We start from the raw sequence: 55552 nt of genomic DNA, 5'->3' as shown, positions 1-55552 counted from the left end.
CAGCCGCTCTATGTGAAGTGATCTGTTGGCAGGTAATCCGAAATGACCATAGCGACGCCGATCGAACAACCGGGCCGGGCCAAGCGCTTCAAGGCCGCCTCGGCCGCCGCGCATGAGCGCGTCGACAATGGCGTGATGGCCGCGGCTCCCTTCGCCAGCAAGGCGAACTACGAGCGCTTCCTGCGCTTCCAGTACCGCCTGCTGCGCCGGGTCGAACCGCTTTACGCTGACGCGGGCCTGCAGCCGCTGCTGCCGGAGCTCGCGGGGCGCTCCCGGCTCGACGCGCTGGAACAGGACTTCGCCGATCTCGGCCTCGCGCCGCCGGCCGTGGCGTTCGGCCCAAGGCTGCCGATCGCGGAGGCGCTTGGCTGGCTCTATGTCGTCGAAGGTTCGAACATGGGTGCCGCGTTCCTGGCCAAGGAAGCCACCAAGCTCGGCTTTTCGGATGCGTTCGGTGCGCGTCATCTCGCGGGGCACCCGGAAGGACGCGGCCTGCATTGGCGCCGCTTCACCGCGGCGCTCGACGCGGTCGAGCTGACACCCGACGAGGATGTCCGCGCCGCCCAGGCAGCGGCGGACGCCTTCGCCCATGTCGAGGCGCTGATCCGCGAGGAGCTCGCTTGACCGCTACTAAACGACGGATTGCGGCAGCAGGAACGGTGTGGAGGGAGCCCATCCGATGCGCGCCGTGACACCGTAGAGTTCGGAAATCCGTTCGTCGGTCATCACCTCTTCGGGCGCGCCGCACGCCGCCACGCGCCCGTCCTTCAGCGCGACGATGTCGTCGGCAGCCATGGCGGCGAGGTTGAGGTCGTGCAGCACGGCCAGCACCCCGACGCCCTCGGCGGCGAGCCGGCGCATGATCCTCACCACGAGGAGCTGCTGGGCGATGTCGAGGCTCGCCGTCGGCTCGTCGAGCAGCAGATAGCCCGGACCTTCGCCGTTTTCGATCTGCACCAGCGTGCGGGCGAGCTGCACGCGCTGCTTCTCGCCACCCGACAGGCGGTCATAGGCGGCGTCGGCGAAATCGGCGAGATCGACCCGGTCGAGCGCGCGCTTGATCTGGGCCGGCCTGCGCCGGCCATCCGGCGTGCCGATGGCGACGACCTCGGCGACGCTGAACGGAAAGGCGACATGGGCGCTCTGCGGCAGTACGGCGCGCAGCCGGGCGAGACGCGCCGGCGGCAGGCGCGCAATGTCGCCGCCGGCCAGCGTGACGCGGCCGCGATGGGGCCGGAGCTCTCCCGCCAGGATCTTGAGGAGTGTGGACTTGCCGGCGCCGTTCGGGCCGATCAGCACGGTGACGCGGCCGGGAACGACCTCTGCCGAGACACCGTCGAGCAGGGCGCGGCCGCCCACGTCGAAGACTATGTCGTCGGCGCGGTACATGAGCCTATCCGAACAGCGCCGCGCGGCGGCGCATCAACAGCCAGATGAAGAAGGGTGCGCCGATCGCCGCGGTGACGACACCGAGTGGCAGTTCCGCCGGGCTCGCCGCCGTCCGGGCCACCACGTCGGCGCCGAGCAGCAGCGCACCCCCGAGCAGCGCGGCGCAGGGCAGCAGCAGCCGGTGGCCCGGGCCGAACACGAGGCGGACGAGGTGCGGGACGACCAACCCGATGAAGCCGATGACGCCGGCCGCCGCCACCGCTGAGCCGGTGCCGGCAGCGATGGCGACGATGGCGAGCCACTTCGCTCGCTGCACGTCGACGCCGACATGGAACGCCTCCGCCTCGCCCAGCGCCAGCGCGTCGAGCGCCCGGCCGAGCCGGCTGCAGATGGCGGCGAGCAGCACCATGAAGGGCAGCACGGCCAGCACCTTGTGCCAGGTGGCGCCGCCGAGCGAGCCGAACGACCAGAAGGTGAAATCGCGCAGTTGCTGGTCCGAGGCGATGAAGACCATCACGCCCGTGCCCGCGGCGGCGAGAGCGCCGATGGCGATGCCGGCAAACAGCATGGTGGCGATCTCGGTGCGCCCGTCGCGCGTCGCGATGAGGTAGAGCGCGACGGTGGCGACCAGGGCGCCGCCGAACGCCATCAGCGGCAGGCCGAATTCCGCCAGCGCGGCCGGCAGCATCCCGGCGACATGTGCTCCCAGCACGATCCAGGTGACGGCCGCGAGGGCGGCGCCGTTCGATATCCCGACGAGAGCGGGGTCGGCCAGCGGATTGCGGAAGATGCCCTGCGTCAGCGCGCCGACCAGTGCGATGCCGCCGCCGACCAGCAGGCCGAGCGTGGTGCGCGGCAGCCGAATGTCGAGCACGATGACGCTCTCGCGCAGGGCGAGGCCGCTTGCCGCCTCGCCGCGCAGCGCCGCCCCCACGATTTGAGCGATGCGCTCGGGCGGGATGGTCACCGGACCGATGGCCAGCGAGGCGATGACGGCGAACACGAGCATCGCGCCACCGAGGCCGAGCGCAACGGCGTTCCTGTGCGGCCGCCGGACCGAACCGCCGCTCATGGCCGGGAGGCTCCAGCTCATTTGTCCGCGGCGGTCCAGGGATGGGCGGGGAGGGGCGGCAGGTTGAGCTCGGGATAGATCATTGCTGCGAGGTCGCGCGCGGCCTGCGGCGTGCGGGGGCCGAAGCCGAGCAGATAGACGCCGTCGATGCGGAAGAATCGTCCCTGCGCCGCCGCCTGCGTGCCCGCAAAGGCCGGCATCGCCGTGATGGCGTCGTCCGTCAGGGCATGGTTGCTCTGCTGCATCAGTATGATCGCATAGGGATCGGCGCCGAGACTGGCCTCGTCGACGGCCGGCTTGTAGCCGTTGATAGCGCGCATCGCGTTGCCGACACCGGCGAGGTGGAACATGGCATCGGCGCTGGAGCCGGTGCCGCCCACCACCGGCGCGGTGCCCGACGCGGACAGCACGAAGGTGACGCTGCGCGGCTCGGAAATCCGGGCGCGCAACTGGGCAAGCGTCGCGAAGTCGCGCTCGACACCGTCCGCGAGTTCCGCTCCGCGCTCCGGCACGCCGGCGATCTCGGCAATGCGCCGGATGTTGGCGATAACCGTCCCGGCATCGCGCGCGTCGGGAACGGTCTCGAACGGAACGGCCGCGCTGCGCAGCACCTTCACCGCGTCGGGCGGTCCGGCGCCTTCGAGCGCGATGATGAGATCCGGGCCGACCGACAGCACACCTTCCGGCGACAGCGCGCGGATGTAGCCGACATTGGGCCTGGTGGCGAGCGCGCGGCGCGGATAGGTGCTCGACGTATCGACCGCGACGACCCGGTCCTCCAGCCCCAGGGCGAACAGGATCTCCGTCACCGCGCCGCCGATCGCGACAATCCGGGTCGCGGGTCCGGGCCGGCTCTCAGTGGCGCCGACCGGCGATGACGCGGCAAGCAGGCAAAGAGCAAGCAGAGCGGACCAGCATCGGACATATGCAGATCGCACGGTGACCTCCTCCGCTCGCGCGTCGGCGCAATGGACTCCAGACTTTATCCGGGTGTCAGATAATGAGTTCTGGGTGTTCGGTAAAATGAATATTTGGAGATGTTATTCTTATTGTAGTTATTATAATTACATATCTATCTCTGGCGAACGGAGATCTGGCGCCGAGTGATAGCGGATGCTGCTGTCTACTGACCTCTGGCAACTCACGTCGCCGCAGGTCGATGCCGTAATGATGAGCTGCTGTTCGTGGTTCGCCGGCGGAGCCCGTTCAGCGGAAGGGCGGCTCGTCGAAGGAGCGGAGCTTGCGCGAATGGACGCTCGCGCCGGTCTCACGAAGATTGTCCAGAGCGGCAAGACCGATCTTGAGATGCTCGCCGACCGCGCGGTCATAGAAGGCATTCGCCGCGCCGGGCAGCTTGATCTCGCCATGGAGCGGCTTGTCGGACACGCAGAGCAGCGTGCCGTAGGGCACGCGCAGGCGATAGCCCTGAGCGGCGATGGTGCCGGATTCCATATCAACCGCGATGGCGCGCGACAGGTTGATACGCCTGCGCTCCTGGGTCCAGCGCAGCTCCCAGTTCCGATCGTCCTGCGTGACGACGGTGCCGGTGCGCAGGCGCCGCTTGAGCTGGTCGCCCCGCTCACCCGTGATCTCCGCCGCCGCCTGCTGGAGCGCGACCTGTACCTCCGCCAGCGCGGGGATCGGAATATCCGGCGGCACCAGCTCGTCGAGGATGCCGTCCTGCCGCAGATAGGCATGGGCGAGCACATAGTCACCGATGATCTGCGTCTGTCTCAGTCCGCCGCAATGGCCGACCATCAGCCAGCAATGGGGCCGCAGCACCGCGAGATGGTCGGTGATCGTCTTGGCGTTGGAGGGGCCGACGCCGATGTTGATCAGCGTCACGCCGGTGCCGTTCGGCCGCGCGAGATGATAGGCGGGCATCTGGAAACGGTGCCAGGGCGAGGCCATCACACGCTCGGCAGCAGCGAGATCGACGCCGTCGCGCTCGATGCGGAGGCCGCCCGGCGTCGACAGCGCCTCGGCCGTGCCCGCCTCGATCTCGGCGAGGCCGAGGCGGACGAACTGGTCGACATAGCGATGATAGTTCGTCAGCACGATCCATGGCTGGAACGCGCGCCAGTCCGTGCCGGTGTAATGGATGAGCCGGCGGAGCGAATAGTCGACCCGAACGGCATCGAACAGCGCGAGCGGCCGCGGCTCGCCCTCCACCAGCTCGAAGGTGCCGTCGGCGATCTCGTCGCCCACCAGCGACAGCAGCGGGGTGGGAAAATGCCGCGCCAGCTCGGAGGCGGTGACGTTGCCGCGCCCCAGCTCGTCGCCGCCCTCGAGCGCGTAGGGGTAGGGGATCTCCTGCGTGCTGACCCCCGTCTCGATCGTCGCGCCATATTCCTCGACGAGCGGCCGCAGTTGGTCGAGCAGATAGGCACGGAATTCGGCGGGCTGCGTCACGGTCGTCTGGTAGACGCCGGGTGCGGCGAACTTCGCGTAGCCGCGCTGGCTGCGGACCTCCGATGCCTTCGCCGCCGCGTAGGTCACGCGCAGCAGAGGGTAGCGATAGCGCGAACGCTCCTCGGTCTGCGGAGCCTGCCCGGTCTCGAAGAAGCGCTGCAGATCATGCCGCAGCGCCTCGCGCGCGGCTCTGTAAAGCGCTTCCAGCCGGTCTATGGCCTGCTCGGGGGTCGCCGCTGTCTCGAACATCACCGGATCCGGAAACTCTGTCGGCCTTGCCGCTGGAACATGATCCAACTTATTGAATCAGAGCACTTTCCTGTCGATCAGGTGATGCCACCTGATCGGAAAGGGCTCTAGCGTGGTTTGCGGCGGCCGTGAAGGGCAGCCTCCGACACCGGGACGTGCTCAGCGCCAGCCGAGGCCCGGCGCCACATGTTTCAGGATCGCCTCGATGACATGGGCGTTGTAGTCGACGCCAAGCTGGTTCGGAACGGTCAGCAGCAGCGTGTCCGCCTCGGCGATCGCCTCATCCTGCTTGAGCTGCCCGATCAGGACATCCGGCTCGGCGGCGTAGCTCCGCCCGAAGATCGCCCGCGTCTTCTCGTCGATGAAGCCGACCTGATCGGCCTCCTGACCGGAGCGGCCGAAATAGGTGCGATCGCGGTCGCCGACCAGCGCGAAGATGCTGCGGCTGACCGAGACCCGCGGCTCGCGCGCGTGGCCAGCCTCCTTCCACGCTTCGCGGAACGTGCGGATTTGGTTCGCCTGCTGGACGTGGAAGGGCTCTCCCGTCTCGTCGTCCTTGAGCGTGGAGCTCTGCAGATTCATGCCGAGCTTCGCGGCCCAGGCGGCCGTGGCGTTGGAGCCGGCACCCCACCAGATGCGCTCGCGCAGCCCTTCCGAATGTGGCTCGAGGCGCAGCAGGCCGGGCGGGTTCGGGAACATCGGGCGCGGGTTGGGCTGCGCGAAGCCTTGGCCGCGCAGCACCTCGAGCAGGACTTCGGCGTGCCGCCGGCCCATATCGGCGTCGCTCTGTCCTTCGGGCGGGGCGTAGCCGAAATAGCGCCACCCATCGATCACCTGCTCGGGCGATCCGCGGCTGATGCCGAGCTGCAGGCGTCCGCCGGCGATCAGGTCGGCCGCGCCGGCGTCCTCGGCCATGTACATCGGATTCTCGTACCGCATGTCGATGACGGCGGTTCCGATCTCGATGCGGCTGGTCTTCACGCCGACCGCCGCCAGCAAGGGGAAGGGCGAGGCGAGCTGGCGGGCGAAATGATGGACGCGGAAATAGGCGCCGTCCGCCCCGAGCTCCTCAGCCGCGACGGCCAACTCGATCGATTGCAGCAGCGCGTCGGCGGCCGAGCGCGTCTGCGCATGAGAGGAGGGCGTCCAATGGCCGAACGACAGGAAACCGATCTTCTTCATGACACCTCGGCGGCGCGGAAAGGGTTGATCGCGCTGGCTGGAATCCGAAGACCGGGCGGAGGCATGGTGGAGCCGAGGGGATTTGAACCCCTGACCTCTGCAGTGCGATTGCAGCGCTCTCCCAACTGAGCTACGGCCCCACGCGTCAGGCCGCGCCTTGTACGTTTCCGGCCGGACAGATGTCAAGCAGCGAGGTGCTTCAGGGCTGCGAGAAACGGGGTTGCCGCAACGCGGCGAGGCCTTTAAGCATCGTCGGGCCAGGGCATGCGATCCGGCTGCTCTGCCGCATCGAGGCTCGCGATGTATTCCGTTCTCTGGTTGATCGACACGATCATCACCCTCTATGTCTGGATACTGATCGCATCGGCCGTGCTGTCGTGGCTGGTGGCTTTCAACGTCGTCAACCCGCATAATCAGTTCGTACGCAGCGTGGGCGAGTTCCTGTGGCGCGTCACCGAGCCGGTGCTGGCGCCCATCCGCCGCATATTGCCCAATCTCGGCGGGATCGACATATCGCCGGTGATCCTGATCATCGTCCTCTATTTCGTTCGCAACCTGCTGTTCGAGATCTTCATCTGAGGCATGGCCTGCCATGGTGAGCGCCGCCGGAGCCGAGGCAGCCGTGCCGTGGACACAGACGGCGGACGGCCTCGTCGTCTCCGTGCGGGCCACGCCACGCGGCGGGCGCGACGCGATCGACGGGATGATGACGCTTTCGGACGGGCGTATCGTCATTAAGGCCCGCGTCAGCGTCGCGGCGGAGGATGGCAAGGCCAATGCCGCGCTCGCCCGGCTGCTGGCCGGCGCCGCCGGCATCGCGCCGAGCGCCGTGACCCTCAGCCAGGGCGCCACCGCACGCCTCAAGGCATTCCGGCTGAGCGGCGACCCGCAGGCCATGGCGGACCGATTGCGGGCGATCCTCGGCCAGGCCTGAAGCTCTGACTCAATCACGCTGCGGGCTGAAGCCGAGCGCGCCGGCGAGGTCCGCCGGCCGCGCCGGGGGCTCGGACAGATCCATGTCCGCCTCGACATGGGCGATGTGCAGGCGCATCAGCCGTGCCGCGCCTGCCGCGTCGCCGCGTTCGATCGCGGCCACGATCTGGGCGTGCTCCTGTGGCGGGCAGCTCGCATGCTCGCCGCGGGCATAGAGCAGTATGGCGAGCGAGGTGAGCGCCTGCAGCTCGGTCAGCAGCCGCTGGAAGACCGGATTGCCGGCCGCTTCCGCAAGTAGCACATGGAACTCGCCGGTGAGCCGCACCAGGCCGGTTCGATCGCCGGAAGCGCGGGCTTCGTCCTCATGGGCGATGTGCGCGCGCAGCCTCGCCACCATCCCGCATGCGCAGGAGGCCTCGTCCTCCGTCGCGCTCCCGCAGGCCTTGGCCGCGAGCGCGGCGACCTCCGGCTCGACCACGGCCCGGGCGGCGAGCACATGGCGTGCCTCGGCCCGGCTGGGGGCTGCGACGAAGGCGCCGCGGTGCGGGTGATGCTCGATGATGCCGTCCTGCGCGAGGCGGCCGAGGGCCTGCCGGACGACGGTGCGGCTGACGTGGAAGAGCGCCGCCAGCCGCTCCTCCGTCAGTTTCTCGCCGGGGGGCAGCCGGCGCTCGACGATCGCCTGCAGGATACGCGCGCGGATCGGCGCCTCGGAGCGCCCGCGTTCGGCGACGTGCTCATGTTCCGGCGTCTGCTGCATTAGACCGACTGCACCTCGATGGGCGGCTGTCCCGACCTTCTGCGGAATCCTAGGGAGGCGCCCGGCGGATGCCGCCTCGAAGCCGGTGAGATGCAGGAAAGGTGCCGCGCCGTGGCGCGGGGAAAGAGCTAGCCGACCGGCCAGCTCGCTAACGCCCAGGCGGAATCCCAGAACATCCATTCGAGCTGGCTGGCGCGCTTATAGGCATCGTGCATCGCCGCGATGGTTTCCGGCGAAGCCTTGGCGGCGGCGCGGTCGGTGGCCTCGATGGCGGCGCGGACCACCTCGTGGAACTCCTCACCTGCATAGGTGTCGATCCACGCGTCGTAGGGATTTGGCCGCGTCGCGCGGGCGAGGATATCACGCCCGGCCTCGGCGTAGATCCAGAAGCAGGGCAGCACCGCCGCCAGCACCACCGGATAAGGCTCGGCATGCGCCTTGGCGACGAGGAAGTTCACATAATGATCGCAAACCGGGGAGAGCGGCGTGTCGCGGAAATCCTGCGCCGAGATGCCGAAGCGAACGAAATAGTCGTCGTGCAGCGCGCGCTCCACCACCACCGCGTCATGTGCCGCCTGCGCGAACTGCACGATCCCCTCCGGGGCGTCCGCCTTGGCGGCGGCGAGGGCGAGGGCGCGCGCGAAGGCGATGAGATAGTGCGAATCCTGGATAATGTAGTGGCGGAAGCGGTCGAGCGGCAATGTTCCGTCGGCGAGCGCCGTCACGAAGGGCATGGTGCGGATCGCGTCGAAGATCGGCAGGTTGCGCTGCCAGGCATCCGCACTGAAGGACGTCGCACCGGGATAGCTGGGGCTCGTCATCGGGAAGCTCCGATATGCAAAGGGCCGCCTTGCGGGCGGCCCGGTCGCAGGAAGATGTCGGTGCCGAGCGGGCTCAATGCGCGGTGCGGCTGTCGGCCTCGATGGCGGCGGCCGCCGACTTCAGCGATTCGACATAGAGCTGGCGCTTCTGCCGGGTGGCCTCGTCGCGCGCATCCTCGACGTCTTCCTCGGCGTCCTTGATCATCTGCGCGAGCACCTCCGGCCGGAACTCGGCGAGCGGCGTCGCCGTCTCTGCAAGCACGGTGAGGCCCTGCGGATTCGCCTCGGCGAAGCCGCCGCGCACGAAGAGCTTCTGCGGCGCGCCGTCGCCCTTGATGGTCAGCACGCCCGGCTTCAGGGTCGAGACGAAGGGAGCGTGACCCGCAAGAACGCCGAATTCGCCCTCGGTGCCCGGCACGATGACTTCCGTCACCTTGCCCGAGAAGACGAGGCGCTCGGGGGAGACGAGCTCGAAGGGGAAGGTGGTGGCCATGATTCCTCCAGCGGGTGCTTCGGCGGGCGGGCTCCGCGGCGCTCAGGCGAGCGCCGCAGGTCGCGTCACGCGGCCTCGGCAGCCAGCTTCTTGCCCTTCTCGATCGCCTCGTCGATGGTGCCGACCATGTAGAAGGCCTGCTCCGGCAGGTGGTCGTACTTGCCTTCGACGAGCCCCTTGAAGCCCTTGATGGTGTCCTGAAGGTCGACGAGCTTGCCCGGCGAACCGGTGAAGACTTCGGCGACGTGGAAGGGCTGCGACAGGAAGCGCTCGATCTTGCGGGCGCGGGCGACGGTGAGCTTGTCCTCTTCCGAGAGCTCGTCCATGCCCAGGATCGCGATGATGTCCTGCAGCGACTTGTAGCGCTGCAGCGTCTGCTGCACCTGGCGCGCCACCTGATAGTGCTCCTCGCCGATGATCAGCGGCGAGAGGATGCGCGAGGTCGAATCGAGCGGGTCCACCGCCGGGTAGATACCCTTCTCGGCGATCGAGCGCGACAGCACGGTGGTGGCGTCGAGATGTGCGAAGGAGGCGGCCGGCGCCGGGTCGGTCAGGTCGTCGGCCGGCACGTAAATGGCCTGCACCGAGGTGATCGAGCCCTTGGTGGTGGTGGTGATGCGCTCCTGCAGCGCGCCCATGTCGGTGGCGAGGGTCGGCTGGTAGCCCACCGCCGAGGGGATGCGGCCGAGCAGCGCCGACACTTCCGAACCCGCCTGGGTGAAGCGGAAGATGTTGTCGACGAAGAACAGCACGTCCTGGCCCTGGTCGCGGAAATGCTCGGCAACGGTGAGACCGGTCAGCGCGACGCGGGCACGGGCGCCCGGCGGCTCGTTCATCTGGCCGTAGACGAGCGCGCACTTCGAACCGGCGGCTGAGCCGTTGTTCTCGTGCGGGTCGACGTTCACCTTCGACTCGATCATCTCGTGATAGAGGTCGTTGCCCTCGCGGGTGCGCTCACCGACGCCGGCGAACACGGAGTAGCCGCCGTGCGCCTTCGCGATGTTGTTGATGAGCTCCATGATGAGCACGGTCTTGCCGACGCCGGCGCCGCCGAACAGGCCGATCTTGCCGCCCTTGGAATAGGGGGCCAGCAGGTCCACCACCTTGATGCCGGTGACGAGGATCTCGGCCTCGGTCGACTGGTCGGCATAGGAGGGGGCGTCCTGGTGGATGGCGCGCTTCATTTCGCCGACCACCGGACCCAGCTCGTCCACCGGCTCGCCGATGACGTTCATGATGCGCCCGAGCGTAGCGTCGCCCACCGGCACCATGATCGGCGCGCCGGTGTCAGAGACCGGCTGACCGCGGACCAGACCCTCGGTGGAGTCCATGGCGATGGCGCGCACGGTGTTCTCGCCGAGATGCTGGGCCACTTCCAGTACAAGGCGATTGCCCTGGTTGGTGGCCTCCAGGGCGTTCAGAATCGCCGGCAGGTGGTCGTCGAACTGAACGTCGACGACGGCTCCGATGACCTGGGTGATGCGTCCGTCCGTGTTCGCCATTTTCATGCGTCCTTTGTCCTTGACCGCGCTGCCGTCAGAGCGCTTCGGCGCCGGAAATGATTTCGATCAGTTCTTTGGTGATCTGGGCCTGACGTGTGCGGTTGTAGACCAGCGTCTGCTTTTTGATCATGTCACCGGCGTTGCGGGTCGCGTTGTCCATCGCGCTCATGCGCGCGCCCTGTTCGGACGCGCCGTTCTCGAGCAGCGCCTTGAAGATCTGCACCGCGAGGTTGCGCGGCAGCAGGTCGGTGAGAATCTCGGCCTCGCCCGGCTCGTAGTCATAGACCGCCGCCGCGCCGTCGTTCGCCGCCACCTGTTCCTCGGGGAAGGTGGCCGGGATGATCTGCTGGGCCGTCGGAACCTGCGAGATCACCGAGTGGAAGCGGCTGTAGAACTGGGTCGCGACGTCGAACTCGCCGGCGCTGAACATCGCCATGATCTTGTCGGCGATGGCCTGCGCGTCGGCGAAGGTGACGCCCTTGTTCGAGCGCAGCTCGACCAACTCGACGATCTGCTTCTCGAACAGCCGGCGCAGAGGCTCGTAGCCCTTGCGCCCGACGCAGAAGATCTTGACCGTCTTGCCCTGCGCCATCAGCGCATAGGCGCGCTCGCGGGTGAGGCGGACGATCGAGGAATTGAAGGCGCCGCACAGGCCGCGCTCGGCGGTCAGCACAAGCAGCAGGTGCACGTTGTCCTTGCCGGTGCCGGTCAGCAGGACAGGCGCGTCCGGCCCGCCGGACACCGCCTTGGCGATATTGGAGAGCACCGTCTCCATGCGCTGCGCATAGGGGCGCGCTGCCTCGGCGGCCATCTGCGCGCGACGCAGCTTCGCCGCGGCGACCATCTGCATCGCCTTGGTGATCTTCTGCGTCGCCTTCACCGAAGCGATGCGGTTGCGCAGATCCTTGAGGCTGGCCATCTACCCTCGACTCCCGCTTGGCTGTCCGGTCGCCCGGCTCAGCCGAAGGTCTTCGCGAAGGCGTCGAGCGCCGTCACGAGCTTCTGCGTGGTCTCCTTGGAGAGCTCCTTGGAGGTGCGGATGGTGTCGAGGATGTCGGCGTGATTGGTGCGCAGGAACAGCAGCAGGCCGTTCTCGAACTCGCGCACCTTGCTCACCGGCATGGCGTCCAGATAGCCGTTGGTGCCGGCGAAGATCACCACCACCTGCTCCTCGACCTTCAGCGGCGAGAACTGCGACTGCTTCAGGAGTTCGGTGAGGCGGGCGCCGCGGTTAAGCAGCTTCTGCGTCGAGGCGTCGAGGTCCGAGCCAAACTGGGCGAAGGCGGCCAGCTCGCGATACTGGGCGAGCTCGCCCTTGATCTTACCGGCGACCTGCTTCATCGCCTTGATCTGTGCCGAGGAGCCGACGCGCGACACCGAGAGGCCGACGTTCACCGCCGGGCGGATGCCCTGGAAGAACAGATCGGACTCGAGGAAGATCTGGCCGTCGGTGATCGAGATCACGTTGGTCGGGATGTAGGCCGACACGTCGTTGGCCTGGGTCTCGATGACCGGCAGGGCGGTCAGCGAGCCGGCGCCGTTCTCGTCGTTCAGCTTCGCGGCCCGCTCGAGCAGACGCGAGTGGAGATAGAACACGTCGCCCGGATAGGCCTCGCGGCCCGGCGGGCGGCGGAGCAGCAGCGACATCTGGCGATAGGCCACGGCCTGCTTGGACAGGTCGTCGTGGATGATCAGCGCATGCATGCCGTTGTCGCGGAAGAACTCGCCCATGGCGGTGCCGGCGAACGGCGCCAGGAACTGCATCGGCGCGGCGTCCGAGGCAGTGGCGGCGACCACGATGGAGTAGTCGAGCGCGCCCTGCTCCTCCAGCACCTTCACGAACTGTGCGACGGTCGAGCGCTTCTGGCCCACCGCGACATAGACGCAGTAGAGCTTGGCCTTCTCGTCGGTGCCCTGGTTGATCGGCTTCTGGTTCAGGATGGTGTCGAGCGCGATCGCGGTCTTGCCGGTCTGACGGTCGCCGATGATCAGCTCGCGCTGGCCGCGGCCGACCGGGATCAGCGCGTCGATGGCCTTGAGGCCGGTCTGCATCGGCTCGTGCACCGACTTGCGCGGGATGATGCCCGGCGCCTTGACGTCGACGCGGCGGCGCTCGGTGGCCTCGATCGGGCCACGGCCGTCGATCGGGTTGCCGAGGGCGTCGACGACGCGGCCGAGCAGGCCCTTGCCAACCGGCACGTCCACGATCGCGCCGGTGCGCTTGACGCTCTGGCCTTCCTTGATCTCGCGGTCGGAGCCGAAGATGACGACGCCGACATTGTCGATTTCGAGGTTCAGCGCCATGCCGCGCGTGCCGTTCTCGAACTCGACCATCTCGCCCGCCTGGACGTTGTCGAGCCCGTAGACACGGGCAATGCCGTCACCGACGGACAGAACCTGACCGACCTCGGAGACCTCGGCCTCCTGGCCGAAATTCTTGATCTGTTCCTTGAGGATCGCGGAAATTTCTGCGGCGCGGATATCCATCAGCGAACCTCTTTCATCGCGTAGCGGATCGAATTGAGCTTGGTCTTGAGCGAGGCGTCGACGACGCGCGAGCCGATCTTCACCTTCAGCCCGCCGAGCAGGGAGGGATCGACGGTCACGGCAAGCTGGACGTCCTTGCCGGTCATCGCGTCGAGCGACTGCTTCAGCGTCGCGGCGTGGGCATCGGAGAGCGGATGCGCCACGGCGACATCGGCCACCACCTCGCCCTTGTGGGCGGCGACGAGCGCGACAAAGGCGCGGATCGCCGACTCGATGATGAAGAGACGGCGATTGGCGGCGACCGTCTTGACGAAGTTGCCGGCAATGCCGCCGATGCCCGCCTTGTCGAGAATGGCGGCGACCGCCTTCTCCTGCTCCTCGGCGGAGAACACCGGGCTGCGCACCAGCCGCTTGAGATCGTCGCTCTCGGCGAGCAGGGCGTCGAACCTGTCGAGCTCGGCCTTCACCGTGTCGATGGAGTTGCTCTCGCGGGCGAGCTCGAAAAGCGCCGTCGCGTAGCGTCCTGCCACCCCGGATACGAACGTCTCGGCCACCGTGCCTCTCTCGGGCTTGTTCAGGGCGAGAGCGTCGCGAGAGCGACGCGGGTTCCAGCCCCGAAATTTACGAAGGAACCCGACCGGGCCGGGGAAATGCTCGAAAAGCCCCCGCCCCCGACGGTCGGCGGTTCCCTAACACGGCTTCCCCCATGCTGCAACACGATGAAGTGAGCCAGATGGGGGGCCAAATGACGTAGCGGCTTCATGCGCCCGCGCAGCGCCGGAGATGGCGGCGCATCAAGGCTTTGCGGCCCCTGCGGCGCATTGCTGCACCGGGCGCGCTCCAGCTCAGGAGCGCGTCGCGCGCAGGGCCGCCGCCGCCGCCACCGGCCCCATGACCAGTGCGGCGAGACTGAGGCCGACCAGCACGAGGAACGGCGTGCCGAACGGTACCGGCCCCGTCACCGCCGCGCCGGTGGCCGCCACGGCGAAGATCAGCACGGGAATGGTCAGCGGCATCACCAGCACGGCGACCAGCAGGCCGCCGCGCCGGAAGGCGCTGGCGAAAGCCGCGCCGATCAGGCCCAGGAAGGTGATGGCCGGCGTTCCGACGAGCAGCGTCAGCGTGAGCGCGCCGATCGCCTCCGCCTGCAGGTTGAGCAGCAGCGAGAGCAGCGGTGCGGCGACGACCAGCGGCAGGCCGGTGGCGATCCAGTGCGCCAGCCCCTTGGCGGCAGCGATCAGCTCGAGCGGCAGCTCGACCATGTACATGAGGTCGAGCGAACCGTCCTCGGCGTCGGCGGCGAACAGGCGGTCGAGACCGATGAGGGAGGCGAGCAGCGCGCCGATCCACAGGATCGCGGGGCCGATCCGCGCCAGCAAGGCGAGGTCGGGCCCGATCGCGAAGGGTGTGACCACCACCACGGCGAGGAAGAACACCACGCCGAGACCCGCTCCGCCCCCGGCGCGGAGGGCAAGCCGCAGGTCGCGTCCCAGAAGGGCGAGAAAGGCGGCGGTCATGCCGACACCGCCGGCTGGGCGGCGGGCGGCACGGCGGCCGGTCCGATCCGCAGCGCGTCGGCGGGGCCGAAATCGAGCGGCGCGTGGGTCGCGGCGACGATCAGGCCGCCCTTGTCCAGATGCGCGCGGGCGAGCGTGCCGACCAGCTCCTGGCCGGCGACGTCGAGCGCGGCGGTCGGCTCGTCCAGCAGCCAGAGAGGGCGATCGGCGACGAGCAGGCGAGCGAGCGAGAGGCGCCGCTTCTGGCCGGCCGAGAGCACCGCGACCGGCAGGCGGGCGAGCGGGCCGAGGCCGACCCGCTCCAGCGCGTCGTCCGGCCGAGCCGCCGGGTGACCGAGCATGCGGCGCCAGAAGGCGAGATTCTCGGCCACCGTCAGTGCGGCCTTCTGGGCGTCGAGATGACCGAGATAATGGGTCAGCTCGGCGCGCGAGGCCTCGGCATCCCGCGCCGTGGCGAGATCGTCTGGTTCGAACTCGAGCCGGATCGTGCCCGCATCCGCGGAGACGAGGCCGGCGAGAATACGCAGCAGCGAGGATTTTCCGGACCCGTTGGGCCCCGTGACGATCAGCGCGCGCCCGGCTTCGAGCGTGAAGCCGAGCCCGTCGAACAGGCGACGCGCCCCGCGCGTGCAGCCAAGGCCTTCAGCGACAAGGCGCATGAGGCCGGTTCCCGCACCCGCTACCGCCGGATGCGGCGCACAATTCACGAGCGCGCCGCATCAAGCCTCTATGATCGTCATTTGAAATAGCTCTATATAGAAATCGAAACGACGCTCGCCCAAGGGCAGGGCCCGCGCCGGAGCTATAGCGCGCTCCGCCGTTCCGTGTCCAAGCCCCCGGGTGAGTGCCGAGAGCCCTACCAACAATCGGGGACCCGCCCGCCGTGACGTCGCTCGACAGCTTCAAAAGCCGCAAAACCCTCACCGTCGGATCGAAGACCTACACCTATTACAGCCTTCCCGATGCCGAGAAGAACGGTCTTTCCGGCATCTCCGCCTTGCCCTTCTCGATGAAGGTGCTGCTCGAGAACCTGCTCCGTTTCGAGGACGGTCGCTCGGTCAGCAAGGAAGACGTCGTCTCCATCAAGGACTGGCTGGTCAATCGCGGCAAGGCGGAGAAGGAAATCGCCTACCGTCCCGCCCGCGTGCTGATGCAGGACTTCACCGGCGTGCCGGCGGTGGTCGACCTCGCCGCCATGCGCGACGCCATGGTGCATCTCGGCGGCGATCCCAAGCGGATCAACCCGCTGGTGCCCGTCGACCTCGTCATCGATCATTCGGTGATCGTGAACTTCTTCGGCGACAACGCGGCCTTCGGGAAGAACGTCGACGAGGAATACAAGCAGAATCAGGAACGCTACCGCTTCCTGAAGTGGGGCCAGTCGGCTTTCGACAATTTCCGCGTGGTGCCGCCCGGCACCGGCATCTGCCACCAGGTGAACCTCGAATATCTCGCCCAGACCGTCTGGACGAAGGATGAGGACGGCACCACGGTCGCCTATCCCGACACCTGTGTCGGCACCGACAGCCACACCACCATGGTGAACGGCCTCGGCGTGCTCGGCTGGGGCGTCGGCGGCATCGAGGCTGAGGCGGCCATGCTCGGCCAGCCGGTATCGATGCTGATTCCCGAAGTGATCGGCTTCAAGCTGACCGGCAAGCTGAAGGAAGGCATCACCGCCACCGACCTCGTGCTGACCGTCACCCAGATGCTCCGCAAGAAGGGCGTGGTCGGCAAGTTCGTCGAGTTCTTCGGCCCCGGCCTCGAGCACCTGTCGCTCGCCGATCGTGCCACCATCGGCAACATGGCGCCGGAATACGGCGCCACCTGCGGCTTCTTCCCGGTCGATTCCGAGACTATTGCCTATCTCGACGAGACCGGTCGCAAGGACGACCGCATCGCCCTCGTCGAGGCCTATTCGAAAGCGCAGGGCATGTGGCGCGACGAAGCCACCGCCGATCCGGTATTCACCGATATCCTCGAACTCGACATCGGCACGGTGCTGCCCTCGCTGGCCGGCCCGAAGCGCCCGCAGGACCGCGTGCTGCTGGCCGACACCAAGGCCGGCTTCCTCGCCGCGCTGGAAGGCGAGTTCAAGAAGCCGGGCGAGGCGGGCAGGCGCGTGCCGGTCGCCAATTCCGACTTCGACCTCGGCCATGGCGACGTCACCATCGCCGCCATCACCTCCTGCACCAACACCTCGAACCCGAGCGTGCTGATCGCCGCGGGCCTGCTCGCCCGCAACGCGGTGGCCAAGGGCCTGAAGTCCAAGCCCTGGGTGAAGACCTCGCTGGCGCCCGGCTCGCAGGTGGTCGAGGGGTATCTCGACTCCGCCGGCCTGCAGGACGACCTCGACGCGCTCGGCTTCAATCTCGTCGGCTTCGGCTGCACCACCTGCATCGGCAATTCCGGCCCGCTGCCGGAGGACATCTCCGAGGCGATCAACAAGAACGACCTCGTCGCCGGCGCGGTGATCTCCGGCAACCGCAACTTCGAAGGCCGCGTGAACCCGGACGTGAAGGCGAACTATCTCGCCTCGCCGCCGCTCGTGGTCGCCTATGCCATCGCCGGCTCGCTGCAGATCGACCTGACCACCGAGCCGCTCGGCACCGATCAGGACGGCAAGCCGGTCTATCTCTCCGACATCTGGCCGTCGAACCAGGAGATCCAGACCTTCATCCGCGAGAACGTCACCAAGAAGATGTTCCAGGAGAAGTATGCGGACGTCTTCAAGGGCGACGCCAACTGGCAGAAGATCGCGGTGCCGAAGGGCGAGACCTACACCTGGGACGACCGCTCGACCTATGTGCAGAACCCGCCCTATTTCCTCGGCATGTCGGCCGAGCCGGAGCCGGTCACCGATATTCTCGCGGCGCGGGTGATCGGCCTGTTCCTCGATTCGATCACCACCGACCACATCTCGCCGGCGGGTTCGATCAAGCAGGCGAGCCCGGCGGGCGAATATCTGCGCGACCATCAGGTCCGCCCGCAGGACTTCAACCAGTACGGCACCCGCCGCGGCAATCATGAGGTCATGATGCGCGGCACCTTCGCCAATATCCGCATCAAGAACCAGATGCTGGGCGGCAAGGAAGGCGGGCTGACCCGCCACTGGCCGGACGGCACCGAGATGCCGTTCTACGACGCCGCCATGCTCTACAAGCAGGAAGGCGTGCCGACGGTCGTCTTCGCCGGCAAGGAATACGGCACCGGCTCCTCGCGCGACTGGGCGGCCAAGGGTACGCGCCTGCTCGGCATCCGCGCGGTCATCGCCCAGAGCTTCGAGCGCATCCATCGCTCGAACCTCGTCGGCATGGGCGTGGTGCCGCTGACCTTCCAGGGCGAGGAGTCCTGGCAGTCGCTCGGCATCAAGGGCGACGAGACGGTCACCATCCGCGGCATCGAGGGCGACCTGAAGCCGCGACAGACGCTGACCGCCGAGATCGTCTATGGCGACGGCAGCGTGAAGAACGTGCCGCTCACCTGCCGGATCGACACGCTGGACGAGCTCGACTACTTCCGCAACGGCGGCATCCTGCAATACGTGCTGCGCAATCTCGCGGCCTAATGGCAGGGCAGACCAGAGGGGCGCCGGCGCATGTCGCACGGCGCCCTTTTCATGTGCGTGGGTGGAGCTGGTGCGCTTCACCTTTCCGTGCGATGCGACACCCGAATGTGACTGGTACGGCCCGTCTCCGGGCCTTATTGCCTAGCCCCAGCCTCATCGAGGGGATGCGCTCACGGATGTCGATTTCGCCTTCCGCCGGGCTGCCCGGCCGACAGCGCCATGTTGTGCCGGAGCATGGTCCGGCGCTCACGCTTCTCGCCTGCGGGTGGCTTGTGCTCGGGGTGCTGATCTGCGCCTCCCTGCCGGCTCTCGCCGAGAGCCCGCCGACCCCCGACGCGCCGAAATCCGCCCCGCGGGCCATTGCCTCGCCCAAGGCTGTCGTCGAGCTCTTCACCAGCCAGGGCTGCTCCTCCTGCCCGCCGGCCGACAAGCTCATTGGCGAGCTGGCGCAGCGCGACGACGTCCTCGCGCTGACCCTTGCGGTCGACTACTGGGACTATCTCGGCTGGAAGGACACCCTCGCCAAGCACGGCCATTCGCTGCGGCAGAAGGCCTATGCGCGCCTGCGCGGCGACGGGAAGATGTTCACGCCGCAGACGGTGATCAGCGGCAAGGCCATGACGATCGGCAGCGACAAGGCATCGCTCGAAGGGGCGATCGACACCGCCGGCGCAATGAGCGCACCGGTCACCGCACGGGCCAGGGACGGCAGGCTGGTGATCGAGGTGGGCCCCGGCGCCGGCACCGGCGAGATCTGGCTCTGCCCGCTCGCCAGCGAGACGACGGTGAAGATCGGTCGCGGCGAGAATGAGGGCGCGACCATGACCTATCACAATGTCGTCCGGCGCTGGATCAAGGCCGGCGAATGGACCGGGGGCGCAGCGACCTTCGAGGTCTCGCTCGATGACATTCGCGGCGACGGCATCGATGCGGTGGCAGTGCTCGTGCAGGCCGGTACGCAGGCCGCTCCCGGCAGCATCATCGGCGCCACGCTGCAGCCGCTTCCGTGAAGCTTGACCGCCGCGGCAGCGCCTGACGACGGTCGGTGACCGGCAAAAAAAGAGGGCCGGTAGAACCGGCCCTGCAAGAATAATCGGGGGATTGAACCTACGCGGAACGATAGGCCGGCCCGTTCCACGCCCCGGGGGGCTGGGGGGCTGGGAAACCAGGACGCTTCTGCGGACCGGCCCAACGCTAATGGTGAAAGTCTGACCCCTCGCATTGGCGCCGTGAGGGCTGAATTCGGGCGAGTCTGTGAATTCCTTTGACGAGAGCGTGATTCCGCGGATTCGCGGGGGCGCCTCGAGGAGCGTGGTTCGCGCGCGATGGCTTGCCGATGCGATAAGTCAGCCAGGGTGCTTGAAGCCGGCACCGCGCAGGAGGATCATGACGGCCGGATGACGGGGCGGCGATCCGAATCGCCCCGGAGCAGGGAGGCGCCGTGTGGCGGACATCGATCCCATAGGCTTTCCGGTCGTCGCCGGACGCGGCGAGCGACCGGCCGACAGTCCGGCCAGCGTCACCTTCGACCGGCGCGAACTCGACAGGATCCTTGATCTTTACGGCCGCATGGTCGCCCTCGGCGAATGGCGCGACTACGCCATCGACTTCACCCGCGACTGCGCGATCTTCTCGATCTTCCGCCGCTCCACCGAGGTGCCGATCTACCGGATCGAGAAGAATCCGCGCCTGGCGCGGCGCCAGGGCGCCTATTCGGTGGTCTCGCAGACCGGCCTCATCCTCAAGCGCGGCCCCGATCTCGTGCGGGTGCTGTCCGTGCTCGACAAGCCGCTGCGGGTGGTGAATTAGGGCGCGCTGTCCGCGCCCTCGCCGAGCGGCAATTGCATCAGCACGGTGTCGAGCCAGCGCCCGTGCTTGTTGCCGACGGATTCGAACGTGCCGACCATGCGGAATCCCAGCGCGGAGTGCAGGCCGATCGAGGCGGCATTGGCGCTGTCGCCGATCACCGCGATCATCTGGCGGAAGCCGCGCCGCGCGCTCTCGGCGATCAGGGCCGCGAGCAACGCCCGGCCCACCCCCATGCCCTGCGCCGACGGCGCCACATAGACCGAGTTCTCTACCGACCAGCGATAGGCGGGGCGCGGCCGGTAGGGGCCGGCATAGGCATAGCCGGCGATGCCCGAGCCGGTATCGGCGACCAGATAGGGAAAGCCTGCCTCCGCCAGCCGCGCGAAGCGGCCCGCCATCTCGTCGGCGGTAGGCGGCTCGATCTCGAAGGAGGCCGTGCCGTTTCGCACCGCCTCCTCGTAGATCGCGGTGATCGCGGCGACGTCGCCGGCGGTTGCCTCGCGGATGACGAAGCCCGGCGATACGGTGCGGGCGGGGTGAACAGGTGCGTCGGTCATGTGCCCGATATAGCCGATCGGTCGCCTGCGCATAAAGCATGGTGTCGGATGCGGATATCGCGGCTTGCCCCGCCCGGCGGCGCCGCTATAGTCCGCCGCGCTACGCGCCTTTGGTGCGCGACATGCGCGGGTGTGGCGGAACTGGTAGACGCGACGGACTCAAAATCCGTTTCTGGTGACAGAGTGTCGGTTCGAGTCCGACCACCCGCACCAATCCGGCGGCCTCAAACGCAGGCCAGCCATCCGGCTCCGCTGCCGATCTCCGACCCGTCAGGCCGCCATGTCGAGAACGATGCGGCCCTCGATCTGGCCCTTGTGCATTCGGTCGAAGACGTCATTGATGTCGTCGAGCCTTGCGGTGGCGACGGTCGCGTGGACCTTGCCCTGCGCGGCGAAGTCGAGCGCCTCCTGCAGGTCCAGCCGGGTGCCGACAATCGAGCCGCGCACGGTGATGCCGTTCAGCACCATGCCGAAGATGTCCAGCGGGAAGCTGCCGGGCGGCAGGCCGTTGAGCGAGACGGTGCCGCCCCGCGCCACCATGCCTATGGCCTGCTCGAACGCCTTGGGGCTCACCGCGGTGACCAGCACGCCCTGTGCCCCGCCGCCGGTCTCGCGGCGGATCACCGTGCCGGGATCCTCGTGCAGCGCATTCACGGTGACGGTGGCGCCGAGCTTGCGGGCGAGGTCGAGCTTGGCATCGTCGACATCAACGGCGGCCACATTGAGCCCCATCGCCTTGGCGTATTGCACGGCCATGTGGCCGAGGCCACCGATGCCGGAGATCGCGACCCAGTCGCCCGGCCGGGTGTCGGTGACCTTGAGGCCCTTATAGACGGTGACGCCGGCGCATAGCACCGGGGCGATCTCGACGAAGCCGATATTGGCCGGCAGATGGCCGACATAGTTGGGATCGGCGACCACATAGTCGGCGAAGCCGCCATTCACCGAATAGCCGGTGTTCTGCTGGCTCTCGCACAGGGTCTCCCAGCCGCCGAGACAGTGCCGGCAATGGCCGCAGGCGGTGTAGAGCCATGGCACGCCGACCCGGTCGCCTTCCTTCACATGCGTCACGCCGGCGCCGACCGCGGAGACGAAGCCGACCCCCTCGTGACCGGGGATGAAGGGCGGATTGGGCTTCACCGGCCAGTCGCCTTCGGCCGCGTGAAGGTCGGTGTGGCAGACGCCGGAAGCCTGGATCGCGACCTGGATCATGCCGGGGCCGGGCTCGGGGACAGGGACCTCGTCGATCGTCAGAGGCTGGCCGAACGCCCGTACCACCGCGGCCTTCATCGTCTTCGCCATGACAGTCCCTCACCCTCCTGATCGCAGGAAGACCGGGAGCGGCGCGGCCGCTCCCGGTCCGGATCATCCGATCTCTCAGGCGGGATCGTAGCCCCTCAGAAGAAGCCGAGCGCCTTGGGAGAATAACTGACCAGCAGGTTCTTGGTCTGCTGGTAGTGGTCGAGCATCATCTTGTGGTTCTCGCGCCCGATGCCCGAGTGCTTGTAGCCGCCGAAGGCCGCATGCGCGGGATAGGCGTGGTAGCAGTTGGTCCACACCCGGCCCGCCTCGATGGCGCGGCCGAACCGGTAGGCGCGATTGCCGTCGCGGGTCCACACGCCGGCACCGAGGCCGTAGAGCGTGTCGTTGGCGATCGACAGGGCTTCCTCATCGTCCTTGAAGGTCGTCACCGAGACGACCGGCCCGAAGATCTCCTCCTGGAAGATGCGCATCTTGTTGGTGCCCTTGAACACGGTCGGCTTGACGTAATAGCCGCCGGCCAGATCGCCCGGCAGGACATTGCGCTCGCCGCCGGTCAGAACCTGGGCCCCTTCCTGCTTGCCGATGTCGATGTAGGACAGGATCTTCTCGAGCTGGTCGTTCGAGGCCTGGGCGCCGATCATCGTCGCCGGGTCGAGCGGGTCGCCCTGCTTGATCGCCGCGACGCGCTTCAGCGCCTTCTCGATGAAGCGGTCGTAGATGCTCTCGTGGATCAGCGCGCGGCTCGGGCAGGTGCAGACCTCGCCCTGGTTCAGCGCGAACATGACGAAGCCCTCGATCGCCTTGTCGAGATAATCGTCGTCCTCGGCGGTGACGTCCTTGAAGAAGATGTTCGGGGACTTGCCGCCCAGTTCCAGCGTCACGGGGATGAGGTTCTGGCTGGCGTACTGCATGATCAGCCGGCCCGTCGTCGTCTCGCCGGTGAAGGCGATCTTGGCGATGCGGTTCGACGAGGCCAGCGGCTTGCCGGCCTCGAGCCCGAAGCCGTTGACGATGTTGAGCACGCCGGGCGGCAGGAGGTCGCCGATCAGCTCGGCGAGCACGAGGATCGAGGCCGGAGTCTGCTCGGCCGGCTTCAGCACCACGCAATTGCCCGCCGCCAGCGCCGGGGCCAGCTTCCACACCGCCATCAGCAGCGGGAAGTTCCACGGAATGATCTGGCCGACCACCCCGAGCGGCTCATGGAAATGGTAGGCGACCGTGTCGTGGTCGATCTCGGAGATGCCGCCTTCCTGCGCACGGATGGCGCCGGCGAAATAGCGGAAATGGTCGATGGCGAGCGGCAGGTCCGCCGCCGTCGTCTCGCGGATCGGCTTGCCGTTGTCCCAGGTCTCGGCCTTGGCGAGCAGGTCGAGATTGTCTTCCATCACCTGCGCGATGCGGTTGAGGATCAGCGCCCGCTCGGCTGCCGAGGTTCGGCCCCAGGCGCCCTTGGCCTTGTGGGCGGCGTCGAGCGCGGCGTCGATGTCGGCGGCGTCGGAGCGCGCCACTTCGCACAGGAGCTGGCCGTTGACCGGCGAGGTGTTTTCGAAATAGCGGCCGGCGACGGGCTCGACCCATTTGCCGCCGATGAAATTGCCGTAGCGCGTCTTGAAGGGCGCGGTCGATGAGCGGACGAATTCAGGCTTGTTCATGCTTTCCTCCTTGAGCCCTCGTCATTGCGAGTTGCCGGGAGGATCGACCGCGCGATGGCCGGTGTCAGCGCCGGGCGCACCTTTTGCGCCGACGACCTGTCGCAGGAGTGCGACAGGTGGCAGGGCAAAAATGCGGAGGCTCAGTGCAGGCGGGAAATGCCGAGCCGCGCGAGCTTACGGTGCAGGGTGGCGCGGCTGATGCCGAGGGTGCGGGCCGCGGCCGAGACGTTCCCCTGCGCGCGGGCCAGCGCCCGTTGAACCACCCCGCGCTCGCCGGCCGAGAGGTCCTCGATCCGGCCTTCGCTGCGCCCGAGCAGATCGTCGGTCGGGCAGCCGGAGGCGAGCCGCTGGTCGGTGAGGTCATAGGCGAGCCGCGCCGCGCGATTGGCGCCGATGACGAGGTCCTCGCGATCGACCGCTAGCAGAGCCGGGCCGCGCCCGGCGTCGGCGACGACGATGCGAGCATGGCTGAAGGCGGCGCGGAAATGGCTCGCCTCGATCCGCTGCGCGGCGTCCACGGTTGCCGCCGCGATGAGCTTCAGCATGGCCGGGGTCAGATCGGACCGGCAGGTCGAGACGTCGAGCGCGCCGGCAAGGCGGCCCTGAGCATCCCAGATCGGCGCCACCGAGCAGCTCAGCCCGATGTTGCGGGTCAGGAAATGCTGGTCGCGATGGATGGTCAGCGCCCGCTCCTCGGCGAGCGCGGTGCCCACCCCGTTGGTGCCGGTGCAGGCCTCGCTCCAGACCATGCCGGTCCACAGCCCGAGCCGGCGGAAATCCGCTTCGTCGCCGGCCATGCCGCGCCGCATCAGCGGTACTCCCTCGCGGTCGGTGAGCAGCACGCAACAGCCGGCTTCGCCCACCATCTGGAACAGGTGGTCGAGCGCGGTCTCGGACTGACGGACCAGCGGCTCTACCTTCTCGCGCGCGGCGGCAAGCTCGGCCTCGGTCAGGCGCAGCGGTAGCTGGGTCCGGTCGGGATCGAGCCCGTAATTGACCAGCGAGCGCGACCATGAGGCCACCACCGCGGAATGCGCGGCGCCGGCCTTGTCGCGCAAGGCGGAATAGACCTTGTCAGCGTGATGGGCATCGCCGGACCTTGGCATCGCCGACCCCTGCGTTTCGCTCCAGTTTTCGCATTCTGCCGGCCAGGGCCGGGACGACGACGCGATTAGCCGCTATGTGGTGCCGCGATGAGGGCCTCTGTCAACCGGCAATTCGGAGAGGGCCGGCCCGGCGGCCGCGCCGATTCGTTCCGGCGAACGCCGGGCCCGGCAAAAAGGGGCCGCTGTCTCAACGCGAGCCATTGTATGCGGCGCTGGCGCCGAGCAATTTGGGGGCATTCCCTCCCGAGGATTCGGTGACGCTGGTCGCGGGCGGATATCAGCTCGACGGAGACCACTATGCGCCTGCAGGACTTCACCTGGCTCAACCCGCCGGCCAGCCATGCCTTCGAGGGTGACGCCGTGCATGTCGAGACGGGCGACCGGACCGATTTCTGGCGCGAGACCTTCTACGGCTTCTGGCGCGACAGCGGTCATTTCCTGTTCACCGAGGCCAGCGGGGATTTCACGGCGGAGGTGACCGTCCAGGGGCAGTACGAGGCGCTCTACGATCAGGCCGGGCTGATGGTTCGGTTGAGCGAATCCCACTGGATCAAGGCGGGTATCGAATATACCGACGGAGAGGCGTATTTCTCGACCGTGGTGACCAACGATACGTCGGACTGGGCGCTGACTCCGGTTCCCACCTCGCCGGACGGCGTCCGCATCCGCGTGACGAAGCATCACGAGGCGATCCGCGTTCAATATCTCGACGTCACCAACGGGCGCTGGAAGCCGGCGCGGCTGGCCTATTTCCCGCCCACGGCGTCCGTCGCCATCGGCCTGATGTGCTGCTCGCCGGAGCGGCAGGGCTTCAAGGTGACGTTCCGCGATTTCAGGCTCGGTCCGCCCATCGCGCGGGAGTTGCACGACTGATGTAGGACGATCAGCCGAACCAGGTGTCGTTCAGCCGGTAGCCTTCCGGGAACGGGTCCTCGGGGTCGACGCCATAGTGCGAGACGCCGGTGAGCCAGGCGCGGCCGGCGACCTCGGGTATCACCGCCGGCACGTCACCCGCCCTGGCTTCCGAGACGACCCGGCTCTCGAAGACGGTGTCGAGGATCGACTCGTGATAGAGCGTCTCGCCGGTCGCGAGGTCGCCCCTCGCATGGAGCAGCGCGAGCCGCGCCGAGGTGCCGGTGCCGCACGGGCAGCGGTCGATGCGGCCCGGCGAGACCACCACGGCGTTCTTGGAACGGAGCTGTCCGTTCTCGCGCCGCAGCGGGCCGGCGAACAGCGTCTGGTTGATAGTGTGGATGCCGGGGTTTTCCGGGTGGACCGAGGGCAGTTGCACCGCTGCCGCCGCCTTGATGCGCTCGCCCAGCTCAACCAGCGTGCGCGCCTCACCGCGGGTGAGCGTCAGGCCGAGCGCCTGCGCATCGACGATCACATAGATCATGCCGCCATAGGAGACGTCGGCGCCGATGACGCCGAGGCCGGGCACGTCGACGGTCGCGTCGCGATGCATCACGAAGGCCGGCACGTTGCGGAAGGCGATGCGGTTGCAGCGTCCCCCGCGCGTGTCGGCGAGCACCTCGACGAGGCCGGCGGGGGTGTCGACCACCACGCGGGTGGTGTCGCCGGTCATCGGCACCATGCCGGTCTCCAACGCCACGGTGACGGTGCAGATCAGGTTGGAGCCGGACATCGGCACGTAATAGTCCGACTCCATTACGATCATACCGATCTGTGCCTCGGGCCGGATCGGTGGGGTGACGAGGTTGACGGCGGTGTTGACGCTGCCGCGCGGGTCGAACAGCAGCATGCGGCGCACGCCGTCGATGTCCTGCTCCATATTGACCATGCGTTCGAACATGGTGGCGCCGCGCGGCGGCAGCACGCCGCCGGTGATGACGCGCCCCACCTCGCCCTCGGCATGCGCGCCGACGACGGTGATAATGTTCTGAAGTCGCATGGTCGATCGGTTCCTTGAGCCATGACAGACCCGCGCAGCGGCCTGCGCGGGTCCGGGCGAGCCAGCCTCAGGCGGCGGACTTTTTCTGGCGGGCGGTGAGAGCGTCGACGGTGGCCTCCAGGATGGAGAGCACGCGGGTGCGCTCCTCGCCGATCAGCGGCAGGCGCGGCGCGCGCACCCATTCCGGCGCGCCATAGACAATGCTTTCGGCGAGCTTGATGTATTGCACCAGCTTCACGTCGGTATCGAGGTGGAAGGCCGGCGTCAGCACCCGGTACAGCGAGCGCGCCTCCTCGAAGCGGCCGGCCTTGCACAGGTTGAACAGCTCGACGCATTCGGCGGTCCAGGCATTGGTCATGCCCGACACCCAGCCGGTGACGCCGAGCGCCACGCTCTCCAGCAGCAGGTCGTCGACGCCGCAGAACACCGAGAAGCGGTCGCCGCACTCGTTATAGATGTCGGTGACACGGCGGATGTCGCCGGTCTCCTCCTTCACGCAGACGATGCTCGGCACGTCGGCGAGCGCGTTCAGGATCGCCGGGGTGACGTCGACGCCGTAAGCGATCGGGTTGTTGTAGATCATGATCGGCAGGCCACAGCTGGTGCCGAGCGTGCGGTACCATTGAACCGTCTCGCGCGGGTCGCTCTTATAGGCGATGGACGGGAAGGCCATCAGCCCTTCGGCGCCGAGCTGCTCGTAATGCCGCGCCGAGGCGACGGCGTCCGCCGTGCCGACATGGGCGAGGCCGGAGAGCAGCGGCACGCGGCCGGCCACCACTTCCTTCGCCGCCAGGATGACGGATTCGCGCTCGGCGGCCGTGAGCGAGGCGTTCTCGCCCAGCATCGGCAGCACGATCACCCCCGACACGCCATTGTCGATCAGGCGGTCGATGCTCGCCTGCGTGGCGGCGAGATCGACGCTCTCGTCCTTCTTCAGCTTGGTGGTTACCGCGGGGAATACTCCGGTCCAGCGCGTCATGGTCGTCGTTCCTTGAAAACTGATGCTATGTGGATTGCGGGTTGGGGGTCTTTGAGGCGCTAGACCGCCAGCCGCATGAAGGTGGATTTGACCTCTGTATATTCGTGCAGGCCGTCGAGCCCGTTCTCCCGGCCATAGCCGCTTTCCTTGAAGCCGCCGAAGGGCATCTGCGGCGCCGTCTCAAGGTAAGTGTTCACATAAACCGTGCCGCTGCGCAGCCGCCGCGAGACGCCGAGCGCCTTGTCGACATTGCTCGTCCACAGGCCATTGGCGAGGCCGTAATGGGTGTCGTTGGCGATGCTCACCGCCTCATCGACGGTGCGGAACGGAATGACGCTCAGCACCGGGCCGAAGATCTCCTGCCGGTAGATGGTCATGTCGGGGGTGACGCCGGCGAAGATGGTCGGCTCGACGAAGAAGCCCTTGTCGAGCCCGCCCGCAGTGGCGCGGGCGCCGCCGGCGACGCAGACCGCGCCTTCCTTCCTGCCGGTCTCGATGAAGCCGAGCACGCGCTCGAGATGGCCCTCATGGATCAGCGCGCCGATGTCGCTGGCCTCGTCCAGCGGCAGGCCGAGGCGGACGCTCTTCAGCCGCTCGACGAGGCGGGCCGTAAAGCTCTCGGCGATGCTCTCCTCGACCAGCAGCCGCGAGCCGGCGCAGCATTCCTCGCCCTGGTTGAGGATGAAGCCGGTGATGACGCCCTCGATCGCCTTGTCGAGATCGGCATCGGCGAAGACGATGTTGGCCGACTTGCCGCCGAGCTCCAGCGCGACGCGCTTGATGCCGTCGGCCGCGTTGCGGGCGATGCGCTTGCCGACCGCCGTCGAGCCGGTGAAAGACAGCATGTCGACGCCGGCATGGGTGGCGAGCGCCTCGCCGACGACCGGCCCGGTGCCGGTGACGATGTTGATGATGCCGTCCGGCACGCCCGCGGCGCTCGCCAGCTTCGCCGTCTCCAATGCGGTGCCGGAGGTCAGCTCGGACGGCTTGACCACCGCCGCGCAGCCCGCCGCCAGGGCGAAGGGTAGCTTCTGGAACAGCGTCACGATCGGGAAGTTCCACGGTACGATCATGCCGATGACGCCGCGCGGCTCGCGCGTCACCAGCCCGAGCTTTTCCGGGCCGAGATGGGTGAAAGCCTGGCCGGAGAGCTGCCAGGCCAGCGCCGCCGCATAGCGCAGCAGCTCGATGCTCCAGTTCACCTCGCCGCGCGCCTGCAGGATCGGCTTGCCGACCTCCTCGGCCTCGATCACCGCCAGCCGCTCGACGTCTTTCGCCAGCAGGTCGGCCCAGGCGTTGAGCACGCCGGCGCGCTCGGAGGCCGGCATATTCGACCACACGCCGCTCTCGAAGGCGGCGCGGGCGGTGGCGACGGCACGGTCGACATCCGCCGCCGTGCCGGCCGCATAGCGCGCCAGCAGCCGGCCATCCGCGGGGCCGTTGCGGTCGATGAGATCGCCCGCGGCCTCGGTCTGGCTGCCGTCGATCCAGTGGTAATAAGTGCGAACCATGTTGCAATTCCCGGCTTCAACTGTTGCAGATCACGGGGAGCCGTCGCCTCGGGTCAGGCTGCCGGCACCACCTCGTCGCCGGTGACGAGGCGCAGGTGGCCGGGGCGGGCGGCCACCTCCACGACGTCGCCGGCCTTGTGTGAGGTGCGCTCGACATTGGCGACGAAGGAGAGCTCGCCGACGGTGAGATAGACGTTGGTGTTGGCGCCGAGCGGCTCGACGAAGGCGACCTGCGCGTTCACGACGCCCGGCATGCCGGTGGCGCCGAGCACCAGGTGCTCGGGCCGGATGCCGACATGGAACTCGGCTCCGCCGAGCGCCGCGGCACTCGCCCGGTCGTCGTCGCTCAGCCCGTCGGCGAAGGGCTGGATCGTGGCGGTGACGCGGCCGTTCACATTGGCGCCGCGGAACAGGTTCATCGGCGGGGCGCCCATGAAGCCGGCGACGAACTTGGTCTTCGGCCGGTCATAGACCTCGAGCGGCGAGCCGATCTGCACCATGCGCCCGTTCGACATCACGGCGATGCGGTCGGCCATCGCCATCGCCTCGATCTGGTCGTGCGTCACATAGATGGTGGTGATGCCGAGCCGGGAGACGAGCTGCTTGATCTCCGCCCGCATAGTGGCGCGCAGCTTGGCGTCGAGGTTCGACAGCGGTTCGTCCATCAGGAAGACATGCGGGTTGCGCACCAGCGCGCGGGCCAGCGAGACGCGCTGACGCTGGCCGCCGGAGAGCTGCATCGGGCGCCGCGCGAGGAACTCGGCGATGCCGAGGCGCTCGGCGATGTCGCGCACCTTGGCCTTGCGCTCACCCTCGGCGACCTTGCGCACCTTCAGGGGGAACTCGATGTTCTGCTCCACCGTCATGTGCGGATAGAGGCCGTAATCCTGGAACGCCATGGCGATGTCGCGGTTGCGCGGCTCGGCATAGGTGACGTCGCGGCCCTTGATGCGGATGGAGCCGGCGCTCGGCATCTCCAGCCCGGCGACCATGCGCAGGGTGGTGGTCTTGCCGCAGCCGGACGAGCCGAGCATGACGAAGAACTCGCCGTCCCTGATGTCGACGGAGACGCCGTCGACCACGGTGAGGGCCCCGAAGCGCTTGCTGACGCGGTTGATCTCGACGCTCATGGTTCTCTCCGTTCAGCCTTTGACGGCGCCGAGCGTCAGCCCGCGCACCAGATAGCGCTGCATGAGAAGGACGAGGACGACGACCGGCAGCGACATGATCACGCCGGCGGCGGAGGACAGGCCCCAGGAGATGGCCTTGGGCTGGATCGCGCTCGCCGCGATGACCGGCAGGGTGCGGGCGTCGCGCGAGGTCAGGATGCTGGCGAGCAGATACTCGTTCCAGGCGAACATGAAGACGATGACCATGGTCGCCGCGAGGCCCGGCAGCAGCAGCGGCAGGGTGATGCGCCAGAAGCATTCATAGCGGCTGCAGCCGTCGATCAGAGCGGCCTCCTCGATCGACTGCGGCACCTCCTGGATGAAGACGCGCATCACCCAGACCACGAAGGGCAGGCCGTTCAGCACATAGACCGCGATCAGCAGCCAGGGCGTGTCGAACAGGCCGAGCTGGCGGGCGATGATGAAGAGCGGGATCACGCTGACGATCGGCGGCAGCATGCGCACCGACAGGATCTCGAACGCCATCACGTTCTTGCCGCCGATGTCGAAGCGCGCCAGCGCATAGGCCGCCATGGTGCCGAAGATCATGGCGAGGCAGGTGGCGATGCCGACGATGAACAGGCTGTTCTGGAACGCCTGCCAGGCGCCCAGCTCGTTGAACAGCTTGTGGAAGTTCTGCAGCGTCGGCTCGAAGCTCCAGCGCGGCGGATAGGCGGCGACGTCGACGTCCGACTTCAGCGCCGAGGCCACCATCCAGTACACCGGAAAGGCGAAGAAGGCGGTTGCCAGCAGGGCGGCCAGATAGGCGGCAGCGGCCTTGAGGAGGCGGGCCGGATGCCGCGGCTGGCGGTTCTCGGCGAAGGAGAAATCGGTGGCGGCCATGGTGTCCTCCCTCACCGGTCTTCCTTGAGAGCGACGAGCTTCATGAAGCCGGTGAGCTTCACGAAGATCAGCACCGTCACCAGGATCACGATCAGCGTCATCCACGACAGCGCCGCGCCGTAGCCGAGATCGAAGAAGCGGAAATTGACGCGCTGGAGATAGACGCTGACCACGTCGGTCGCGAAGTTCGGGCCGCCGCGCGTCATCAGATGGATGGTGTCGAAGGTGCGCATCGCGTCGATGAGGCGCAGCAGGGTCGCGATGACGATGACCGGCTTCAGCATCGGCAGCGTCACCGAGAAGAAGGTGCGCATCGGCCCGGCGCCGTCGATCGCCGCCGCCTCGAAGGGGCTGGTCGGCAGCGCCTTCACGCCGGCGAAGATGATGATGAACATGAAGGGCGTCCACTGCCAGACGTCGACCAGGATCATCGAGGCCAGCGCGGTCTCGTAGGAGCCGGTCCACAGCAGCGGCGGCAGCGAGACCGCCTGCAGCAGATAGTTCAGCACGCCGAGGTCGGGCATCATCATGGTGCGCCAGACGATGCCGACCGCGATCGGGGTGATCAGCATCGGGATGAGGATGATGGTGCGCAGGAGCACGAAGCCGGGGCGCTGCTGCGAGAACAGCATCGACATCGCGATGGCGAGCACCAGCGAGATGCCGACGCTGGCGAGGGTGAACAGCGCGGTCAGCCCGAGCGCGTGGAGAAACTGCCCGTCGACGATGCCCGCCGCATAATTGTCGATCCCGACGAAGCCCTGGTAGCGGGTCGCCTGCGTCGGCTTGTAGGCGGTGGTCGAGATATAGAGCGAATAGACGAGCGGGTAGAAGCCGACGAGCGTCAGGATGATCGTCGTCGGCGCGAGCAGAACCCACGGCACATATTTCTCGCCGGCGCGGCGGGCCCGGTCCGCCTCGGCGGCCCGCAGGTCCAGCGGCGGGGATGAGAGGGTCGTGTCGGACACGTTGCCGTCCTTCTCCATTGCGTCTTGCTCCGAGGCGACCGGCACGGCGGCACGCACGTCGAGCTGGGCGCGCCGCCAACCTGCCGCCGACCGGCCGGGTCGGGAGCGCCTTCCCGGGAAGCCTGCGCCGCCGGTTCAGGCGGCGCAGGGCATGCTTCGGCCCGCGGGCTACTTGATCGCGGCGGCGGTGCGCGCCTCGGCGTCCTTCATGGCGGCGGCCGGCGTCTTGCTGCCGGTGATGCCGGCCTGCAGCTCCTCGAAGATGATGCGCTGAACCTCGTTGGCATTGGCGATGCGGTAGAGCGGCAGCGGGATGCTGGCGGTCTTGCGCGGCCCGAAATCCTTGAACACCTGCGCCATCGGAATGGTCTTGGTAATGTCCGGATTGGCGATGTCGGCCTTGAGGCAGATCGAGGACTCGCCGGCCTCGCGGAACAGCTCATAGGCCTTGCCGGTCGCCATCCACTGCAGGAAGCGATAGGCGTCGGGCAACTGGCGCGAGTGGGAGTTGATGAAGATCGACCAGCCGCCGATCATCTGCTGCTGCTCCTTCACCACCGGGGCGACGGTGTAGCCGAACTTGCCCTTGTGCGGGCCGTCCTCGATGCCGACGATGACGTCGGACCAGGTCACCATCATCGCCGCGCCGCCCTGCTGCATGGCGGAGGAGCCCTCGGGATAGTCGAAACCCTGCGAGCCCTTCGGGGTATAGGGCAGCAGCTCCTTGATCAGCTCGATCGCCGCCACGCCCTTGCCGTCCTTGTTGAAGATCGGCTTGTTGTCGGCGTCGAGAATGCCGTCCTCGGTGCTGGAGAGCTTCTCCATGCTCTGCATGCGGGCGCCCCATTCGCCGGACATCAGCGCGTCCTGGCCGCCGAGCAGCAGCACGGTGCCGGCGACGCCGTCCTTGTGCAGCTTCTTGGCGGCGGCGAGATATTCGGTCCAGGTGGTCGGCACCTTGTCGATGCCGGCCTTCTCGAACAGGTCCTTGCGATAGACGAAGACCGGGGTCGTCATCGCCACCGGCAGGCCGTAGCGCTTGCCGTCGAGCTGGGTATAGGTGAGCGAGCCCTCGGCGAGCGCGCTGACATCCATCGCCGGCAGGTCCGGATTGGCCGCCTTGATGTCGTCCAGCGCCTTGGCCCAGCCGCTGACAATCGGCTGGCGCATCCAGATGCTGTCCGAGGTGACCAGGTCGAACGTGTCCGAGCCCTGGCTCAGCTCGATCACCATCTTCTCGTAGTGCGTCTCGTAAGGGTTGGATTCGCCGACGATTTTAGCCGGCTTATAGGCGGCGGCGACCTGGTTGGTCAGCGCGTTCGACCACGCGACGTTGCTGTTGAGCACGTTGAGCGTGGGCACGTCGGCGGCCGAAGCCTTCGAGGCGTTGAAGCCGGCGGACATGGCCGCCATGGCAGCGGAGGCCTGCAGGAAAAGGCGGCGCGACACGGGAGAAGCGAAGGGACCGGATGCCATTGGTGTTCTCCGTTCGACGATGCCCGGCGTGCGACGCCTTATGGGTTCTGCCGGCCCGTCTGGCTCTGGAAGATGTAAACGTTTACTACTATGCGGCCAAAAAATGGAGTGTCAAGCATACCCATCCGCTGCGCTGCACCATAACGGGCGGTGCCCAGACACTGGGCATATTTATGAAGTATATGAAATAACAGGAATTATGATCACGATTGCGGCTTGTGGCCGGTGTCGGCGGCTTGGAAATGCGCGCCCGAAAAGGGAATGAAAACATTTACATGTAAAGTGGACGCGTGTTACGCCTTCTAGGCGTTGTCGCCACCCAGCCGAGACGAGGCAATGAGATGATCAGACTGGCCCGACTTCCCGAGAAGAGCCGCTACGACTATGTGGTCGTGGGGTCGGGCTCGGCCGGCAGCGTGGTCGCGGCACGTCTCGCGGAAGACGCCTCGTCCCGGGTGCTGCTGCTCGAGGCGGGTCCGTCGGACGAGCACATCTACATCAAGATGCCGGCGGCCCTCGGCTTCCCGCTGATGAACGACCGCTTCAACTGGTTCTACAATTCCGAGCCGGAGCCCTATCTCAAGAACCGGATCGTGCATGAATCGCGCGGCCGCGTGCTCGGCGGCTCGTCCTCCATCAACGGCATGAACTGGGTGCGCGGCAATCCGGCCGACTATGACGGCTGGGAGGCGCGCGGGCTGCCGGGATGGAGCTATGCGCATGTGCTGCCCTATTTCAGGAAGGCCGAGACCTTCGCGTCCGGCGGCGACACGTACCGCGGCGCCACCGGCCCGATGCGTATCGAGCGCTGCGAGGCGAAGAACCCGCTCTACCGCGCCTTCCTGGAGGCCGGCGTGCAGGCCGGGCACGAATATGTCGAGGACCACAACGCCTATCGCCAGGAAGGCGTGCACATCACGCAGCGCAATGTCGGCCGCGGCCTGCGCTGGAACACCTCGCGCGCCTATCTGCACGAGGGGCCGGTGCGCCCCAACCTGACGGTCGCCGCCGGCGTCCTCGTCACCCGCATCGGCTTCGACGGCCGCACCGCGACGCATGTCCATGCGCGGCAGGACGGGCGTGACATCGCCATCGAGGTCGCGGGCGAGGTGATCCTGGCGGCCGGCGCGCTGAACTCGCCGCAGCTCCTGCTGCTCTCCGGCGTCGGACCGGCCGCCGAGCTCTCCACGCTGGGCATTCCGGTCGTCGCCGACATCCCGGGCGTGGGGGCCGGGCTGAAGGACCACGTCGCGGCGCCGGTCCAGTACATCGCCACCAAGGACGTCTCGGCGGCCAAGGCGCTGAAGCTTTTCGGCCGCGCCAAGCTCGGGCTGCAGTGGCTGCTCTTCAAGAAGGGCCTCGGGGCGACCAATTTCTTCGAGGTCGGCGGCTTCATCCGCACCGACCCGTCCTATGCGATCCCGAACATCCAGTACGAGTTCGTGCCCATGCTCGGCGAGCTGCAGCATGGCAGCGTCGATCTGAAGAACGGCTTCCAGTACTTCCTGAGCCTGATGCGCCCGACCAGCTCGGGACGGGTATGGATCGACAGCGCCGATCCCGCCCGGGCCCCGAAATTCGTGTTCAACTTCCTCAAGACCGAGGAGGATCGGCAGCAGATGGTGGCGGCGGTGAAGGAAACCCGGCGCATCATCGCCCAGCAGGCCTGGGACGAGTTCCGCGGCGAGGAGGTCACGCCGGGTCCGCAGGTCCGGACGGACGAGCAGATCCTCGACTTCCTGCTAGAGACGGCCGGGACCAACTACCACCCGTGCTGCAGCGCGCGGATGGGCACCGACGACATGTCGGTCGTCGACGTCCATGGCAAGGTGCACGGCATCGAAAACCTGCGCGTGGTCGACGCCTCGATCATGCCCGACATCGTCAGCGGCAACCTCAACGCGCCGGTGATCATGATGGCGGAGAAGCTCGCGGACGACATTCGCGGCCGCGCGCTGCCGCCCGAAGCGGCGCCTTTCCATCGCCCGTCCGCTCAGGCCGCCTGATCGGCGGGCGTCGATGGTGGAAGCCGGCCGCCGCGATATGATAAGCGGCGGCCCGTTACCGATTCTCGCGCGAATGATTGACGTCCCCGAATGCCTGCCAGCGACACCGATACTTCCGATCTGATCTCGGCCCGGCTGCGGCGGCCGACGGTGCACGATGTCGCCCGCAAGTCGGAGGTCTCGATCGCGACGGTCTCGCGCGCCTTCAACGCTCCCCACCGGGTGCGCGAAGACGTGCGGCGCCGCGTTCTGGAGGCGGCGGAGGAGCTCGGCTATTCGGCCAATCCCGCGGCGAAGGCGCTGCGCTCGCAGCGCACGCGGGTGATCGGGACCATCGTGCCGACGCTCGACAACACGGTGTTCGCCCGCATGGCCAATGCGGTGCAGACGGCATCCAGCAGCGCCGGCTATCTCGGCTTCCTGCAGACCACCCAGTTCGACAATTCCGACCTGTTCCACCATGTGAAGCTGATGGTCGACCGCGGCGCCGAGGGGCTGCTGATCACCGGCCGGCTCGACGACGAGCAGGTGCTCGACTTCATCACCGAGAAGAACATCCCGACCATCACCATGTACTCCTATCTGGAGGACAGCCCGATTCCCTCGATCGGGTTCGACAATTACAAGGCGACCGCGCGCCTGCTTCAATATGTGCTCAGCCTCGGGCATAGCCGCGTCGCCATGATCTCGGGAACCAGCCGCTGGAACGACCGTCAGGCGACCCGCCTGCTGGCGTTCCGCGACACCATGACGGCCGCCGGCCACGTGCCGCGCGTCTACGAGCTGGACCGGCCCTATTCGAACGCCGATGGCGGGCAGATGATCGCCCGCATCCTCGACGAGGCTGCCGACACCACGGCGGTGCTGTGCACCAGCGACGTGCTGGCGCTCGGCGTGCTGTCGGAATGCCGCCGGCGCGGCATCTCCGTCCCGGACGACCTCTCGGTGACCGGGTTCGACGATTTCGATCAGGCGCCGCTGCTCGATCCGCCGCTGACAACCATCAGCACGCCGATCGGCGAGATCGGCACGCGCGCGGTGCAGGCGCTGATCGCCGGCCTCGAGCACGGCCGGAAGATGCTGCCGCTTCGCCTGGAGACCAGCCTGATCGTGCGCGGCTCCACCAGCCCGCCGGCGAACGGAAAGCGCCTGCGGGCCGGCAGCTAGAGCGTTTTCAAGCGAAGTGGAAACCGGTTCGCGTGAAGAAAACGCGATAAAATAGGAATCGTAGCGTCGCGCGGGCCTCTTGGGCCTGCGTGAACGGATCGGCGCCTTTGCCGGCGCCTGCGCGCATTATATTGTTCCCCTCCGCCGAAACCTTTCGTCATGGTCAGGCAAACGGTGTGAATCATCTGTCCGGACGGGCGCGATGCGGCGCTGCCCGACCGGCAAGGGGGGTGGCAATGAAATCGATCCACGCGTCCATGCTGGCCGCGATCCTTCTGCTCGGTTCCCTCGCCGCCGGCCCGGCGGCGGCGCAGAACTCGACGCTGACGCAGAAGCTCAACGCCTATATCGGCTGCATCAACCGCCTGTCCGAGCGGTCCTACGATTCGCGCGAGCGCTATTTCAGTTGGGTCGGCAAGAAGGGGCCGACCGGCAAGGAGCGGATCATCTACGGCACCTACACGATCTACGACACTTCGGACTGCAAGAAGAACGTCGAGGAGGCCAATGCGCTGGAGCCGCACGACGCCGAGCTCGAAGCGGCCGCCTCCGCCTATGTCGCGGCGGTGGTGGCGCTGGAGCCGCTGCTGAAGGAGGCGGACGACTATTACGAGCAGGAGAACTACAAGGACGACAAGATGGCCAAGGGCAAGGCGCTGCATCCGCGCCTCGTGGCCGCCTGGGACGCTTTTGCGAGCGCCGACGGCAAGCTGCGCGCCGGCATCGACGTGCTGCAGGAGAAGCGGGCCGCCGAGAACCTCGCGGAGATCGAGAAGACCGAGGGCAAGAAGGAGCGCTACCATATCGAGGCGCTGATGATGAGCGCCAAGAAGGTGCTGCGCGCGGAGCAGGCCTCGCCGCCCGATCTACCGAAGATCACCGAGGCGCTCGGCGAGTACGAAGCCATCACCCGGGCGACGGACGAATACGCAACCGCCAACAAGGACAGCCGGATCGGCTCGGGCTTCGTCGACGACGCCAAGGCGTTCCTGGTCACCGCCAAGCAGCTTATGCGCCGCCTGCGCGACAAGGTCCCCTACAGCTCCGGCGACAAGATGATGCTCTCCTCCGGCGGCGGATGGATGATCGAGGGCTCGCCTCCGCGACTGACGCGCGACTACAACGAGCTGGTCGACAGCTACAATCGCGGTGGGCGGTTCTGACGGGGGTGGGCCGGACGCCCGCTCAATAGATCGGGAAGCGCCGGCACAGCGCGCGCACCTCGTCATGCACGCGCGCCAGCAGTCCGGCGTCGTCCGGCGCCTTCAGCACCTCGACGATCCAGCGCCCGATCGCCTCGAACTCGGCGGCGCCGAAGCCGCGCGCGGTGCCGGCGTTGGAGGAGAGCCGGAGCCCCGACGGCGCCTCCGGCGGGCGCGGATCGAAGGGGATGAGGTTCTTGTTGACCGCGAGCCCCGCTTTCTCCAGTGCCTTGGCGGCGATATCGCCGGTGATGCCGAGCGAGGTAAGGTCGGCGAGCATCAGCCCGCAATCGGTGCCGCCGGAGACGAGGCGCACGCCGGCCGCCTTCAGCGTGCGCGCCAGCGCCTGCGCATTCGCCAGCACCGCCTCGTTATAGGCGCGGAACTCGGGCTTGAGCGCCTCGCCGAGGCAGGCCGCCTTGCCGGCGACGGCATGCATCATCACCGAGCCCTGCACGCCGGGGAAGATGCCGTAATTGATCCGGTCGCTCAGCGCCTCGTCGTTCCACAGCACCAGCCCGCCGCGCGCGCCGCGCAGCGACTTGTAGGTGGTCGTCGTCACCACATGGGCGTGCGGGAAGGGATGCGGGTAGAGCCCGGTCGCCACCAGCCCGGCGAAATGCGCCATGTCGACCATGAACAGCGCGCCCACCTCGTCGGCCACCGCGCGCAGCCCGGCGAAGTCGAGCGCCGGCGGATAGGCCGAGCCGCCGGCGACGATCAGCCTCGGCCGGTGGGTGTGGGCGAGGGCGCGCACATCGGCGATCTCGATGCGCTCGCTGGTCCGGTTCACACCGTAGCGGACGATGTGGTAGTCGCGCCCGGTCAGCGTCGCCGGATGGCCGTGGCTGATGTGGCCGCCGGCCGCGGTGTCCATGGAGAGGATGGTGTCGCCGAGGCCGAGCAGGCCGAGGAACACGCCGGCATTGGCGTTCGAGCCGGAGTGCGGCTGCACATTGGCGAAGCGGCAGCCGAACAGGCGCGTCGCCCGCTCCACCGCCAGCGCCTCGATCACGTCGGCGAAGGCGGCGCCGCCGTAATACCGGGCATAGGGAAGTCCCTCGACGGTCTTGTTGGTGAGCACCGAGCCCTGCGCCTCCAGCACGAGCCGGGAGACGATGTTCTCCGAGGCGATCAGCTCGATGCCGTCGCGCTGCCGGGCGAGCTCGCCCGTGATCGCCGCCGCGAGCTCGGGATCGGCCGCAAGGCCCTCCGTGAAATAGCCGGTGTGGAGGGTCGAGGCGGCAGGGAGCGTCATGGGCGAACTCGGCATGAGGGAAACAGCATAGCCGCGACGATATCGATCACGGGCGCCATGAGAAACCGGACGAAATGTCTAGGCCCGGCGCTGCCCCTCGTCATCCTGAGGTGCTCGCGTAGCGAGCCTCGAAGGCCGCAGACGGCCGATGCAGCCGTCCTTTGACCTGTGGCGCCCGCCTGCGTGCTTCGAGGCCGCCCTGACGGGCGGCATCTCAGCATGACGGAGGCTTGTCCCGGCTATCCACGTCTTGCTCCCCGCCAGGATCAGCGTGGATGCCCGGATCAAGTCCGGGCATGACGGCGCGTGGAAGCGGGGGTGCGCGCGGGCGGATGGAGCGCTCGGGAAGATCAGGAAGTGCCCTCGGAGGGACGATAGGCCTTCCCCTCATCATGGCCGGCCGGCGCGCCGCCATGCTCCCTCGCGGCGGCTCAGTGCGGGACCGGAGTGGCGAGTGCCAGAGTGCGCGGGGGGAGGGCGGAGACGATGCAGGGCTGATCGCTGAACTTCCAGCTCGCCACGTTTTGATCCATGCCGCAGACGGCGAGGCGCGGGCCGGTGGGCGAGGCGAGGCAGACGCGCTGGCCGTGGTGATAATCGCGTCCCTGGGCCCGGCAGGTGCAGTCCGCCGCGGCCGCGGCGCAGGCGATCAGCAGGAAGGCGAGGGTCAGTCCGGCGATCTCGCTGCCGCGCGTCGCGGAGCGCCTGGGGGAGCGGAGGGCACGCGCCCTCGGGAGGGAAAGCCACGCCATGCTCCAACATAGCACGCCGACAGCCGGATACCGACAGTGTTTTTGCGCGTCTCGGCGGGACAGCACGGTGTGCATGGCGTCGCCGGGCCGGTTCATGGATGGGGTCGGAAAGGGCTGCCGGATGCCCCGGCCGCGACCTCGCCTCAGCCGTTCCAGCCGAAGGCGACCTTCTCCAGCGTGCGGCCGCCGAAGGTCTCGGAGGAGCGGGCGACGGCCTGGCCGCCGAGCGCGCGGTAGAAGCCGAGCGCCGGCTCGTTGTCGGCCAGCGCCCACACCGCGAGCCCCTCGAAGCCGGCATTGACCAGCTCCTTGCGGGCGTCGGTGAACAGCCGGCGGCCGAAGCCGAGGCCCTGATATTCCGGCCGCAGATAGATCTCGTAGATCTCGCCCTCGAAAGGCAGGCTGCGGGCGCGGTTGCGGCCGAAATTGGCGTAGCCGGCCACCGCGTCGCCGAGGGTGAGAACCAGGACGCGCGAACCGCGCCCGAGCGCGGATTGCCACCAGGCCGGACCGCGGCGGTTGATCATCTTCTCCAGATCGGCGCCCGGGATCAGTCCCCGGTAAGCCGCCCGCCAGGCGGCATCGTGGATCTCGGCGATTTCCGCCGCATCGTCCGGGCGAGCCCGGCGGGTCTCGATCAGGAGCGTGCTCATCGCACGAATGGGAGCAAAACCGCTCGCCTTGATCAAGAGCCTAGTTGCGCGATTGCGCCGCGATCCACGCCGACGTGACCGTTTCGCCACGCATGGCGGCGCGACCACCGGCCGCGCCCCGCCCGGGATTTACCTGACGGCTCAGGGTGAAGCACCGATCCGTGCACAGGCGGACCCGTGCACGGGAAAGGAGGGCGGCGGTCAGACGCCCTCGGCTTCCTTGCGGCGCTCTTCGCGCTTGCGGTCGTTGGGGTCGAGCAGGCGCTTGCGCAGGCGAATCGACTTCGGCGTGACCTCGACCAGCTCGTCGTCCTGGATCCAGGCGAGCGCGCGCTCCAGCGTCATGCGGATCGGCGGGGTGAGGCGCACCGCCTCGTCCTTCGAGGTGGTGCGGATGTTGGTGAGCTTCTTGCCCTTCAGCACGTTCACTTCGAGGTCGTTGTCGCGGGTGTGGATGCCGACCAGCATGCCCTGATAGACCTTCCAGCCCGGCTCGATCATCATCGGGCCGCGATCCTCGAGGTTCCACAGCGCGTAGGCGACCGCCTCGCCGGCCTCGTTGGCGATCAGCACGCCATTGGTGCGCCCGGCGATCTCGCCCTTGTAGGGGGCGTATTCGTGGAACAGCCGGTTCATGATGGCGGTGCCGCGGGTGTCGGTCAGGAGCTCCGACTGGTAGCCGATCAGGCCGCGGGTCGGGGCGTAGAAGACGAGGCGGACGCGGTTGCCGCCGGAGGGGCGCATCTCGACCATCTCGGCGCGGCGCTCGCTCATCTTCTGGACGACGGTGCCGGAATATTCCTCGTCGACGTCGATCAGCACTTCCTCGATCGGCTCGAGTATGTCGCCGGTCGCCTCATCCTTGGTGAAGACGACGCGCGGGCGCGACACCGCGATCTCGAAGCCCTCGCGGCGCATGGTCTCGATCAGCACAGCGAGCTGCAATTCGCCACGGCCGGAGACGTAGAACGAATCCTTCTCCGCCGATTCCTCGATCTTCAGCGCGACATTGCCCTCGGCCTCGCGCAGCAGGCGGTCGCGGATGACGCGGCTCGTCACCTTGTCGCCCTCGGTGCCGGCGAGCGGGCTGTCGTTCACGATGAAGGTCATGGTGACGGTCGGCGGGTCGATCGGCTGTGCTTTCAGCGGGGTCTCGACGGCGGGGTCGCAGAAGGTCTCGGCGACCGTGCCCTTCTGCAGGCCGGCGATGGCGACGATGTCGCCGGCGACACCCTCCTCGATCGGCTGGCGCTCGATGCCGCGGAAGGCGAGGATCTTGGAGACGCGGCCCTGCTCGACCAGCGAGCCGTCCTGTGCCAGCACCTTGATGGTCTGGTTCGGCCTCACCGAGCCGGAGGTGATGCGGCCGGTGATCATGCGCCCGAGGAAGGGGTTGGCCTCGAGCAGGGTGCCGATCATCTTGAACGGCGCCTCCTCGACGGTCGGTTCCGGCACGTGCTTCAGCACCAGGTCGAACAGCGGCGCCATGCCCTCGTCCTGCGGGCCTTCCGGGGAGGCGGCCATCCAGCCGTTGCGGCCGGACCCGTAGAGGATCGGGAAGTCGAGCTGCTCGTCATTGGCGTCGAGCGCCGCGAACAGGTCGAACACCTCGTTGATGACCTCCTGGGCGCGGGCGTCCTGGCGGTCGACCTTGTTGATGGCGACGATCGGCTTCAGCCCGACTTTCAGCGCCTTGCCGACCACGAACTTGGTCTGCGGCATCGGGCCTTCGGCGGCGTCGACCAGCACGATGGCGCCGTCCACCATGTTGAGGATGCGCTCCACCTCGCCGCCGAAATCCGCATGGCCCGGCGTGTCGACGATGTTGATGCGGGTGTCCTTCCAGACGACCGAGGTCGCCTTGGCGAGGATGGTGATGCCGCGCTCCTTCTCGAGATCGTTCGAGTCCATCACTCGCTCGGCGACGCGCTGGTTCTCGCGGTAGGAACCGGACTGCTTGAGCAGCTCGTCGACCAGCGTGGTCTTGCCGTGGTCGACGTGGGCGATGATGGCGATGTTGCGCAGCTTCATATGAAACACCAAAAAGCGGGCCCGAACGCAATTCGGACCCGCGCCAGAATTTTGCGGCGCAATATACTCAGAATGCCCGCCAAGGCAACGGCGACGGTCTTCCGTCGCCCTCGCTGGGCGCGGGCTCAGGAATGCCGGGTCGCCCAGAGCCGCTGGATCTGCGGATATTTGAGCACCTCGCCATCCGCCGTGCGCAGCCAGGCTACCTCCCGGCCGGCCGGCGCCTGCGTCATGGCGAAGGCGACCGCATCGTCGAGGCTGTCGAACTCGAAGCTGTCGGGCCAGGGATCGGGCGCGTTCACGCTGTGCGAGGGCGGCCAGTATTGCAGCCGCACCGAAGCCTGCTCCTGCGCCTGATCGTGGGAAGCCTGTTCCCCCTTCATGGAAACCTCCTCCATTGCGATGATGCCGTACGGTTTCACCCGACCGGCCCAGCCGGTCGAAGGAAACCAACGGCGGGTCGCCGGCAATGTTCCCTAAAGTGGAGTGGATTGTTCCGGCGGAGCGGGCAAAATCGCGCGATGTCGTGAACCGCAGAGGCGGCAGGGACGTTGTTACCGGCGGATGCACGCAAGGGAGCCGAAGATGAGCGGAAACGAGAAGACCGGGTGGCCACATCACGGGCCGTCGGACGACAAGACCAAGGCCCCTGGGGGCACGGCGCCGGCCGGGCCATCGAAGACGCCGAAGTCGGAAAAGCCGGAATATACCGAGCAGGAGATCGACGAGGCGCTCGACGAGAGCTTCCCGGCGAGCGACCCACCATCCTTCACCCCGGTGACGGGGGTCAAGGAGGGGAGCGAGGACTGATGCGCTTTGCCGATGTTCCGCGGCGAGAGATGACCGGCGCGCCGATCAGCGGCGTCGGGCGCGCCGAGGACCAGCACCAGGCCTGTGGCGCCGGAGCGGCCGTGTTCAGACGTGCGCGGCCTCAACGACCGCCCGGCCGGCGCGGGTGACCCGCACTTCCGCGTCGACCAGCCGGCCGCGGGGGACGCGCTCGATCAGGCCTTCGCTGATCGCGTCCTCCCAGATGGTGAGCCTCGGACAACTGGTGCGCCAGGCTTCCTGCGTCTCCGCATAGGAGCGGGGCTGTTCGCCGATCCATTCCAGCAACTGCACGATGAGGGCTTCGTTCGCCATCGTAGCCTCCAGCTTCCGCGAAAATATCGCACGCGGCCGGGGCTGCACAACACCGGGATGCGTAGGATCGCCGGCGCGAAGACGAGCGAGGAGCCCGCCGCTCACGCCGCCGGGCGGCGGCCCCACGGGCCGAAGCGCCCTTCCGGCCGGGCGGCGCGCAGCATCATCATCTCGCCGATGTTCTCCGGCGAGAGCAGCCCCACCAGCCGGCCGCCGGCATCCAGCGCGCCGAGCACTGGCGCCCGCGAGGCGGTGAGCGTGCGCAGCGCGCCATCCAGCGGCGAGCGCGCCGGCACAGTCGGGATATCGGCCTGCATCGCGTCGATGACGGAGGATTCCGGCCCGCTCGCCTGCAGCGCGCGGATCATCGCGTCACGGGTGAGCACGCCGCGCAGATGGCCGGCGCCGTCGACGATGGGGAATTCCTTCTGGGTGGTGCGGATCAGCGCCTCGGCGGCGTCGCCCACGCTCGACTGCGGGCCCAGTGTCTCGAATTTCGTGATCATCGCGTCCTGCACCAGCACGCCGCGCGCCGCCTGCGTCATCTGCGCGTGGCCGGCCTCGCCGCCGGCGGCGAGGAAGACGAAGACCGCGATGATGATCAGCATCGGATTGCCGAAGATGCCGAGGAAGCCGAGGCCGATGGCGAGCGCCTGTCCGATCGAGGCGGCGGTCTGGGTGGCCTGCGCATGGCCCATCCGCATGGCGAGCAGCGCGCGCAGCACCCGCCCGCCATCCATCGGGAAGGCGGGGATGAGGTTGAACACCACGAGGAAGATGTTGGCGCCGGCGAGCTTCGCCAGCAGCCCGACCTGCGGGTTCTCGATGTCCTGCAGGTGCTCGACGCCGGTGGTGCCGCCGAGGATGGCGATCAGCACCAGCGCGATGACGACGTTCACCGCCGGCCCGGCGATGGCGACGACGAGCTCCTCGGAGGGCTTCTCGGGGATGCGCTCCAGGCTCGCTATGCCGCCGAACGGCCAGAGCGTCACCTCCGGCGTCTTCACGCCATAGCGGCGCGCCGCGAAGATATGGCCGAACTCGTGCAGCAGCACGCAGAGGAACAACAGCGCCACGAAGGCGACGCCTTCCCACGCCGCGCCGGCGCCGCCCTGCTGGTAATAGGCCGCCCAGATCCAGATGAGGAACAATAGGAAGGTGACGTGGATGCGGACCGCCGTCCCATAGACGTAACCGACGGTGAGCGACCAGGGCATGAGCGACCTCTCGGCAGGGTGGGCGGGAAGAGTAGTCGATTGCGCGGCGGCCCGACATAGGGGCGGGCGCGTATCTCGCCGAGTTCCCCTGCAGGGAACCGCGATCGCGAGGGAACCCCGTCCGCCGGCGGCGGTTGCCCTTCGCGAGGGCGCGCGGGACCACGAAGGGCCGCTTGCGCGCGACACAGCCGAGGAGACCGCTATGGACACCATACGCACGGCCGAGACCGACCGGGTCTGGGAGATGATGGACGACATCCGCGTCTGCATGCTGGTGACGCGCGAGGGCGAGACGCTGCGCGGGCGGCCGATGCACGCTCATCCCTCGCCCGAGGAGGGCTGCGTCTGGTTCCTCTCGGATCGGCGCGGCCACAAGGACGAGGAACTGCAGCGCGACCCGCAGGCGGCGCTCACCTTCGCGCATCCGGGCCGCAACAACTTCCTGTCGGTCTCCGGCGAGGCCGAGGTCTTGCACGATCGCGCCAAGATCGCCGAGCTGTGGAGCGACATGGACAAAGCCTATTGGCCGGCCGGCAAGGACGATCCCAACATCTGCGTGGTGCGCTTCCTGCCCGAGCGCGCGGAATATTGGGACGGCCCGGCGAGCTCGATCGTGGTGGCGCTCAGGATGGCGGCCGCACGGCTGCGCGGCACCACCGCCGATCTCGGCGAGAACCGGAAGGTGCCGCTGGACTGACGGGACGGCGAACCTTGCCGGACTACCTGCCCGACCCGCCCGGCCTGCCGTAAGCTTCGGCCAGGGAGATGGCGCGCATCGGGGGCGTCGGCGTGATCGATATCCGTCCACTCGCGCCGGCCGACATGCCGGCTCTCGAACGGCTGTTCGGCACCACCCGCGGCACCGCGGGATGCTGGTGCATGTGGTACATCATCTCGGTGAAGGAGTTCCACGCCGGTGGCGCGGCGGCGAATGCCGCGAAATTCCGCGCACTGGCGGCGGTTTCGCCCCTGCCGATGGGCCTGCTGGCGTGGATCGATGGCGAGCCGGCCGGCTGGGCGGCCGCCGGGCCGCGCTCGCGCTATGCCCGCGCGGTGAACACGCCGACGCTGAAGGCCGCCGCCCCGGCCGAGCACGATGCCGTCTGGCTGGTGCCTTGCTTCTATGTGCGCGCCGACCGGCGGCGCGGCGGCATCGCGCGCGCCCTGCTCGAGGCGGCCGTGGATGCCGCGCGGACGGCTGGAGCGGTGGCCATCGAGGGTTTCCCGACCGCCGGCACCAGGCTCGGCTCGACCGACCGGCATGTCGGCACGGAGGTGCTGTTCCGCTCCTGCGGCTTCACGCCGGTGGACCGGCCCTCGTCGAACCGCGTCGTGATGCGAAGGGAGCTGGGCGCCGCGCGGTGACGGCGCCGCTCAGCCGATCTTGCGGTCGCGGCTCGCCAGGGTGCGCAGGCGCAGCGCGTTCAGCTTGATGAAGCCGGCGGCGTCGCGGTGGTCATAGGCGACCGCGCCTTCCTCGAAGGTGACGAGGTCCTGATTGTAGAGCGAATAGGGCGAGGAGCGGCCGACCACCTCGACATTGCCCTTGTAGAGCTTGAGCCGCACCTGCCCGGTGACGAATTCCTGGCTCTTGTCGATGAGGGCCTGCAGCATCTCGCGCTCCGGCGAGAACCAGAAGCCATAATAGATCAGCTCCGCATAGCGGGGCATGATGTCGTCCTTCAGATGCGCGGCGCCGCGGTCGAGCGTGATGCTCTCGATGCCGCGATGCGCCTGCAGCAGGATGGTGCCGCCGGGGGTCTCATAAACACCCCGCGACTTCATGCCGACGAAGCGGTTCTCGACGAGATCGAGCCGGCCGATGCCGTTGGCCTTGCCAAGCTCGTTGAGCTTGGTCAGCAGGCTCGCCGGGGAGAGCTTCACGCCATCGATGGCGACCGCGTCGCCCTTCTCGAAATCGACGGTGATGTAGGTCGCCTTGTCCGGCGCCGCCTCCGGCGAGATGGTGCGCTGATAGACATATTCGGGGGCTTCCTCGGCCGGGTCCTCCAGCACCTTGCCCTCGGAAGAGGAGTGCAGCAGGTTCGCGTCGACCGAGAAGGGTGCCTCGCCGCGCTTGTCCTTGGCGATCGGGATCTGGTGGTTCTCGGCGAATTCCAGCAACCGGGTGCGGGAGGTGAGGTCCCATTCGCGCCAGGGGGCGATCACCTTGATCTCCGGCTCCAGCGCGTAATAGCTGAGCTCGAAGCGCACCTGGTCATTGCCCTTGCCGGTCGCGCCATGCGCCACCGCGTCGGCGCCCACCTTGCGGGCGATCTCGATCTGCTTCTTGGCGATCAGCGGGCGAGCGATCGAAGTGCCGAGCAGATACAGCCCCTCATAGAGCGCGTTGGCCCGGAACATCGGGAACACGTATTCGGAGACGAACTCCTCGCGCACGTCCTCGATGAAGATGTGCTCGGGCTTGATGCCCAGCAGCTCCGCCTTCTTGCGCGCCGGTTCCAGCTCCTCGCCCTGGCCGAGATCGGCGGTGAAGGTCACCACCTCGCAGCCATAGGTGGTCTGCAGCCATTTGAGGATCACCGAGGTGTCGAGACCGCCCGAATAGGCGAGGACCACGCGCTTGACGTCAGCCATGTCGAAGGATTCCGCGAGAAGAGAAGCAAGGGCTTGAAAGCGCACGGACTATAGGCAGGCGCGCGCGCCGCGCAAGTATGCAGAAACCCGTCGGCCTCTCAGGGCGCCGGCGGCTGTGGCGCGGATGGCGGGGCGGGAGGCGGCAGCGCGGAAGCGGTGGGAGCCGGCGGCAGCGCGGGTTGCGGCGCGGGCCAGACCGGCTTCCAGAAGCCGGCGCTCCAGCCGGCGACCGCCCAATAGGCGAGACCGCCCGCCAGCCCGGCCGCGAGGATGTAGAGGTCGCCGTCGAACAGCAGCGTGTCGCCGGCGTCCGGCGTGAAGAGCTGCGCGCCGACGAAGGCGGAGATCGCCCCGTTCGCCGTGTGGTAGAGCCAGGCGCGGATGGCGAAGGCCTCGGCGAACAATATGCCGATGGTGGCGACCAGCCACATGGTCGTCACCAGCGCGGCGAGCGCCAGCGAGGCCATGAGCAGCGCCTCCATGACGGCGAACAGCTCCATCTCGGTGACGTTGGAGAGCAACTCGCCGAGCTGCCAGTAGCCGACCACGACCACCACCATGGTCGCCAGCATGCCGGCGATATAGCCGAGCGGCACCACGAGGAAGCGCAGCAGCAGGCGCAGCAGCGCGTCCATGTCAGGCCGCCTTGTCCGGCGGCGTGTGGCACACCGCCTCGATGTTGTGGCCGTCGGGGTCGAGCACGAAGGCCCCATAATAGTTCGGGTGATAATGCGTACGCACACCCGGCGGACCGTTGTCGCGCGCCCCGGCCGCAATCGCGGCGGCGTAGAAGGCGTCGACCATGGCCCGGCTGTCGGCGGCGAAGGCCACGTGCACATGCCCGGTCGGCACGCCGCCGGTGCCGATCCAGAAGAACGGCTTGAAGCCGGCGCCGAAGCCGGCATGGGCGGTGCCGCCGGTCTCCTCCGGCGAGACCTCCATCACCACGGAAAGTCCGAGCGGGGCGAGGGCGGCGCGATAGAAGGCGAGCGAGCGCGCGAAATCGGCGACGGTGAAGCCGATATGGTCGAGCCCCGCCGCCATGCGCCTATTCCGCCGCAGCCATGGCGCGCAGCGCCAGCCGTTCGCGGGCGGAGAGCTTCTCGGTCTCGCTCTTGAGCTGGCCGCAGGCGGCGAGGATGTCGCGCCCGCGCGGCGTGCGCACCGGGCTCGAATAGCCGGCGCGGAACACGATGTCGGAGAAGGTCTCGATGGTCTCCCAGTCCGAGCACTCGTATTTCGTGCCCGGCCACGGGTTGAACGGGATCAGGTTGATCTTGGCCGGGATGCCGGCGAGCAGCTTCACCAGCGCCTTGGCGTCAGCCGGCGAGTCATTCACGCCCTTGAGCATCACATATTCGAAGGTGATGCGCTTGGCGTTGGAGGCGGCCGGATAGGAGCGGCAGGCGTCCAGCAGCTCCTTCAGCGGGTATTTCTTGTTGATCGGCACCAGCACGTCGCGCAACTCGTCGCGCACCGCGTGCAGCGAGATGGCGAGCATCGGGCCGACCTCGCGCCCCAATTTCTCGATCTCCGGCACCACGCCGGAGGTGGAGACGGTGATGCGGCGCTTGCCGATGCCGAGGCCTTCGCCGTCAGCGAGGATTTCGATGGCCTGCGCCACCGATTCATAGGCGTAGAGCGGCTCGCCCATGCCCATGAAGACGATGTTGGTGACCAGCCGGTCGCCCTCGGTTGGAAGACCCGGGCCGACCGCGCGCTCCTGCCCGGGATAGTCGCCGAGCCGGTCGCGCGCCACCATCACCTGCGCGACGATCTCCGCGCCGGTGAGGTTACGCACCAGGCGCTGGGTGCCGGTGTGGCAGAAGGAGCAGTTCAGCGTGCAGCCGACCTGCGAGGAGACGCACAGCGTGCCGCGGTCGCTCTCCGGGATGTAGACCATCTCGACGTCGTGCGGCTTGTCGCCGGCGATGTCGGGGGCTAAGCGCAGCAGCCATTTGCGGGTGCCGTCCTCGGAGACCTGCTCGACCACCACTTCCGGCCGGGCGAGGGTGAAATGCTCGGCGAGCTTGCCGCGCAATCCCTTGCCGACATTGGTCATCTCGTCGAAGGAGGTGACGCCGCGCAGATAGATCCAGTGCCAGAGCTGGGCGACGCGCATGCGCCGCTCGCGCTCGGGCAGGCCGATCTCGGCCAGCGCCTCGGCGAGGCCGGCGCGGCTGAGCCCGGCGAGCGAGCGCCGCGTATCGGTGGCAATGAACGGAGCGGCCGGCGCGCCGGCCGGCACGGTGTCGATGAGCGTGGTCATGGTGTCGATGAGTTGAGATCGCCCGCCTCATAGCACAAGGCGGCGGACGAGGCGAATTGTGCGCCCCTCCGCTCAGTAGAGGCCGGGTATCAGCCGCGAGGTGCGGGCGCGATAGGCGTCGTATTCGGCGCCGAAGGTCTCGCGCAGCAGCGCCTCCTCCGCATTGATGCGGGCGATCAGCGGCGGGATCAGCAGCAAGGCGAGGATGACGCCGGCGGTCGAGCGGAACACCAGCGCCCAGCCGAGCGAGCAGATCAGCAGCCCGGCATAGCTCGGATGGCGGATCACGCCGTAGATGCCGTCTGTCACCAGCGTGTGGCCGGGCTGGATCGCCACCAGCCCGCTGAAGCGGTTGCCGAGCACATAGACCGGCCAGAGCCGAAGCGCCCCGCCGGCGGCGAACAGGGCGACGCCGAGCCAGCGCACGCCGGCGCTGCCGAAGGTCCAGACGTCGAGCCGGTCCATATAGGCCGGCAGCCAGGCGGCGAGGAAGCCGAGCACCCCGAACACCGGCAGCACCCAGCGGTTGCCGCGGTCCTCGCGCTCGCCGGGGCTGAGATTGCCGCCGCTGAACAGCGCCGCCAGTGTCAGGGCGAACAGCACAAAAGCGGCCGCCGTCCGTGCCGGATCGGCGAAGAAGGGGCCGAGCCCGCCCCAGCCGAGCACGGCGAGGCCGAGATAGACGAGCGTACCCGCCACGGAGAGAAGGACGAGCTTCGGCGCCTGCACAACCTGCGTCATCGCGAGGCCCTCATCCGGCGTGCCGCGTCCCTTACGAGCGCGCGTGCGGGGAAGCCGGCGCTGCGCCCGGCTACCGATGTGCGCGCGCGGCTTGATGCGATTGAGTTGAGGTCGGCAGTCTCGTCATGCAAGGCCGGCGGACGAGGCACATACAGATGTCGATAGCAAGATTGCCAGCCTAGGGCGGCGGCACCAAGATACCCTATCGACTAGGATCACATTTGGGGGTGCCTAATGGAATGCGAGGTTGAATCATCCGGCGAATGGCAGCGCATCCCGCTTTCGGAAGCGCTTCTGTTACGCACTAGGCGGCATGTCTTTCGATGCGTCGAATGCCACGGTCATGTGCGGCCTCACAAAGAAGCCGTGAATGGTGCTCGCGCGCATTTTGAGCACAAACAAAGGCACCCAGGTTGCTCCTTGGGTGACTGCTTTAATGGAACGCGATCACAACATCCGAGCCCAGCGGAGTGATAGCGGTCACTTCAGCGGCACATAGATGTCGATGACGAGGTCGTCCTGCGGCGTGGTGCGCGGATCGCTGCGGTATTCCTCGATGTAGCTGTCCTGTGCCTCGAGGTCCTTGGCGTCGAGCAGGTTGGCGATCTGCTCATAGGTCGGGTCCATGGCGTCGTAGGAGCCGCGATGTGTGAAGCGCAGCGCCTTGCCGGCGGGGGAAGCGGCGAATTCGAAGGCGGTGGTCGGCTTCTCGGTGGTGGCGCCTGAGAAGGGCAGCGCCACCTCGAAGTCGAAGCCGGCGTCGTCGGTCGAGGTATAGACGACGAGCGGCGAGCCGATCGGCTTCAGCTTCAGGCGCACCAGCTCGGCGTCGACCTCCTTCACCGCCGCGACGATGGAAGCGAAGCCTTCCTCCCAGCTCGACTGGCCGCGCTTCAGCAGCACCGGCAGCGGCTTCAGCTCGACCTGCTCGCCGAAGCCGTCGGTGCGGTCGAGCGGATTGACGGTGAGGTCGGGCGCGGCGGGCGCCGGCTGGACCGACTGGGTGCCGACGCCCTTCGGGTCGACCACCGGCGGCGGTGTGAGCTGGCCGTCGGGGTTGGCCGGCGCGGCCGGGGGATCAGCGGGCGTGGCCGGCGCGGCGCCGGCATCCGGGGCGGGCGTCTGTGCGTGCAGGGTGGCCGGCGACAGCAGGCCGGCACCGCAGGCGAGCGCCATGGCAAGGGCGGCCCCGCGCAGCGCGGCGCGGTCGAAAGGCAGGAATCGGATCATGATGTCACCGGCAGGCGCCAACGCAGCTTCGCTTCTAGCACTGTCCTTAGCGCCCCGCGATGGCAGATATGTGCCCATCGCGCGGAGCCCGCCGCGGCTTTTTCACCCCCGGCGCGGGGAGCGCCTCCGCGCGAAGTCGGCACCTGCGGGACGCCGCCGCAAGCCGGCGCTGGCGTTCGGCGGGCGCTTCGCCATATAAGGGCGGCCAACCCCTTTTTCCGTCCGGGCTCGCGAAACCCATGGCCGCGCTGGCAGACCGACCCTTCGTCAAGATGAACGGCCTCGGCAACGAGATCGTCGTTCTTGACCTGCGCGACGCGCCGGTGCCGGTGCCGGCCGAGGAGGCGCGCGCGCTGGCGCGCCCAGACGTGCTGCCGTTCGACCAGATCATGGCGCTCTATCCGCCGCGCGCGGCGGGCACCGACGCCTTCGTGCGCATCATCAACGCCGACGGCTCGGAGGCCGGGGCCTGCGGCAACGGCACGCGCTGCATCGCGCTCTACGAGGCCGGGCGAACGGGGCGCGACCGCCTGCTGTTCGAGAGCGTCGCCGGCCTGCTCGACTGCCGCATCGTGCCGGAGGGCGTGACCGCCGACATGGGCGTGCCGCGCTTCGGCTGGCAGGACATCCCGCTCGCCGAGCCCTTCGCCGACACCCGGGCCATCGAATTGCAGATCGGCCCGATCGACGCGCCAGTGCTGCATTCGCCCTCGGTGGTGAATGTCGGCAACCCGCACGCCATCTTCTGGGTCGACGACGTCGAGGCGCATGATCTCGGCCGCTTCGGCCCGCTGCTGGAGAACCACCCGATCTTCCCCGAGCGCGCCAATATCTCGCTGGCGCAGCTCGTGGCGCCCGATCACCTCAAGCTAAAGGTGTGGGAGCGCGGCGCCGGCCTCACCCGTGCCTGCGGCTCGGCCGCCTGCGCCGCCGCCGTCTCCGCCGCCCGCACCCGCCGCACGGGGCGGAATGTCCGCGTGACGCTGCCGGGCGGCGACCTGCTGATCGAGTGGCGCGCCTCGGACGACCACATATTGATGACCGGCCCGGCGGCGTTCGAGTTCGAGGGGCGGCTCACCCCCGCCATGCTCGACGCCGCCGCCAGCGCCGCCTGACGCCGTCATGTCGATCGAGCTCGTCACCTTCGGCTGCCGCCTCAACACGCTCGAATCCGAGGCGGTGAAGAACGCCGCCGCCGGCGCAGGGCTGGAGCGCACGGTGATCGTCAACACCTGCGCGGTCACCGCCGAGGCGGTGCGGCAGGCGCGCCAGACCATCCGCCGGCTCAAGCGCGAGGACCCGGAGCGGCGCATCGTCGTCACCGGCTGTGCGGCGCAGACCGAGCCCGGCACCTTCGCCGACATGGACGAGGTCGAGCGGGTCGTCGGCAATGCCGAGAAGGCGCGCCCCGAGACCTGGGCGGCGGCGCGCGCGGCCTTCGATTTCGGCCTCGGCGGCGAGGAGAAGGCGGTCGTCGGCGACATCATGAGCGTGCGCGAGACGGCGCTGCACCTGATCGACGGCATCGAGGGGCGCACCCGCGCCTTCGTGCAGGTGCAGAATGGCTGCGACCATCGCTGCACCTTCTGCATCATCCCCTATGGCCGCGGGAACTCCCGCTCGGTGCCGATGGGCGAGGTGGTGGGCCAGGTGCGCCGCCTGGTCGAGAACGGCTATGCCGAGGTGGTGCTGACCGGCGTCGACCTCACCTCCTACGGCGCCGGCCTGCCGGGCGAGGCGAAGCTCGGCACGCTGGTGCGCACGCTGCTGCGCCACGTGCCGGAACTTCGGCGCCTGCGCCTCTCCTCCATCGATTCCGTCGAGGCGGACCCCGATCTCATCGCCGCCATCGCCGAGGAGGAGCGGCTGATGCCGCATCTGCACCTGTCGCTGCAGGCCGGCGACGACCTCATCCTGAAACGCATGAAGCGCCGGCACTCGCGGGCCGATGCCATCGCCTTCTGCCGGGAGATGCGGCGGCTGCGCCCCGACATCGTGTTCGGCGCCGACATCATCGCCGGCTTCCCGACCGAGACCGAGGCTCATTTCCGCAATTCGCTCGCCCTCGTCGACGAATGCGGGCTCACCTCGCTGCACGTCTTCCCCTTCTCGCCCCGGCGCGGCACGCCGGCCGCGCGCATGCCGCAGCTCGACCGCGAGACGGTGAAGGAGCGGGCGCGGCGGCTGCGCGAGAAGGGGGCGCAGGCGTTCCAGCGCCACCTCGCCGCCGAGATAGGGCGCCGCCGGCAGGTGCTGGCGGAGACCGAGGGGCTGGGGCGCACCGAGGGCTTCACGCCGGTGCGGCTCGCCCGTCCGCTCGCCCCCGGCGCCATCGGCGAGATGCGCATCGCCGGGCATGACGGCACGCGGCTGATCGCGGCGTGACAGGGAAACGCGATGAGCGAGACTGACGAGACAGCGGCGCGCCCCGGCTTCTGGAAGCGCCTGACGCAGGGCCTGACGCGCACCGCGTCCAGCCTGTCGACCGGCATCACCGACCTGTTCACCAAGCGCAAGCTCGACGCCACCACCGTCGAGGACCTCGAGGACGTGCTGATCCGCGCCGATCTCGGGGTGGAGACGAGCGCGCGCATCGCCGAGGCGGTGGCCAAGGGGCGCTACGACAAGGCGATCGAGCCCGACGAGGTGCGCGCGCTGGTGGCCGGCGAGATCGAGACGGTGTTGAAGCCGGTCGCGCATCCGCTGGTGTTCGACCCGACCGTGAAGCCCTTCGTTCTGCTGATGGTCGGGGTCAACGGCTCGGGCAAGACGACGACCATCGGCAAGATCGCCGCCAAGCTCCGCGCCGAGGGCAAGAAGGTCGTGCTCGCCGCCGGCGACACCTTCCGCGCCGCCGCCATAGAGCAGCTCAAAGTGTGGGCGGAGCGCACCGGCGCGGCGATCATCGCCCGCGAGCCGGGCGCGGACGCCGCCGGCGTCGCCTTTGACGGGCTGGCGCGGGCCAAGGCGGACGGCGCCGACGTGCTGATCGTCGACACCGCCGGGCGGCTGCAGAACCGCGCCGAGCTGATGGCGGAGCTGGAGAAGGTGGTGCGGGTGCTGAAGAAGCAGGAGCCCACCGCGCCGCATGCGGTGGTGCTGGTGCTCGACGCCACGGTCGGCCAGAACGCGCTCTCCCAGGTCGAGGCGTTCCGGCGGGTGGCCGGCGTCACCGGCCTCGTCATGACCAAGCTCGACGGCACCGCGCGCGGCGGCATCCTCGTCGCCATCGCGGCCAAGCACGGCCTGCCGGTGCATCTCATCGGCGTCGGCGAGGGGGTCGACGACCTGCAGCCCTTCGCGGCGCGCGATTTCGCCCGCGCCATCGTCGGGCTGGAAAACTAGACCTCCGGGCGCGCGCGCGCCGCGCGCCGCCATCATCCTGCCGTCTCAACCGGCCAGAACGCGACGTCAGGGACCGAGAACCGCGATGACCGACAACGCACAGAGCGCCAGCACCGCGCGCCGCATGCATCCGCTCTTGAAGTTCGCGCTGGAGATGGGCCCGCTCATCGTCTTCTTCGTCGCGAATGGCCGCGCCGGCATCTATGTCGCGACCGGGGCCTTCATGGTCGCCACCTTCGCGGCGCTGGCGGTGATGTGGATCATCGCCCGCAAGATCGCGGTGATGCCGCTGATCTCGGCCGGCGTGGTG

General features: G+C 68.1%; 56 protein-coding genes and 2 tRNA genes (2 of these 58 cut by a window edge). 19 read left to right on the top strand and 39 right to left on the bottom strand.

Features of this window, described 5'->3' with window-relative positions:
* Both U742_RS0116280 and U742_RS0116275 read left to right on the top strand, forming a co-directional pair.
* Positions 1 to 21: the final stretch of a TonB-dependent hemoglobin/transferrin/lactoferrin family receptor gene (locus U742_RS0116280; protein ID WP_248310392.1), read on the top strand. 2178 nt of this gene lie to the left of the window's left edge; the window shows 21 of its 2199 coding nt (coding positions 2179–2199); its start codon lies beyond the left edge, outside the window; its stop codon occupies positions 19 to 21.
* A 21-nt stretch (positions 22 to 42) separates the two neighbouring features.
* Entirely contained in the window at positions 43 to 624 is a 582-nt protein-coding gene (locus tag U742_RS0116275; RefSeq protein ID WP_029354893.1) for a biliverdin-producing heme oxygenase, read from the top strand.
* A 6-nt stretch (positions 625 to 630) separates the two neighbouring features.
* Here U742_RS0116275 and U742_RS0116270 read toward each other — a convergent pair whose 3' ends face one another.
* The 6 genes from U742_RS0116270 to U742_RS0116245 form a co-directional block, all read right to left on the bottom strand.
* The gene (locus U742_RS0116270; RefSeq protein ID WP_029354891.1) at positions 631 to 1389 is read right to left on the bottom strand and encodes a heme ABC transporter ATP-binding protein; all 759 of its coding nucleotides are present in this window, start codon (positions 1387 to 1389) and stop codon (positions 631 to 633) included.
* A gap of 4 nt (positions 1390 to 1393) precedes the next feature.
* Entirely contained in the window at positions 1394 to 2461 is a 1068-nt protein-coding gene (locus tag U742_RS0116265) for a FecCD family ABC transporter permease (RefSeq protein WP_029354889.1), read from the bottom strand.
* 17 nt (positions 2462 to 2478) lie between these two features.
* On the bottom strand, positions 2479 to 3399 hold the full coding sequence (locus U742_RS0116260; protein WP_081853045.1) for a heme/hemin ABC transporter substrate-binding protein: 921 nt from the start codon (positions 3397 to 3399) through the stop codon (positions 2479 to 2481).
* A gap of 268 nt (positions 3400 to 3667) precedes the next feature.
* A complete protein-coding gene (locus U742_RS0116255; RefSeq protein WP_029354885.1) occupies positions 3668 to 5122 on the bottom strand; it encodes an AMP nucleosidase in 1455 nt (484 codons plus the stop codon).
* Positions 5123 to 5281: 159 nt separating this feature from the next.
* Complete coding sequence (locus U742_RS0116250) at positions 5282 to 6304, bottom strand: LLM class flavin-dependent oxidoreductase (RefSeq protein WP_029354882.1); 1023 nt, start codon at positions 6302 to 6304, stop codon at positions 5282 to 5284.
* A gap of 64 nt (positions 6305 to 6368) precedes the next feature.
* Positions 6369 to 6444: transfer RNA gene (locus U742_RS0116245), tRNA-Ala, on the bottom strand.
* A gap of 160 nt (positions 6445 to 6604) precedes the next feature.
* Between U742_RS0116245 and U742_RS0116240 the strand changes: the two genes are divergently transcribed.
* Positions 6605 to 6883 carry a YggT family protein gene (locus U742_RS0116240; RefSeq protein ID WP_029354880.1) on the top strand — a complete coding sequence of 93 codons (279 nt, stop codon included), beginning with the start codon at positions 6605 to 6607 and terminating at the stop codon, positions 6881 to 6883.
* 13 nt (positions 6884 to 6896) lie between these two features.
* Complete coding sequence (locus U742_RS0116235; protein WP_038361814.1) at positions 6897 to 7238, top strand: DUF167 family protein; 342 nt, start codon at positions 6897 to 6899, stop codon at positions 7236 to 7238.
* Between the two features lie 9 nt (positions 7239 to 7247).
* Here U742_RS0116235 and U742_RS0116230 read toward each other — a convergent pair whose 3' ends face one another.
* The 9 genes from U742_RS0116230 to ccmA all read right to left on the bottom strand — a co-directional run bounded on the left by U742_RS0116230 (position 7248) and on the right by ccmA (position 15476).
* The gene (locus U742_RS0116230) at positions 7248 to 7997 is read right to left on the bottom strand and encodes a GntR family transcriptional regulator (RefSeq protein ID WP_051661244.1); all 750 of its coding nucleotides are present in this window, start codon (positions 7995 to 7997) and stop codon (positions 7248 to 7250) included.
* Between the two features lie 128 nt (positions 7998 to 8125).
* A complete protein-coding gene (gene tenA / locus U742_RS0116225) occupies positions 8126 to 8818 on the bottom strand; it encodes a thiaminase II (RefSeq protein WP_029354872.1) in 693 nt (230 codons plus the stop codon).
* A gap of 73 nt (positions 8819 to 8891) precedes the next feature.
* Complete coding sequence (locus U742_RS0116220) at positions 8892 to 9311, bottom strand: F0F1 ATP synthase subunit epsilon (protein WP_029354871.1); 420 nt, start codon at positions 9309 to 9311, stop codon at positions 8892 to 8894.
* A gap of 65 nt (positions 9312 to 9376) precedes the next feature.
* Positions 9377 to 10813, bottom strand: a complete 1437-nt coding sequence (gene atpD / locus U742_RS0116215; protein WP_029354869.1) for a F0F1 ATP synthase subunit beta — start codon at positions 10811 to 10813, stop codon at positions 9377 to 9379.
* Positions 10814 to 10847: 34 nt separating this feature from the next.
* A complete protein-coding gene (locus tag U742_RS0116210; protein WP_029354867.1) occupies positions 10848 to 11732 on the bottom strand; it encodes a F0F1 ATP synthase subunit gamma in 885 nt (294 codons plus the stop codon).
* Positions 11733 to 11770: 38 nt separating this feature from the next.
* On the bottom strand, positions 11771 to 13300 hold the full coding sequence (atpA, locus tag U742_RS0116205) for a F0F1 ATP synthase subunit alpha (RefSeq protein ID WP_029354865.1): 1530 nt from the start codon (positions 13298 to 13300) through the stop codon (positions 11771 to 11773).
* Entirely contained in the window at positions 13300 to 13854 is a 555-nt protein-coding gene (locus U742_RS0116200) for a F0F1 ATP synthase subunit delta (RefSeq protein ID WP_029354863.1), read from the bottom strand. Before U742_RS0116200 ends, atpA begins: the two co-directional genes overlap by 1 nt.
* 291 nt (positions 13855 to 14145) lie before the next feature.
* Positions 14146 to 14817, bottom strand: coding sequence for a heme exporter protein CcmB (ccmB, locus tag U742_RS0116195; RefSeq protein WP_029354861.1), 672 nt, complete (start codon positions 14815 to 14817; stop codon positions 14146 to 14148).
* On the bottom strand, positions 14814 to 15476 hold the full coding sequence (gene ccmA, locus U742_RS0116190; RefSeq protein ID WP_029354859.1) for a heme ABC exporter ATP-binding protein CcmA: 663 nt from the start codon (positions 15474 to 15476) through the stop codon (positions 14814 to 14816). The genes ccmB and ccmA overlap by 4 nt, the downstream gene beginning before the upstream one ends.
* Positions 15477 to 15700: 224 nt before the next feature.
* On the opposite strand from ccmA, the gene acnA reads away from it, so the two are divergent.
* The 3 genes from acnA (at position 15701) to U742_RS0116175 (ending at position 20194) form a co-directional block, all read left to right on the top strand.
* Positions 15701 to 18385, top strand: coding sequence for an aconitate hydratase AcnA (gene acnA / locus U742_RS0116185; protein ID WP_029354857.1), 2685 nt, complete (start codon positions 15701 to 15703; stop codon positions 18383 to 18385).
* Between the two features lie 176 nt (positions 18386 to 18561).
* The gene (locus U742_RS0116180) at positions 18562 to 19395 is read left to right on the top strand and encodes a DUF1223 domain-containing protein (RefSeq protein ID WP_051661243.1); all 834 of its coding nucleotides are present in this window, start codon (positions 18562 to 18564) and stop codon (positions 19393 to 19395) included.
* 451 nt (positions 19396 to 19846) lie between these two features.
* Positions 19847 to 20194, top strand: coding sequence for a DUF2794 domain-containing protein (locus U742_RS0116175; protein WP_051661271.1), 348 nt, complete (start codon positions 19847 to 19849; stop codon positions 20192 to 20194).
* Here the strand turns inward: U742_RS0116175 and U742_RS0116170 are convergent.
* Positions 20191 to 20751 (bottom strand): GNAT family N-acetyltransferase, encoded by a 561-nt coding sequence (locus U742_RS0116170; protein ID WP_051661270.1) that lies wholly within the window; start codon positions 20749 to 20751, stop codon positions 20191 to 20193. The genes U742_RS0116175 and U742_RS0116170 overlap by 4 nt on opposite strands.
* A gap of 126 nt (positions 20752 to 20877) precedes the next feature.
* Between U742_RS0116170 and U742_RS0116165 the strand changes: the two genes are divergently transcribed.
* A tRNA-Leu gene (locus tag U742_RS0116165) sits at positions 20878 to 20964 on the top strand.
* 57 nt (positions 20965 to 21021) lie between these two features.
* Here U742_RS0116165 and adhP read toward each other — a convergent pair.
* From adhP to U742_RS0116150, 3 genes are all read right to left on the bottom strand, one after another.
* Entirely contained in the window at positions 21022 to 22053 is a 1032-nt protein-coding gene (gene adhP, locus U742_RS0116160; protein WP_029354850.1) for an alcohol dehydrogenase AdhP, read from the bottom strand.
* A gap of 95 nt (positions 22054 to 22148) precedes the next feature.
* Positions 22149 to 23666, bottom strand: coding sequence for an aldehyde dehydrogenase (gene adh, locus U742_RS0116155; protein WP_029354849.1), 1518 nt, complete (start codon positions 23664 to 23666; stop codon positions 22149 to 22151).
* A gap of 140 nt (positions 23667 to 23806) precedes the next feature.
* Complete coding sequence (locus tag U742_RS0116150) at positions 23807 to 24772, bottom strand: GAF domain-containing protein (RefSeq protein WP_029354848.1); 966 nt, start codon at positions 24770 to 24772, stop codon at positions 23807 to 23809.
* Between the two features lie 297 nt (positions 24773 to 25069).
* Between U742_RS0116150 and U742_RS0116145 the strand changes: the two genes are divergently transcribed.
* Positions 25070 to 25645, top strand: coding sequence for a DUF1349 domain-containing protein (locus U742_RS0116145; RefSeq protein WP_029354847.1), 576 nt, complete (start codon positions 25070 to 25072; stop codon positions 25643 to 25645).
* 10 nt (positions 25646 to 25655) lie between these two features.
* Here U742_RS0116145 and U742_RS0116140 read toward each other — a convergent pair whose 3' ends face one another.
* The 7 genes from U742_RS0116140 to U742_RS0116110 all read right to left on the bottom strand — a co-directional run bounded on the left by U742_RS0116140 (position 25656) and on the right by U742_RS0116110 (position 33630).
* Positions 25656 to 26684, bottom strand: a complete 1029-nt coding sequence (locus U742_RS0116140; protein ID WP_029354846.1) for a proline racemase family protein — start codon at positions 26682 to 26684, stop codon at positions 25656 to 25658.
* Between the two features lie 67 nt (positions 26685 to 26751).
* A complete protein-coding gene (locus U742_RS0116135) occupies positions 26752 to 27663 on the bottom strand; it encodes a dihydrodipicolinate synthase family protein (protein WP_029354845.1) in 912 nt (303 codons plus the stop codon).
* Positions 27664 to 27722: 59 nt separating this feature from the next.
* On the bottom strand, positions 27723 to 29174 hold the full coding sequence (locus U742_RS0116130; RefSeq protein ID WP_029354844.1) for an aldehyde dehydrogenase family protein: 1452 nt from the start codon (positions 29172 to 29174) through the stop codon (positions 27723 to 27725).
* 53 nt (positions 29175 to 29227) lie between these two features.
* The gene (locus tag U742_RS0116125) at positions 29228 to 30304 is read right to left on the bottom strand and encodes an ABC transporter ATP-binding protein (RefSeq protein WP_029354841.1); all 1077 of its coding nucleotides are present in this window, start codon (positions 30302 to 30304) and stop codon (positions 29228 to 29230) included.
* Positions 30305 to 30316: 12 nt separating this feature from the next.
* Complete coding sequence (locus tag U742_RS0116120; RefSeq protein WP_051661242.1) at positions 30317 to 31186, bottom strand: carbohydrate ABC transporter permease; 870 nt, start codon at positions 31184 to 31186, stop codon at positions 30317 to 30319.
* Positions 31187 to 31197: 11 nt separating this feature from the next.
* Positions 31198 to 32154, bottom strand: a complete 957-nt coding sequence (locus tag U742_RS0116115) for a carbohydrate ABC transporter permease (RefSeq protein WP_197028275.1) — start codon at positions 32152 to 32154, stop codon at positions 31198 to 31200.
* Positions 32155 to 32322: 168 nt separating this feature from the next.
* Complete coding sequence (locus tag U742_RS0116110; RefSeq protein ID WP_038361809.1) at positions 32323 to 33630, bottom strand: ABC transporter substrate-binding protein; 1308 nt, start codon at positions 33628 to 33630, stop codon at positions 32323 to 32325.
* Positions 33631 to 33971: 341 nt separating this feature from the next.
* Here U742_RS0116110 and U742_RS0116105 point away from each other — a divergent pair, with 341 nt between their 5' ends.
* The 3 genes from U742_RS0116105 to U742_RS0116095 all read left to right on the top strand — a co-directional run bounded on the left by U742_RS0116105 (position 33972) and on the right by U742_RS0116095 (position 37966).
* Positions 33972 to 35636: a choline dehydrogenase gene (locus tag U742_RS0116105; protein WP_029354833.1), complete on the top strand. Its 1665-nt coding sequence runs from the start codon at positions 33972 to 33974 to the stop codon at positions 35634 to 35636.
* A 90-nt stretch (positions 35637 to 35726) separates the two neighbouring features.
* On the top strand, positions 35727 to 36803 hold the full coding sequence (locus U742_RS0116100; RefSeq protein WP_051661241.1) for a LacI family DNA-binding transcriptional regulator: 1077 nt from the start codon (positions 35727 to 35729) through the stop codon (positions 36801 to 36803).
* 236 nt (positions 36804 to 37039) lie between these two features.
* A complete protein-coding gene (locus U742_RS0116095; RefSeq protein ID WP_029354829.1) occupies positions 37040 to 37966 on the top strand; it encodes a YiiG family protein in 927 nt (308 codons plus the stop codon).
* A 22-nt stretch (positions 37967 to 37988) separates the two neighbouring features.
* Here U742_RS0116095 and glyA read toward each other — a convergent pair whose 3' ends face one another.
* From glyA to U742_RS0116070, 5 genes are all read right to left on the bottom strand, one after another.
* Positions 37989 to 39263, bottom strand: a complete 1275-nt coding sequence (gene glyA / locus U742_RS0116090) for a serine hydroxymethyltransferase (RefSeq protein WP_029354828.1) — start codon at positions 39261 to 39263, stop codon at positions 37989 to 37991.
* Positions 39264 to 39694: 431 nt separating this feature from the next.
* The gene (locus tag U742_RS0116085; RefSeq protein WP_029354827.1) at positions 39695 to 40015 is read right to left on the bottom strand and encodes a hypothetical protein; all 321 of its coding nucleotides are present in this window, start codon (positions 40013 to 40015) and stop codon (positions 39695 to 39697) included.
* A 143-nt stretch (positions 40016 to 40158) separates the two neighbouring features.
* Entirely contained in the window at positions 40159 to 40668 is a 510-nt protein-coding gene (locus tag U742_RS0116080; RefSeq protein WP_029354826.1) for a GNAT family N-acetyltransferase, read from the bottom strand.
* 201 nt (positions 40669 to 40869) lie between these two features.
* Positions 40870 to 42699, bottom strand: coding sequence for a translational GTPase TypA (gene typA / locus U742_RS0116075; protein WP_029354823.1), 1830 nt, complete (start codon positions 42697 to 42699; stop codon positions 40870 to 40872).
* A gap of 125 nt (positions 42700 to 42824) precedes the next feature.
* Entirely contained in the window at positions 42825 to 43082 is a 258-nt protein-coding gene (locus U742_RS0116070) for a hypothetical protein (protein WP_051661269.1), read from the bottom strand.
* A 202-nt stretch (positions 43083 to 43284) separates the two neighbouring features.
* On the opposite strand from U742_RS0116070, the gene U742_RS22165 reads away from it, so the two are divergent.
* On the top strand, positions 43285 to 43509 hold the full coding sequence (locus U742_RS22165) for a hypothetical protein (RefSeq protein WP_156034245.1): 225 nt from the start codon (positions 43285 to 43287) through the stop codon (positions 43507 to 43509).
* Positions 43510 to 43614: 105 nt separating this feature from the next.
* Here U742_RS22165 and U742_RS0116060 read toward each other — a convergent pair whose 3' ends face one another.
* Positions 43615 to 43842 carry a hypothetical protein gene (locus tag U742_RS0116060; protein WP_029354818.1) on the bottom strand — a complete coding sequence of 76 codons (228 nt, stop codon included), beginning with the start codon at positions 43840 to 43842 and terminating at the stop codon, positions 43615 to 43617.
* A 101-nt stretch (positions 43843 to 43943) separates the two neighbouring features.
* The gene (locus U742_RS0116055; RefSeq protein ID WP_029354816.1) at positions 43944 to 45059 is read right to left on the bottom strand and encodes a site-2 protease family protein; all 1116 of its coding nucleotides are present in this window, start codon (positions 45057 to 45059) and stop codon (positions 43944 to 43946) included.
* Positions 45060 to 45261: 202 nt separating this feature from the next.
* Between U742_RS0116055 and U742_RS0116050 the strand changes: the two genes are divergently transcribed.
* Positions 45262 to 45756 (top strand): pyridoxamine 5'-phosphate oxidase family protein, encoded by a 495-nt coding sequence (locus tag U742_RS0116050; RefSeq protein ID WP_029354814.1) that lies wholly within the window; start codon positions 45262 to 45264, stop codon positions 45754 to 45756.
* Positions 45757 to 45824: 68 nt separating this feature from the next.
* Positions 45825 to 46424, top strand: a complete 600-nt coding sequence (locus tag U742_RS0116040) for a GNAT family N-acetyltransferase (RefSeq protein WP_051661240.1) — start codon at positions 45825 to 45827, stop codon at positions 46422 to 46424.
* A gap of 9 nt (positions 46425 to 46433) precedes the next feature.
* On the opposite strand, the gene U742_RS0116035 is transcribed toward U742_RS0116040, so the two are convergent.
* The 6 genes from U742_RS0116035 to U742_RS0116010 all read right to left on the bottom strand — a co-directional run bounded on the left by U742_RS0116035 (position 46434) and on the right by U742_RS0116010 (position 51897).
* Complete coding sequence (locus U742_RS0116035; RefSeq protein ID WP_029354810.1) at positions 46434 to 47657, bottom strand: argininosuccinate synthase; 1224 nt, start codon at positions 47655 to 47657, stop codon at positions 46434 to 46436.
* Between the two features lie 98 nt (positions 47658 to 47755).
* Complete coding sequence (locus U742_RS0116030; RefSeq protein ID WP_029354807.1) at positions 47756 to 48292, bottom strand: hypothetical protein; 537 nt, start codon at positions 48290 to 48292, stop codon at positions 47756 to 47758.
* A gap of 1 nt (position 48293) precedes the next feature.
* The gene (locus tag U742_RS0116025) at positions 48294 to 48701 is read right to left on the bottom strand and encodes a VOC family protein (protein ID WP_029354805.1); all 408 of its coding nucleotides are present in this window, start codon (positions 48699 to 48701) and stop codon (positions 48294 to 48296) included.
* A 4-nt stretch (positions 48702 to 48705) separates the two neighbouring features.
* Positions 48706 to 49926 (bottom strand): dual-specificity RNA methyltransferase RlmN, encoded by a 1221-nt coding sequence (gene rlmN, locus U742_RS0116020; RefSeq protein WP_029354803.1) that lies wholly within the window; start codon positions 49924 to 49926, stop codon positions 48706 to 48708.
* A 72-nt stretch (positions 49927 to 49998) separates the two neighbouring features.
* On the bottom strand, positions 49999 to 50667 hold the full coding sequence (locus U742_RS0116015; protein WP_029354801.1) for a methyltransferase family protein: 669 nt from the start codon (positions 50665 to 50667) through the stop codon (positions 49999 to 50001).
* 480 nt (positions 50668 to 51147) lie between these two features.
* Positions 51148 to 51897 carry a GyrI-like domain-containing protein gene (locus tag U742_RS0116010; RefSeq protein WP_029354799.1) on the bottom strand — a complete coding sequence of 250 codons (750 nt, stop codon included), beginning with the start codon at positions 51895 to 51897 and terminating at the stop codon, positions 51148 to 51150.
* Between the two features lie 239 nt (positions 51898 to 52136).
* On the opposite strand from U742_RS0116010, the gene dapF reads away from it, so the two are divergent.
* From dapF to U742_RS0115990, 4 genes are all read left to right on the top strand, one after another.
* Positions 52137 to 53012, top strand: a complete 876-nt coding sequence (gene dapF, locus U742_RS0116005) for a diaminopimelate epimerase (protein ID WP_029354797.1) — start codon at positions 52137 to 52139, stop codon at positions 53010 to 53012.
* A gap of 7 nt (positions 53013 to 53019) precedes the next feature.
* Positions 53020 to 54282 carry a tRNA (N(6)-L-threonylcarbamoyladenosine(37)-C(2))-methylthiotransferase MtaB gene (gene mtaB, locus U742_RS0116000; protein WP_029354795.1) on the top strand — a complete coding sequence of 421 codons (1263 nt, stop codon included), beginning with the start codon at positions 53020 to 53022 and terminating at the stop codon, positions 54280 to 54282.
* A gap of 12 nt (positions 54283 to 54294) precedes the next feature.
* Positions 54295 to 55242 (top strand): signal recognition particle-docking protein FtsY, encoded by a 948-nt coding sequence (gene ftsY / locus U742_RS0115995; protein ID WP_029354793.1) that lies wholly within the window; start codon positions 54295 to 54297, stop codon positions 55240 to 55242.
* Between the two features lie 85 nt (positions 55243 to 55327).
* Positions 55328 to 55552: the 5' end (the start) of a septation protein A gene (locus U742_RS0115990; protein WP_029354791.1), read on the top strand. 378 nt of this gene lie beyond the right edge of the window; only the first 225 of its 603 coding nucleotides appear in the window; it begins with the start codon at positions 55328 to 55330; its stop codon lies beyond the right edge, outside the window.

Source organism: Allobosea sp. 117 (assembly GCF_000702305.1).
GTDB lineage: Bacteria > Pseudomonadota > Alphaproteobacteria > Rhizobiales > Xanthobacteraceae > Ancylobacter.
This window is presented reverse-complemented; position numbering and strand designations above follow the sequence as displayed.

Coding starts and splice junctions, on each gene's coding strand:
- U742_RS0116035 (WP_029354810.1), bottom strand. CDS start 47,657: ATGGCTGACGTCAAGCGCGTGGTCCTCGCCTATTCGGGCGGTCTCGAC.
- rlmN (WP_029354803.1), bottom strand. CDS start 49,926: ATGACCACGCTCATCGACACCGTGCCGGCCGGCGCGCCGGCCGCTCCG.
- dapF (WP_029354797.1), top strand. CDS start 52,137: ATGGCCGCGCTGGCAGACCGACCCTTCGTCAAGATGAACGGCCTCGGC.
- U742_RS0116235 (WP_038361814.1), top strand. CDS start 6,897: ATGGTGAGCGCCGCCGGAGCCGAGGCAGCCGTGCCGTGGACACAGACG.
- U742_RS0116220 (WP_029354871.1), bottom strand. CDS start 9,311: ATGGCCACCACCTTCCCCTTCGAGCTCGTCTCCCCCGAGCGCCTCGTC.
- tenA (WP_029354872.1), bottom strand. CDS start 8,818: ATGACGAGCCCCAGCTATCCCGGTGCGACGTCCTTCAGTGCGGATGCC.
- U742_RS0116135 (WP_029354845.1), bottom strand. CDS start 27,663: ATGACGCGCTGGACCGGAGTATTCCCCGCGGTAACCACCAAGCTGAAG.
- U742_RS0116240 (WP_029354880.1), top strand. CDS start 6,605: ATGTATTCCGTTCTCTGGTTGATCGACACGATCATCACCCTCTATGTC.
- U742_RS0116265 (WP_029354889.1), bottom strand. CDS start 2,461: ATGAGCGGCGGTTCGGTCCGGCGGCCGCACAGGAACGCCGTTGCGCTC.
- U742_RS0116095 (WP_029354829.1), top strand. CDS start 37,040: ATGAAATCGATCCACGCGTCCATGCTGGCCGCGATCCTTCTGCTCGGT.
- mtaB (WP_029354795.1), top strand. CDS start 53,020: ATGTCGATCGAGCTCGTCACCTTCGGCTGCCGCCTCAACACGCTCGAA.
- U742_RS22165 (WP_156034245.1), top strand. CDS start 43,285: ATGAGCGGAAACGAGAAGACCGGGTGGCCACATCACGGGCCGTCGGAC.
- U742_RS0116230 (WP_051661244.1), bottom strand. CDS start 7,997: ATGCAGCAGACGCCGGAACATGAGCACGTCGCCGAACGCGGGCGCTCC.
- U742_RS0116100 (WP_051661241.1), top strand. CDS start 35,727: ATGCCTGCCAGCGACACCGATACTTCCGATCTGATCTCGGCCCGGCTG.
- U742_RS0116130 (WP_029354844.1), bottom strand. CDS start 29,174: ATGGTTCGCACTTATTACCACTGGATCGACGGCAGCCAGACCGAGGCC.
- U742_RS0116255 (WP_029354885.1), bottom strand. CDS start 5,122: ATGTTCGAGACAGCGGCGACCCCCGAGCAGGCCATAGACCGGCTGGAA.
- U742_RS0116250 (WP_029354882.1), bottom strand. CDS start 6,304: ATGAAGAAGATCGGTTTCCTGTCGTTCGGCCATTGGACGCCCTCCTCT.
- U742_RS0116060 (WP_029354818.1), bottom strand. CDS start 43,842: ATGGCGAACGAAGCCCTCATCGTGCAGTTGCTGGAATGGATCGGCGAA.
- U742_RS0116015 (WP_029354801.1), bottom strand. CDS start 50,667: ATGACGCAGGTTGTGCAGGCGCCGAAGCTCGTCCTTCTCTCCGTGGCG.
- ccmB (WP_029354861.1), bottom strand. CDS start 14,817: ATGACCGCCGCCTTTCTCGCCCTTCTGGGACGCGACCTGCGGCTTGCC.
- ccmA (WP_029354859.1), bottom strand. CDS start 15,476: ATGCGCCTTGTCGCTGAAGGCCTTGGCTGCACGCGCGGGGCGCGTCGC.
- U742_RS0116150 (WP_029354848.1), bottom strand. CDS start 24,772: ATGCCAAGGTCCGGCGATGCCCATCACGCTGACAAGGTCTATTCCGCC.
- U742_RS0116030 (WP_029354807.1), bottom strand. CDS start 48,292: ATGGACGCGCTGCTGCGCCTGCTGCTGCGCTTCCTCGTGGTGCCGCTC.
- U742_RS0116040 (WP_051661240.1), top strand. CDS start 45,825: ATGGCGCGCATCGGGGGCGTCGGCGTGATCGATATCCGTCCACTCGCG.
- ftsY (WP_029354793.1), top strand. CDS start 54,295: ATGAGCGAGACTGACGAGACAGCGGCGCGCCCCGGCTTCTGGAAGCGC.
- U742_RS0116270 (WP_029354891.1), bottom strand. CDS start 1,389: ATGTACCGCGCCGACGACATAGTCTTCGACGTGGGCGGCCGCGCCCTG.
- glyA (WP_029354828.1), bottom strand. CDS start 39,263: ATGACGCTCCCTGCCGCCTCGACCCTCCACACCGGCTATTTCACGGAG.
- U742_RS0116180 (WP_051661243.1), top strand. CDS start 18,562: ATGTCGATTTCGCCTTCCGCCGGGCTGCCCGGCCGACAGCGCCATGTT.
- atpA (WP_029354865.1), bottom strand. CDS start 13,300: ATGGATATCCGCGCCGCAGAAATTTCCGCGATCCTCAAGGAACAGATC.
- U742_RS0116010 (WP_029354799.1), bottom strand. CDS start 51,897: ATGATCCGATTCCTGCCTTTCGACCGCGCCGCGCTGCGCGGGGCCGCC.
- atpD (WP_029354869.1), bottom strand. CDS start 10,813: ATGGCGAACACGGACGGACGCATCACCCAGGTCATCGGAGCCGTCGTC.
- U742_RS0116125 (WP_029354841.1), bottom strand. CDS start 30,304: ATGAGCGTCGAGATCAACCGCGTCAGCAAGCGCTTCGGGGCCCTCACC.
- adhP (WP_029354850.1), bottom strand. CDS start 22,053: ATGGCGAAGACGATGAAGGCCGCGGTGGTACGGGCGTTCGGCCAGCCT.
- U742_RS0116275 (WP_029354893.1), top strand. CDS start 43: ATGACCATAGCGACGCCGATCGAACAACCGGGCCGGGCCAAGCGCTTC.
- adh (WP_029354849.1), bottom strand. CDS start 23,666: ATGAACAAGCCTGAATTCGTCCGCTCATCGACCGCGCCCTTCAAGACG.
- typA (WP_029354823.1), bottom strand. CDS start 42,699: ATGAAGCTGCGCAACATCGCCATCATCGCCCACGTCGACCACGGCAAG.
- U742_RS0116055 (WP_029354816.1), bottom strand. CDS start 45,059: ATGCCCTGGTCGCTCACCGTCGGTTACGTCTATGGGACGGCGGTCCGC.
- U742_RS0116025 (WP_029354805.1), bottom strand. CDS start 48,701: ATGGCGGCGGGGCTCGACCATATCGGCTTCACCGTCGCCGATTTCGCG.
- U742_RS0116080 (WP_029354826.1), bottom strand. CDS start 40,668: ATGAGCACGCTCCTGATCGAGACCCGCCGGGCTCGCCCGGACGATGCG.
- U742_RS0116145 (WP_029354847.1), top strand. CDS start 25,070: ATGCGCCTGCAGGACTTCACCTGGCTCAACCCGCCGGCCAGCCATGCC.
- U742_RS0116050 (WP_029354814.1), top strand. CDS start 45,262: ATGGACACCATACGCACGGCCGAGACCGACCGGGTCTGGGAGATGATG.
- U742_RS0116140 (WP_029354846.1), bottom strand. CDS start 26,684: ATGCGACTTCAGAACATTATCACCGTCGTCGGCGCGCATGCCGAGGGC.
- U742_RS0116105 (WP_029354833.1), top strand. CDS start 33,972: ATGATCAGACTGGCCCGACTTCCCGAGAAGAGCCGCTACGACTATGTG.
- U742_RS0116070 (WP_051661269.1), bottom strand. CDS start 43,082: ATGAAGGGGGAACAGGCTTCCCACGATCAGGCGCAGGAGCAGGCTTCG.
- U742_RS0116210 (WP_029354867.1), bottom strand. CDS start 11,732: ATGGCCAGCCTCAAGGATCTGCGCAACCGCATCGCTTCGGTGAAGGCG.
- U742_RS0116170 (WP_051661270.1), bottom strand. CDS start 20,751: ATGACCGACGCACCTGTTCACCCCGCCCGCACCGTATCGCCGGGCTTC.
- U742_RS0116110 (WP_038361809.1), bottom strand. CDS start 33,630: ATGGCATCCGGTCCCTTCGCTTCTCCCGTGTCGCGCCGCCTTTTCCTG.
- U742_RS0116085 (WP_029354827.1), bottom strand. CDS start 40,015: ATGGCGTGGCTTTCCCTCCCGAGGGCGCGTGCCCTCCGCTCCCCCAGG.
- U742_RS0116120 (WP_051661242.1), bottom strand. CDS start 31,186: ATGGCCGCCACCGATTTCTCCTTCGCCGAGAACCGCCAGCCGCGGCAT.